This is a genomic window from Pseudomonas sp. AC247 (assembly GCF_979258015.1).
Genome location: NZ_OZ409829.1, coordinates 4,221,853 through 4,277,054, shown reverse-complemented (window position 1 = coordinate 4,277,054; position 55,202 = coordinate 4,221,853). Strand labels below are relative to the sequence as shown.

54 protein-coding genes and 2 pseudogenes (2 of these 56 only partly in view) are annotated in these 55,202 nt (G+C 60.1%); 37 read left to right on the top strand and 19 right to left on the bottom strand.

Translation table 11 applies throughout. The features are described 5' to 3' along the window. From pcaH to pcaC, 6 genes are all read left to right on the top strand, one after another. A protein-coding gene (gene pcaH / locus ACZZ0B_RS19420; protein ID WP_463546024.1) for a protocatechuate 3,4-dioxygenase subunit beta crosses the window boundary here: on the top strand, nucleotides 1-251 show its end. The gene continues 454 nt to the left of window position 1, outside the view; 251 of the gene's 705 nt are visible here — the last part of the coding sequence; the start codon falls outside the window, past its left edge; its stop codon occupies nucleotides 249-251. Nucleotide 252: 1 nt separating this feature from the next. Continuing rightward, nucleotides 253-819 carry a protocatechuate 3,4-dioxygenase subunit alpha gene (pcaG, locus tag ACZZ0B_RS19415; protein WP_463546023.1) on the top strand — a complete coding sequence of 189 codons (567 nt, stop codon included), beginning with the start codon at nucleotides 253-255 and terminating at the stop codon, nucleotides 817-819. Nucleotides 820-1,100: 281 nt separating this feature from the next. Next, nucleotides 1,101-2,396 carry an MFS family transporter gene (locus ACZZ0B_RS19410; protein ID WP_008080093.1) on the top strand — a complete coding sequence of 432 codons (1,296 nt, stop codon included), beginning with the start codon at nucleotides 1,101-1,103 and terminating at the stop codon, nucleotides 2,394-2,396. A gap of 45 nt (nucleotides 2,397-2,441) precedes the next feature. Next, nucleotides 2,442-3,812: a 3-carboxy-cis,cis-muconate cycloisomerase gene (locus ACZZ0B_RS19405; RefSeq protein WP_463546022.1), complete on the top strand. Its 1,371-nt coding sequence runs from the start codon at nucleotides 2,442-2,444 to the stop codon at nucleotides 3,810-3,812. Nucleotides 3,813-3,824: 12 nt separating this feature from the next. Next, complete coding sequence (pcaD, locus tag ACZZ0B_RS19400) at nucleotides 3,825-4,613, top strand: 3-oxoadipate enol-lactonase (protein WP_463546021.1); 789 nt, start codon at nucleotides 3,825-3,827, stop codon at nucleotides 4,611-4,613. A gap of 13 nt (nucleotides 4,614-4,626) precedes the next feature. Further along, nucleotides 4,627-5,019 (top strand): 4-carboxymuconolactone decarboxylase, encoded by a 393-nt coding sequence (gene pcaC / locus ACZZ0B_RS19395; protein ID WP_008080096.1) that lies wholly within the window; start codon nucleotides 4,627-4,629, stop codon nucleotides 5,017-5,019. A 95-nt stretch (nucleotides 5,020-5,114) separates the two neighbouring features. Here pcaC and ACZZ0B_RS19390 read toward each other — a convergent pair whose 3' ends face one another. The 5 genes from ACZZ0B_RS19390 to ACZZ0B_RS19370 all read right to left on the bottom strand — a co-directional run bounded on the left by ACZZ0B_RS19390 (nucleotide 5,115) and on the right by ACZZ0B_RS19370 (nucleotide 13,680). Next, nucleotides 5,115-5,921, bottom strand: coding sequence for a methyltransferase domain-containing protein (locus ACZZ0B_RS19390; protein WP_440096376.1), 807 nt, complete (start codon nucleotides 5,919-5,921; stop codon nucleotides 5,115-5,117). Between the two features lie 285 nt (nucleotides 5,922-6,206). Further along, nucleotides 6,207-7,466, bottom strand: coding sequence for an OprD family porin (locus ACZZ0B_RS19385; RefSeq protein ID WP_463546020.1), 1,260 nt, complete (start codon nucleotides 7,464-7,466; stop codon nucleotides 6,207-6,209). 443 nt (nucleotides 7,467-7,909) lie between these two features. Then, complete coding sequence (emhC, locus tag ACZZ0B_RS19380) at nucleotides 7,910-9,370, bottom strand: efflux RND transporter outer membrane subunit EmhC (protein ID WP_008080101.1); 1,461 nt, start codon at nucleotides 9,368-9,370, stop codon at nucleotides 7,910-7,912. Beyond that, nucleotides 9,367-12,519, bottom strand: a complete 3,153-nt coding sequence (gene emhB / locus ACZZ0B_RS19375) for an efflux RND transporter permease subunit EmhB (protein ID WP_008080102.1) — start codon at nucleotides 12,517-12,519, stop codon at nucleotides 9,367-9,369. Before emhB ends, emhC begins: the two co-directional genes overlap by 4 nt. Before the next feature lie 3 nt (nucleotides 12,520-12,522). Next, a complete protein-coding gene (locus ACZZ0B_RS19370) occupies nucleotides 12,523-13,680 on the bottom strand; it encodes an efflux RND transporter periplasmic adaptor subunit (RefSeq protein WP_463546019.1) in 1,158 nt (385 codons plus the stop codon). Nucleotides 13,681-13,946: 266 nt separating this feature from the next. Here ACZZ0B_RS19370 and emhR point away from each other — a divergent pair, with 266 nt between their 5' ends. Continuing rightward, entirely contained in the window at nucleotides 13,947-14,579 is a 633-nt protein-coding gene (gene emhR / locus ACZZ0B_RS19365; RefSeq protein WP_008080104.1) for an efflux system transcriptional repressor EmhR, read from the top strand. A 233-nt stretch (nucleotides 14,580-14,812) separates the two neighbouring features. Here the strand turns inward: emhR and ACZZ0B_RS19360 are convergent, their stop codons facing one another. The 4 genes from ACZZ0B_RS19360 to ACZZ0B_RS19345 all read right to left on the bottom strand — a co-directional run bounded on the left by ACZZ0B_RS19360 (nucleotide 14,813) and on the right by ACZZ0B_RS19345 (nucleotide 18,285). Then, nucleotides 14,813-15,517 carry a hypothetical protein gene (locus ACZZ0B_RS19360; RefSeq protein ID WP_463546018.1) on the bottom strand — a complete coding sequence of 235 codons (705 nt, stop codon included), beginning with the start codon at nucleotides 15,515-15,517 and terminating at the stop codon, nucleotides 14,813-14,815. A 186-nt stretch (nucleotides 15,518-15,703) separates the two neighbouring features. Further along, complete coding sequence (locus ACZZ0B_RS19355; RefSeq protein ID WP_463546017.1) at nucleotides 15,704-16,753, bottom strand: alkene reductase; 1,050 nt, start codon at nucleotides 16,751-16,753, stop codon at nucleotides 15,704-15,706. A 28-nt stretch (nucleotides 16,754-16,781) separates the two neighbouring features. Continuing rightward, nucleotides 16,782-17,948 (bottom strand): MFS transporter, encoded by a 1,167-nt coding sequence (locus tag ACZZ0B_RS19350; RefSeq protein ID WP_008080108.1) that lies wholly within the window; start codon nucleotides 17,946-17,948, stop codon nucleotides 16,782-16,784. Between the two features lie 34 nt (nucleotides 17,949-17,982). Further along, on the bottom strand, nucleotides 17,983-18,285 hold the full coding sequence (locus ACZZ0B_RS19345; RefSeq protein WP_008080109.1) for an ArsR/SmtB family transcription factor: 303 nt from the start codon (nucleotides 18,283-18,285) through the stop codon (nucleotides 17,983-17,985). 169 nt (nucleotides 18,286-18,454) lie between these two features. Between ACZZ0B_RS19345 and ACZZ0B_RS19340 the strand changes: the two genes are divergently transcribed. Next, nucleotides 18,455-19,033: an acyl carrier protein phosphodiesterase gene (locus ACZZ0B_RS19340; RefSeq protein ID WP_463546016.1), complete on the top strand. Its 579-nt coding sequence runs from the start codon at nucleotides 18,455-18,457 to the stop codon at nucleotides 19,031-19,033. A gap of 126 nt (nucleotides 19,034-19,159) precedes the next feature. Here the strand turns inward: ACZZ0B_RS19340 and ACZZ0B_RS19335 are convergent, their stop codons facing one another. Together ACZZ0B_RS19335 and olsB are read right to left on the bottom strand one after the other, a co-directional pair. Next, on the bottom strand, nucleotides 19,160-19,951 hold the full coding sequence (locus ACZZ0B_RS19335; RefSeq protein ID WP_463546015.1) for a lysophospholipid acyltransferase family protein: 792 nt from the start codon (nucleotides 19,949-19,951) through the stop codon (nucleotides 19,160-19,162). Next, entirely contained in the window at nucleotides 19,951-20,706 is a 756-nt protein-coding gene (gene olsB, locus ACZZ0B_RS19330) for an L-ornithine N(alpha)-acyltransferase (RefSeq protein WP_008080112.1), read from the bottom strand. The genes ACZZ0B_RS19335 and olsB overlap by 1 nt, the downstream gene beginning before the upstream one ends. Before the next feature lie 153 nt (nucleotides 20,707-20,859). On the opposite strand from olsB, the gene ACZZ0B_RS19325 reads away from it, so the two are divergent. The 6 genes and pseudogenes from ACZZ0B_RS19325 to ACZZ0B_RS19300 all read left to right on the top strand — a co-directional run bounded on the left by ACZZ0B_RS19325 (nucleotide 20,860) and on the right by ACZZ0B_RS19300 (nucleotide 25,944). Further along, entirely contained in the window at nucleotides 20,860-21,741 is an 882-nt protein-coding gene (locus tag ACZZ0B_RS19325) for an acyl-CoA dehydrogenase middle domain-containing protein (protein WP_463546014.1), read from the top strand. Nucleotides 21,742-21,879: 138 nt separating this feature from the next. Further along, entirely contained in the window at nucleotides 21,880-22,953 is a 1,074-nt protein-coding gene (locus tag ACZZ0B_RS19320; protein ID WP_463546013.1) for a serine hydrolase domain-containing protein, read from the top strand. Further along, nucleotides 22,950-23,246 (top strand): amidase, encoded by a 297-nt coding sequence (locus tag ACZZ0B_RS19315; protein ID WP_463546012.1) that lies wholly within the window; start codon nucleotides 22,950-22,952, stop codon nucleotides 23,244-23,246. The genes ACZZ0B_RS19320 and ACZZ0B_RS19315 overlap by 4 nt, the downstream gene beginning before the upstream one ends. Nucleotides 23,247-23,580: 334 nt before the next feature. Further along, a pseudogene (locus ACZZ0B_RS19310) lies at nucleotides 23,581-23,910 on the top strand (peptidase dimerization domain-containing protein); the annotation flags it as partial. A 284-nt stretch (nucleotides 23,911-24,194) separates the two neighbouring features. Further along, nucleotides 24,195-24,785, top strand: coding sequence for a YceI family protein (locus ACZZ0B_RS19305; RefSeq protein ID WP_158829322.1), 591 nt, complete (start codon nucleotides 24,195-24,197; stop codon nucleotides 24,783-24,785). Nucleotide 24,786: 1 nt separating this feature from the next. Further along, nucleotides 24,787-25,944: a phospholipase D-like domain-containing protein gene (locus ACZZ0B_RS19300; protein WP_008080118.1), complete on the top strand. Its 1,158-nt coding sequence runs from the start codon at nucleotides 24,787-24,789 to the stop codon at nucleotides 25,942-25,944. Between the two features lie 127 nt (nucleotides 25,945-26,071). Here ACZZ0B_RS19300 and bglX read toward each other — a convergent pair whose 3' ends face one another. Next, on the bottom strand, nucleotides 26,072-28,363 hold the full coding sequence (gene bglX, locus ACZZ0B_RS19295; RefSeq protein ID WP_463546011.1) for a beta-glucosidase BglX: 2,292 nt from the start codon (nucleotides 28,361-28,363) through the stop codon (nucleotides 26,072-26,074). Nucleotides 28,364-28,623: 260 nt separating this feature from the next. Between bglX and ACZZ0B_RS19290 the strand changes: the two genes are divergently transcribed. The 4 genes from ACZZ0B_RS19290 to ACZZ0B_RS19275 all read left to right on the top strand — a co-directional run bounded on the left by ACZZ0B_RS19290 (nucleotide 28,624) and on the right by ACZZ0B_RS19275 (nucleotide 32,230). After that, nucleotides 28,624-29,232 carry a LemA family protein gene (locus tag ACZZ0B_RS19290; protein WP_008080121.1) on the top strand — a complete coding sequence of 203 codons (609 nt, stop codon included), beginning with the start codon at nucleotides 28,624-28,626 and terminating at the stop codon, nucleotides 29,230-29,232. Between the two features lie 114 nt (nucleotides 29,233-29,346). After that, nucleotides 29,347-30,117, top strand: a complete 771-nt coding sequence (locus tag ACZZ0B_RS19285) for a TPM domain-containing protein (RefSeq protein WP_463546010.1) — start codon at nucleotides 29,347-29,349, stop codon at nucleotides 30,115-30,117. 33 nt (nucleotides 30,118-30,150) lie between these two features. After that, a complete protein-coding gene (locus ACZZ0B_RS19280) occupies nucleotides 30,151-30,768 on the top strand; it encodes a TPM domain-containing protein (protein WP_463546009.1) in 618 nt (205 codons plus the stop codon). A 244-nt stretch (nucleotides 30,769-31,012) separates the two neighbouring features. Beyond that, nucleotides 31,013-32,230 (top strand): class I SAM-dependent methyltransferase, encoded by a 1,218-nt coding sequence (locus ACZZ0B_RS19275; protein ID WP_463546008.1) that lies wholly within the window; start codon nucleotides 31,013-31,015, stop codon nucleotides 32,228-32,230. A gap of 211 nt (nucleotides 32,231-32,441) precedes the next feature. Here the strand turns inward: ACZZ0B_RS19275 and ACZZ0B_RS19270 are convergent, their stop codons facing one another. Then, complete coding sequence (locus tag ACZZ0B_RS19270) at nucleotides 32,442-33,332, bottom strand: DMT family transporter (protein WP_463546007.1); 891 nt, start codon at nucleotides 33,330-33,332, stop codon at nucleotides 32,442-32,444. Nucleotides 33,333-33,613: 281 nt separating this feature from the next. Here ACZZ0B_RS19270 and ACZZ0B_RS19265 point away from each other — a divergent pair, with 281 nt between their 5' ends. The 5 genes from ACZZ0B_RS19265 to ACZZ0B_RS19245 all read left to right on the top strand — a co-directional run bounded on the left by ACZZ0B_RS19265 (nucleotide 33,614) and on the right by ACZZ0B_RS19245 (nucleotide 36,355). Further along, nucleotides 33,614-34,195, top strand: a complete 582-nt coding sequence (locus tag ACZZ0B_RS19265; protein WP_463546006.1) for a DJ-1/PfpI family protein — start codon at nucleotides 33,614-33,616, stop codon at nucleotides 34,193-34,195. 14 nt (nucleotides 34,196-34,209) lie between these two features. Next, entirely contained in the window at nucleotides 34,210-34,515 is a 306-nt protein-coding gene (locus ACZZ0B_RS19260) for a ribbon-helix-helix domain-containing protein (RefSeq protein ID WP_440096359.1), read from the top strand. Between the two features lie 172 nt (nucleotides 34,516-34,687). Then, nucleotides 34,688-35,032, top strand: coding sequence for a YegP family protein (locus ACZZ0B_RS19255; protein ID WP_158829338.1), 345 nt, complete (start codon nucleotides 34,688-34,690; stop codon nucleotides 35,030-35,032). 157 nt (nucleotides 35,033-35,189) lie between these two features. Next, nucleotides 35,190-35,834 carry a hypothetical protein gene (locus ACZZ0B_RS19250; protein WP_008083144.1) on the top strand — a complete coding sequence of 215 codons (645 nt, stop codon included), beginning with the start codon at nucleotides 35,190-35,192 and terminating at the stop codon, nucleotides 35,832-35,834. After that, a complete protein-coding gene (locus ACZZ0B_RS19245; RefSeq protein ID WP_008083146.1) occupies nucleotides 35,834-36,355 on the top strand; it encodes a hypothetical protein in 522 nt (173 codons plus the stop codon). Before ACZZ0B_RS19250 ends, ACZZ0B_RS19245 begins: the two co-directional genes overlap by 1 nt. A gap of 95 nt (nucleotides 36,356-36,450) precedes the next feature. Here ACZZ0B_RS19245 and ACZZ0B_RS19240 read toward each other — a convergent pair whose 3' ends face one another. Continuing rightward, a complete protein-coding gene (locus ACZZ0B_RS19240) occupies nucleotides 36,451-37,332 on the bottom strand; it encodes a dihydrodipicolinate synthase family protein (RefSeq protein WP_463546005.1) in 882 nt (293 codons plus the stop codon). Between the two features lie 23 nt (nucleotides 37,333-37,355). Further along, the gene (locus ACZZ0B_RS19235; RefSeq protein ID WP_463546004.1) at nucleotides 37,356-38,138 is read right to left on the bottom strand and encodes an aldolase; all 783 of its coding nucleotides are present in this window, start codon (nucleotides 38,136-38,138) and stop codon (nucleotides 37,356-37,358) included. Nucleotides 38,139-38,244: 106 nt separating this feature from the next. Between ACZZ0B_RS19235 and ACZZ0B_RS19230 the strand changes: the two genes are divergently transcribed. Beyond that, nucleotides 38,245-38,787, top strand: a complete 543-nt coding sequence (locus tag ACZZ0B_RS19230; RefSeq protein WP_008076856.1) for a helix-turn-helix domain-containing protein — start codon at nucleotides 38,245-38,247, stop codon at nucleotides 38,785-38,787. A 63-nt stretch (nucleotides 38,788-38,850) separates the two neighbouring features. On the opposite strand, the gene ACZZ0B_RS19225 is transcribed toward ACZZ0B_RS19230, so the two are convergent. Then, the gene (locus ACZZ0B_RS19225) at nucleotides 38,851-39,870 is read right to left on the bottom strand and encodes a DUF4917 family protein (protein ID WP_440096356.1); all 1,020 of its coding nucleotides are present in this window, start codon (nucleotides 39,868-39,870) and stop codon (nucleotides 38,851-38,853) included. 156 nt (nucleotides 39,871-40,026) lie between these two features. Here ACZZ0B_RS19225 and yiaY point away from each other — a divergent pair, with 156 nt between their 5' ends. Continuing rightward, nucleotides 40,027-41,175, top strand: a complete 1,149-nt coding sequence (gene yiaY, locus ACZZ0B_RS19220; RefSeq protein ID WP_463546003.1) for an L-threonine dehydrogenase — start codon at nucleotides 40,027-40,029, stop codon at nucleotides 41,173-41,175. Here the strand turns inward: yiaY and ACZZ0B_RS19215 are convergent. Both ACZZ0B_RS19215 and ACZZ0B_RS19210 read right to left on the bottom strand, forming a co-directional pair. Continuing rightward, nucleotides 41,172-42,334: pseudogene (locus ACZZ0B_RS19215) on the bottom strand (MFS transporter). The gene yiaY and the pseudogene ACZZ0B_RS19215 sit on opposite strands and share 4 nt — an antisense overlap. A gap of 14 nt (nucleotides 42,335-42,348) precedes the next feature. Further along, nucleotides 42,349-43,593: an aminotransferase class I/II-fold pyridoxal phosphate-dependent enzyme gene (locus ACZZ0B_RS19210; RefSeq protein WP_463546002.1), complete on the bottom strand. Its 1,245-nt coding sequence runs from the start codon at nucleotides 43,591-43,593 to the stop codon at nucleotides 42,349-42,351. Between the two features lie 224 nt (nucleotides 43,594-43,817). Here ACZZ0B_RS19210 and ACZZ0B_RS19205 point away from each other — a divergent pair, with 224 nt between their 5' ends. The 4 genes from ACZZ0B_RS19205 to ACZZ0B_RS19190 all read left to right on the top strand — a co-directional run bounded on the left by ACZZ0B_RS19205 (nucleotide 43,818) and on the right by ACZZ0B_RS19190 (nucleotide 48,569). Continuing rightward, a complete protein-coding gene (locus ACZZ0B_RS19205; protein WP_463546001.1) occupies nucleotides 43,818-44,720 on the top strand; it encodes a LysR family transcriptional regulator in 903 nt (300 codons plus the stop codon). 229 nt (nucleotides 44,721-44,949) lie between these two features. After that, complete coding sequence (locus ACZZ0B_RS19200; protein WP_463546000.1) at nucleotides 44,950-46,143, top strand: CaiB/BaiF CoA transferase family protein; 1,194 nt, start codon at nucleotides 44,950-44,952, stop codon at nucleotides 46,141-46,143. Continuing rightward, the gene (locus ACZZ0B_RS19195; RefSeq protein WP_463545999.1) at nucleotides 46,140-47,066 is read left to right on the top strand and encodes a hydroxymethylglutaryl-CoA lyase; all 927 of its coding nucleotides are present in this window, start codon (nucleotides 46,140-46,142) and stop codon (nucleotides 47,064-47,066) included. Before ACZZ0B_RS19200 ends, ACZZ0B_RS19195 begins: the two co-directional genes overlap by 4 nt. A 171-nt stretch (nucleotides 47,067-47,237) precedes the next feature. After that, nucleotides 47,238-48,569 (top strand): MFS transporter, encoded by a 1,332-nt coding sequence (locus tag ACZZ0B_RS19190; protein ID WP_463545998.1) that lies wholly within the window; start codon nucleotides 47,238-47,240, stop codon nucleotides 48,567-48,569. Between the two features lie 83 nt (nucleotides 48,570-48,652). Here the strand turns inward: ACZZ0B_RS19190 and ACZZ0B_RS19185 are convergent, their stop codons facing one another. Continuing rightward, the gene (locus tag ACZZ0B_RS19185; protein WP_008076869.1) at nucleotides 48,653-49,138 is read right to left on the bottom strand and encodes a DMT family transporter; all 486 of its coding nucleotides are present in this window, start codon (nucleotides 49,136-49,138) and stop codon (nucleotides 48,653-48,655) included. Between the two features lie 77 nt (nucleotides 49,139-49,215). On the opposite strand from ACZZ0B_RS19185, the gene ACZZ0B_RS19180 reads away from it, so the two are divergent. The 8 genes from ACZZ0B_RS19180 to ACZZ0B_RS19145 form a co-directional block, all read left to right on the top strand. Then, nucleotides 49,216-50,130 (top strand): LysR substrate-binding domain-containing protein, encoded by a 915-nt coding sequence (locus ACZZ0B_RS19180; protein ID WP_463545997.1) that lies wholly within the window; start codon nucleotides 49,216-49,218, stop codon nucleotides 50,128-50,130. 209 nt (nucleotides 50,131-50,339) lie between these two features. After that, on the top strand, nucleotides 50,340-51,074 hold the full coding sequence (locus ACZZ0B_RS19175) for a PA3715 family protein (protein ID WP_463545996.1): 735 nt from the start codon (nucleotides 50,340-50,342) through the stop codon (nucleotides 51,072-51,074). A 29-nt stretch (nucleotides 51,075-51,103) separates the two neighbouring features. Continuing rightward, complete coding sequence (locus ACZZ0B_RS19170) at nucleotides 51,104-51,823, top strand: PA3715 family protein (protein WP_463545995.1); 720 nt, start codon at nucleotides 51,104-51,106, stop codon at nucleotides 51,821-51,823. Between the two features lie 4 nt (nucleotides 51,824-51,827). After that, on the top strand, nucleotides 51,828-52,244 hold the full coding sequence (fos, locus tag ACZZ0B_RS19165; protein WP_463545994.1) for a fosfomycin resistance glutathione transferase: 417 nt from the start codon (nucleotides 51,828-51,830) through the stop codon (nucleotides 52,242-52,244). A 60-nt stretch (nucleotides 52,245-52,304) separates the two neighbouring features. Next, a complete protein-coding gene (locus tag ACZZ0B_RS19160; protein WP_008076879.1) occupies nucleotides 52,305-52,943 on the top strand; it encodes a LysE family translocator in 639 nt (212 codons plus the stop codon). 79 nt (nucleotides 52,944-53,022) lie between these two features. Next, nucleotides 53,023-54,372, top strand: a complete 1,350-nt coding sequence (locus ACZZ0B_RS19155; protein WP_463545993.1) for a sensor domain-containing protein — start codon at nucleotides 53,023-53,025, stop codon at nucleotides 54,370-54,372. Between the two features lie 116 nt (nucleotides 54,373-54,488). After that, complete coding sequence (locus ACZZ0B_RS19150; protein WP_081500477.1) at nucleotides 54,489-54,647, top strand: KGG domain-containing protein; 159 nt, start codon at nucleotides 54,489-54,491, stop codon at nucleotides 54,645-54,647. Between the two features lie 76 nt (nucleotides 54,648-54,723). Beyond that, nucleotides 54,724-55,202, top strand: partial view of a DUF4142 domain-containing protein gene (locus tag ACZZ0B_RS19145; protein WP_008076884.1) — the 5' portion only. The gene runs 25 nt beyond the window's last position; 479 of the gene's 504 nt are visible here — the first part of the coding sequence; it begins with the start codon at nucleotides 54,724-54,726; the stop codon falls past the right edge of the window.

Sequence of the window (55,202 nt, the reverse complement as noted above, 5' to 3'; positions counted from 1 at the left end):
CGTGGCGCCCGGCGCATATCCACTTTTCGCTGTTCGGGCCGAGCATTCTTACGCGCCTGGTCACGCAAATGTATTTCCCGGGTGACCCGCTGCTGGCCTACGACCCGATCTACAACTGCGTGCCGGACACTTCGGCCAAGGAACGCCTGATCGCCAGTTTCGATCTGGAAAAAACCATTCCGTCCTACGCCCTCGGTTATCGCTGGGACATTGTGCTGCGCGGGCGTGAAGCCACGCCGATGGAGAAATAAGATGACGCTGACTGCGACCACGTCCCACACCGTCGGGCCGTATTACCACATCGGCCTGACCTGGCTGAACCGCGAAGACCTTACTGTCGAACAAACCCTCGGTAAGCGCGTGGCGATCACCGGGCAAGTGGTGGACGGCAATGGCGATGTCGTCAACGACGCCATGCTCGAAGTCTGGCAGGCGAATGCTGCCGGTAAGTACGACCACCCGGAAGACGAGCAGGCCAAACCGCTTGACCCGAATTTTGAAGGCTTTGGCCGCGTGCCGGTGGATGCTGAAGGGCGGTTTCGCTTTACCACGATCAAACCGGGTACGGTTGAGGGGCTGAAAGGTTCGACCCAGGCGCCGCATTTGGTGGTGTTGGTATTTGCCCGTGGCTTGGTGAAGCACTTGCTGACGCGGATCTACTTTGAAGGCGAGCCGGCCAACGTTGATGATCCGTTGCTTGAGTGCGTGCCGGCTGAACGCCGCGCGACCTTGCTGGCGAAGAAGGATGAATCGGGTGTTTACCAGTGGAATGTGATCCTGCAGGGCACTGATGCCGAGACGGTGTTCTTCGATTATTAAGATCAAAAGATCGCAGCCTGCGGCAGCTCCTACATAGAGCAGCTGTTGATCTATCTGTGGTGAGGGGATTTATCCCCGACGGGTTGCGAAGCAGCCCCAAAACCTGAAATCTCGGTGCACCAGAAATACCGAGGTTGTAGGGTTTGCGAGTGCTACGCACTCGATCCGGGATAAATCCCCTCGCCACAAAGGCTGGTCAAGAGCTGGGTGATGATCCAATGTGGAACGGGACTGTTGCAAAGTATGTCTAGACTCTCACTGTCCCTATCGAGTGAAAAACAATGACAACCACCACCTCCCATTACACCGGCGAAGAGCGCAGCAAGCGCATCTTTGCCATTGTCGGCGCCTCGTCCGGCAACCTTGTCGAATGGTTCGACTTCTACGTCTACGCCTTTTGCGCGATCTATTTTGCCCCGGCGTTTTTCCCCTCCGACAACCCGACGGTGCAACTGGTCAACACCGCCGGCGTGTTCGCTGCCGGCTTCCTGATGCGCCCGATCGGTGGCTGGATTTTCGGCCGGGTTGCTGACAAGCACGGGCGCAAGAAGTCGATGCTCATCTCGATTCTGATGATGTGTTTTGGCTCGTTGCTGATCGCCTGTCTGCCAACCTACAACACCATTGGCGTCTGGGCGCCGATCCTGTTGCTGTTCGCACGTCTGCTGCAAGGCCTGTCGGTCGGCGGCGAGTACGGCACCACCGCCACCTACATGAGCGAAGTTGCCCTCAAGGGCCAGCGCGGATTTTTCGCCTCGTTCCAGTACGTGACCCTGATCGGCGGGCAACTGCTGGCGGTGTCGCTGGTGGTGATCCTGCAGCAGTTCCTCACCGAAGAAGACCTGCGCGCCTACGGCTGGCGGATTCCGTTTGTGGTCGGTGCGGTGGCGGCGTTGATTTCGCTGTTCCTGCGTCGCAGCCTGAAAGAAACCACCAACGAAGAAACCCGCGCGCACAAAGACGCTGGCAGCATCAGCGCGCTGTTCCGCGATCACAAAGCCGCGTTCATCACCGTGCTCGGTTACACCGCCGGTGGCTCGCTGATTTTCTACACCTTCACCACGTACATGCAGAAATATCTGGTGAACACCGCCGGCATGCACGCCAAGACCGCCAGCTACATCATGACCGGCGCGCTGTTCCTGTATATGTGCATGCAGCCGCTGTTCGGCATGCTCGCTGACAAGATTGGCCGACGCAATTCGATGCTCTGGTTCGGCGCGCTCGGCACGCTGTTCACAGTGCCGATTCTGTTGAGCCTGAAAAGCGTCAGCAGCCCGTTCCTTGCGTTTGTGTTGATCACCGTGGCGCTGGCGATCGTCAGTTTTTACACCTCGATCAGCGGCCTGGTGAAAGCCGAAATGTTCCCGCCGGAAGTCCGCGCCCTCGGCGTCGGTCTGGCCTACGCGGTGGCGAATGCGATCTTCGGTGGTTCGGCGGAATTCGTTGCGCTTAGCCTGAAGAACATCGGCATGGAAAATTCTTTCTACTGGTACGTGACGGTGATGATGGCGATCGCGTTCCTGTTCAGTCTGCGCTTGCCGAAACAGGCGGCGTACTTGCACCACGACCTCTAACCCGATGCGCGCGGGCCGTGATGGCCCGCGCCGGCAAGGATTTTTATGACTCAGCGACCGGGCAATCAATTGTTCGATGCCTACTTCACTGCCCGCGATATGCGTGAGGTGTTCTGCGATCAGGGCCGCGTGCAGGCGATGCTCGACTTCGAAGCAGCGTTGGCTCGGGCAGAGGCGCGGGTCGGGTTGATTCCTGCCTCTGCCGTTGCACCGATTGCAGCGGCCTGCAACGCAGGTTTGTACGACTTCGCCGCGCTGGGCGAGGCGATTGCCACGGCCGGCAATTCGGCGATTCCGCTGGTCAAGGCGTTGGGCAAACAGATTGCCGCTACCGATGCCGATGCCGAGGCTGAGCGCTATGTGCATTTGGGCGCGACCAGTCAGGACGTGATGGATTCCGGGCTGGTGCTGCAATTGCGTCAGGCGCTGGAATTGATTGAACGTGATCTGGTGCAATTGGCCGATTCGCTCGCCAGTCAGGCGCAACGTCATGCTGCGACGCCGCTGGCCGGACGCACGTGGCTGCAACACGCGACGCCGGTGACCCTCGGTATGAAAATCGCCGGATGGCTGGGCGCTGTCACTCGCAGTCGTCAGCGTCTGCGTGAACTCAAACCGCGTCTGCTAGTGCTGCAATTTGGCGGCGCCTCCGGGACGCTTGCAGCACTTGGCGAACAGGCGATGCCGATTGCCGAAGCGCTGGCTGAAGAACTGCAACTGACCTTGCCCGAACAGCCGTGGCACACCCAGCGTGATCGCGTGGTGGAGTTCGGTGCGGTGCTCGGTTTGATCGCCGGCAGCCTCGGCAAATTCGGCCGCGACATCAGCCTGTTGATGCAGACCGAAGCCGCCGAGGTGTTCGAGCCTTCGGCGCCGGGCAAGGGTGGTTCGTCGACCATGCCGCACAAACGCAATCCGGTCGGTGCTGCGGTGTTGATCGGTGCGGCGACGCGGATGCCGGGGCTGGTCTCGACGCTGTTCAGCGCAATGCCGCAGGAGCACGAGCGTAGCCTCGGTCTGTGGCATGCCGAGTGGGAAACCTTGCCGGAGATTTGCTGCCTTGTTTCGGGGTCGCTGCAACAGGCTCGGTTGTTGGCGCAAGGGCTGGAAGTCGACGCCGAACGCATGGCGCGCAATCTCGAATTGACCCAAGGGCTGGTGCTGGCCGAAGCCGTGAGCATTGTCCTTGCGCAACGGGTTGGCCGCGACACCGCGCATCACCTGCTCGAACAATGCTGCAAACGCGCGGTGGCCGAACAGCGCCATTTGCGCGCCGTACTCGGTGACGAACCGCAAGTCACCGCCGAATTGAGCAGCGCTGAACTCGATCATCTTTTGAACCCCGCCCATTACCTCGGTCAGGCGCAAGTCTGGGTCGAGCGTGCGGTGGCTGAACACAACGCATTGTCTGACTGAAAGGAGAGGGCTGTGGCTTTCGTTCAACTCGCCGATGGCGAACTGCACTATCAAATAGAAGGCCCGGTCGATGCACCGGTGCTGGTGCTGTCCAACTCGCTGGGCACTGATTTGCACATGTGGGACGCGCAGATGCCGGCGTTCACCGAGCACTTTCGTGTTCTGCGTTTCGACACCCGTGGTCACGGCAAATCGCTGGTGACACCGGGGCCTTACAGCATTGAGCAACTCGGTCACGATGTTCTTGGTCTGCTGGATGCATTGCACATCGAGCGCGCGCATTTCTGCGGATTGTCGATGGGCGGCCTGATCGGCCAGTGGCTGGGGATCAATGCCGGGCACCGTCTGCACAAGCTGATCGTCTGCAACACGGCGGCAAAAATCGGCGACCCGTCGGTGTGGAATCCGCGCATCGAAACCGTGCTGCGCGACGGTTCGGTAGCGATGGTTGCCCTGCGTGATGCATCGATTGCCCGTTGGTTTACTCCGGACTTTTCCGCGGCGCATCCGGCGGTGGCCAAGCAGATTACCGACATGCTTGCGGCCACTTCGCCTGAAGGTTATGCGGCCAATTGCGCGGCGGTGCGAGATGCCGATTTCCGTGAGCAACTGGCGTCGATCAACGTGCCGTTGCTGGTGATTGCCGGCACCGAAGATGCAGTGACGCCGCCGTCCGGTGGGCACTTCATTCAGGAGCACGTACGCGGTGCCGAGTACGCCGAGTTCTATGCGGCGCATCTTTCGAACGTGCAGGCCGGTGCTGATTTCAGTGATCGCGTATTGGCGTTTCTAAACGCCTGACAAGGGGATTTTCGTGGACGAGAAACAACGTTACGACGACGGCATGCAAGTGCGCCGCGCGGTGCTGGGCGATGCGCATGTCGATCGCAGCCTGACCACGCTGACCGAGTTCAACTCGGAGTTCCAGGAGATGATCACCCGGCATGCCTGGGGCGATATCTGGACGCGCCCGGGCTTGCCTCGGCACACGCGCAGTTTGATCACCATCGCCATGCTGATCGGCATGAACCGCGAAGGCGAGCTGAAACTGCATTTGCGCGCGGCGGCAAATAATGGCGTGAGTCGCGGCGAGATCAAGGAAGTGATCATGCAGAGCGCGATCTATTGCGGGATTCCGGCGGCAAATGCGACGTTTCATCTGGCCGAAGCGGTGTGGGATGAGCTTGGGGTTGAATCCCGCGAGTGACGGTTGAAACCGAAAAAGATCGCAGCCTTCGGCAGCTCCTACATTTGGAATGCGTTCCCCTGTAGGAGCTGCCGAAGGCTGCGATCTTTTGCTCTTCAAACCGTGGCGACAATAAATATCCGCTTGAATGCAAACAACGTATGCCCGTCCGCCTCCTGGGGATACTGCGCGTGCACCCGCATCAGAAAGTGATAAATAAACCGCGCCTGTTCTGCTGAACTCAGCGCTTGCATCACCGGCCGCAGCGCCGACACTTTCACCCAGTCATACACCGGCGATTTACCGTCAACCACCTGCAACTGCTCGGTCTCCCAGATATCCAGCGACGAGGTCATTGGCGCGAGCAATCGGTAGTAGTCCTCCAGCGCCAACAATGGCCGCGCCGCCATGCGCTGGCGCAGTTCCGGCGTGCCCAATGGCGTGCCGCCGACGCCGCCGTCGTCGAGTGTTTCGAGCATCAGCCGATACCACAACGCATCGCGCCAGTCGGGCATATGCGCCGCCAGGCAACCACCCGCGTTGAGTTGACCAAGCAGGTTCGGCAGCAGCGTTTCATGGCCATGGATGAAATGCAGCACAGCGGCGGCAAACAGCAGATCCGCCGGTTGTTCAGGCTGCCAGTCAAGCAAGTCGCACTGTTGCCATGAAGCGTTGATCGGCAGGCCGCGCGCCTCGTCGAGCATCTGCGCTGAGCTGTCGATGCCCAGCAACTGCGCGCGCGGCCAGCGTTCGGCCAACAACCGCGTGGCGATGCCGGTGCCGCAACCGAGGTCAACAATTCGTCTGGGGTTGTGCAGGTGGACGCGGTCGAGCAATTCATTGACCGGACGTTGCCTGAGCTTGGAAAACTGCTGGTACGCCTTGGCGTTCCAGTCAGGGACTGCTTTGAGTCGGGTGATCATGAGGTCGTCCTCTGGTGATCAACAGTGTCTTCCGATGACAGCCTGGCTCAAGTCTTTAGGGGACCAACATCAACAGATAACGGAAGCGGGAAGGGCGTACACCTGAGTCCTTCAGGTTTTTTCACTCTACTCGACGCCCGGCAAAGTGCCATTAATCCAGACCAATGGCATAGCCCCCTGTAGGAGCTGCCGAAGGCTGCGATCTTTTGACGTTGTTTTCAAGATCAAAAGATCGCAGCCTTCGGCAGCTCCTACAGGGATCGCGGGGATCAGATCTAACGGTGTTTAGAGGAGGCTGATCGGGTAGCTGACGATCAGGCGGTTTTCGTCGAACTCGTTATTGCTGAAATCCCGGCGCATGGTCGAGTTGCGCCATCTGACGTTGAGGTCCTTGAGCGTGCCGCTCTGCACGGTGTAGCCCAGTTCCGATTCGCGGCCCCACTCCTTGCCGTCGGTGATCGTGCCGGTGTGTACGTTGTCGCCGCTGATGTAGCGGTTCATCAGGGTCAGGCCGGGGACGCCCATGGCGGCGAAGTTGTAGTCGTGGCGCAATTGCCAGGAACGTTCCTGGGCATTGTCATAACTGGCGTTGTAGCTGTCGTTGGCCAGCGTGCCGCCGCTGGTGCCGTTGACGCGCATCCACGCGCTGTCGCCGGTAAGTTTCTGCAGGCCGACGTAGAAGGTGTTGCCGCCGTATCTGGCCGAGAACATCCCCGACCAGGTCTTGTTGTCGAGATCGCCGGCGCGCGCGCTGCCGTCGTCCTTGCCGTAGAAAAAACCGAGGTTGGCGCCCAGCGTCCAGTCGCCCAATGGCTGACTGTGGATCAAGTTGACGTATTGCTGGCTGTAGATGTCCTTGAGTTCAGCGTTCCATAAGCCGATCTGCGTGCGCTTGTCGTTGAACACATACTCACCGCCCTGAAAGTTGAAACGATCCGAGGTGAACGCCGCTTTGCCGGTCATCGACATGTCGCTCATGCTGCTGTCGTCGCGTGGACTGTTGGCGCGGAACTGGCCGCCGTAGAGGGTCAGGCCGTCGATTTCCTTCGAAGTGATCTGGCCGCCACGGAAGGTTTGTGGCAGCGAGCGACCGTCGTCCGATCGCAGGATCGGCAGCACTGGCATCCATTCGCCGACCTTCACTTCGGTCTGCGAAAGCTTGGCCTTGAAAGCGACGTTGGTGCGGCCGAAGTTATCCGCCGGGCGACCGTCGTGATCCAGTGGCAACAACTGCGTGCCGCCCGTGCCTTTGCCACCATCGAGTTTCACCGAATACAAACCGAGCACGTCCATGCCGAAACCGACCGTGCCTTGGGTGAAGCCGGATTTGGCGTCGAGGATGAAGTTCTGCGTCCACTCTTCAGCTTTGCCTTGGGCCTTGGTCGGGTTGGTGAAGTTGCGGTTGATGTAGAAGTTGCGCAGGTTGAGGTTGACCTTGGCCCCTTCGATAAAACCGGCTTCTTCGGCCGCAGCGGGCAGCGCGATGCCGGCCAGGGCCAGGGCGATCAGCCCGGGAAATGCGTAAGGCGCGGGGGAGGTGGTCATAGCTGGAATCTCTCTTGTTTTTTTAGGGCGAACGGCGGCGCTGCGGCCGTTTTTAGCGGTGCAGAAATACGATGGATTCAGGGGGCGGAGCGGTGGCGATCAGCCGGACGGAGCAGGGCGCGAAAGCATGGTGTCGAACCTGTTGTTATTGGTTTTGTGGATCGAATGGTGCGGGGCGCGGTGGTGGAGATTCAATCGGCGGAAGCGGGTTTTGGGCGATTATCGAACGCAAGATTTGGTCGGAGTTTCGGGGTGAATGTGAGGACGTCATCGCTGGCAAGCCAGCTCCCACAGGTTTTTGTGTCGTTCACAATGTTGGGTACACCACAGAACATTGTGGGAGCTGGCTTGCCAGCGATGGGGCCAGTCCAGACACCACAACTTTCTCAGACACAACAAAAAGCCCACCAATCGGTGGGCTTCTTGTTTTTACCGGATGATGATCAGAACAATCTCATCTTCGGCGCTTCTTCTTTCACCGGCTCGTTTTGCGCGGTCTGCGCATTCCAGCCGCCACCCAGGGCCTTGTACAGGTTGACCGCACTGGTCAGCTGCGCGAGGCGGTCGGTGATCAGTGCTTGTTGCGCGCTGAACAACTGACGCTGGGCATCGAGGAAGGTCAGGTTGCTGTCGACACCGATGCGGTAGCGACGCTCGGCCAGGCGGTAGTAATCCTGGTTGGCCTGAACGAAGTCACGCTGCGCTTGCAGCTGCTCGGTGTAGGTCTGGCGGGCGGCCAGGCCGTCGGCGACTTCCTGGAAGGCCGTTTGAATGGACTTCTCGTAGTTCGCCACGCCAATGTCCTTCTGGATCTTGGCGTAGTCGAGGCTGGCGCGCAGGCTGCCGGCGTTGAAGATCGGCAGGTTGATCTGCGGCGAGAACAGCCATGTACCCGAACCACCCTTGAACAGACCGGACAGGTCCGGGCTCAGTGTGCCCGCGTTGGCGGTCAGGCTGATGCTCGGGAAGAACGCTGCACGGGCTGCGCCGATGTTGGCGTTGGCCGCTTTCAGGTTGTGCTCGGCTTGCAGAATGTCCGGACGACGTTGCAGCAGATCCGATGGCAGACCGGCCGGCACGTCGCTGAGCAGATCATCCGACAGCGGTTTGGCCGCTTGCAGGTTGGCCGGGATACCGGTACCGAGCAGCAGGGTCAGGCTGTTTTCGTCCTGCGCGACCTGGCGGGTGTAACGCGCCAGTTGCGCACGGGCGTTTTCCACCGAGGTGCGCGACTGCGCCAGATCCAGTGCCGAAGCGACACCGACTTCGTTGCTGCGGCTGGTCAGCTTGTAGCTTTCTTCAAAGGCACCGAGGGTGTCTTGGGTCAGCTTGAGCAGTTCCTTGTCCGCTTGCCAGGTCAGGTAAGCGTTGGCGACGCTGGCCACCAGACTGATCTGGGTGCTGCGGCGCGCTTCTTCCGTGGCGAAGTATTGTTGCAGCGCTTGTTCGCTCAGGCTGCGAACGCGACCGAACAGGTCGAGTTCGTAGGCGCTGATGCCAACGGTGGCCGAGTACGAGCTGCTGATCATCGACTCGCCGGTCTGCGAAGCGCGCTCAGGGAGACGTTGACGGCTGCCAGTGCCATTGGCCGAAATCGCCGGGTACAGGTCGGCACGCTGAATGCGGTATTGAGCCGCATACGCGTCGATGTTCAGTGCCGCGACACGCAGGTCGCGGTTGTTTTCCAGGGACACCTGGATCAGCTGTTGCAGGGCCGGGTCGTGGAAAAACTGTTTCCAGCCCTGCTCGGCAGCGGCTTGCGCCGGTGCCTGGGCCGGCGAATACGCCGGCCCCTGCGGGTACTGACCTGCGACCGGAGCCTCAGGCTGCTGATAGTCAGGTATCAGCGAGCAACCGCTCAGCACGAAGGCGGCGACTGCGATGGAGAGTAGCGACTTGCTCATTGGCCAGCCTCTTTAGGAGTTTCTTTAGCATCGTCATCTGGATCGGCGATTTTACGCTGGCCGATGGACGAAACCGTGACGAAGAACAGTGGGACCCAGAAGATCGCCAGGATCGTTGCCGTGAGCATACCGCCAATCACGCCGGTACCGATCGCGTGCTGACTGCCTGAACCGGCGCCGGTGGAGATCGCCAACGGCACAACACCGAGGACGAAGGCCAGCGACGTCATGATGATCGGTCGCAGACGCATGCGGCAGGCTTCAATCGCCGCATCACGCAGACTGCGGCCCTGTTCATGCAGTTCCTTGGCGAACTCGACGATCAGAATGGCGTTTTTGGCCGCCAGACCGATGGTCGTCAACAGTCCCACCTGGAAGTACACGTCGTTGGACAGACCGCGCAGGCTGGTGGCCAGCAGTGCACCGATGATACCCAGCGGTACCACGAGCATAACGGCGATCGGAATCGACCAGCTCTCGTACAGCGCCGCCAGACACAGGAACACCATCAGCAGCGACAGGGCGTACAGCGCCGGCGCTTGCGAACCCGACAGACGTTCTTCATAGGACAGACCGGTCCAGGAGATACCGACACCCGCCGGCAGCTTCTTGGCAATCGCTTCGACTTCGGCCATCGCTTCACCGGTGGAGTAACCCGGCGCCGGAGAACCGAGCACTTCCATCGCTTCCACGCCGTTGTAACGGGCCAGCTTCGGCGAACCGTAGATCCATTCGCCTTTGGCGAAGGCGGAGAACGGCACCATGGTCCCGGCGTTGTTGCGCACGTACCATTTCTTCAAGTCTTCCGGGCTCATGCGAGCACCGGCCTGACCTTGCACGTAAACCTTCTTCACACGACCACGGTCGATGAAGTCGTTGACGTAGCTACTACCGAAGGAGATCGACAGCGTGCTGTTGATGTCGGTCAGGCTCAAGCCAAGGGCCTGGGCTTTCTCGTCGTCGATTTCCAAGTGGTATTGCGGTTCATCGTTCAGGCCGTTCGGACGCACCTGATAGAGCACCTTGCTCTGAGCGGCGAGGCCCAGGAACTGGTTACGCGCTTCCATCAGCTTGTCGTGACCGATACCGGCGCGGTCTTGCAGAAACACGTCGAAACCGGTGGCGTTACCCAACTCCAGTACCGCTGGCGGGGCGAAAGCAAACACCATCGCGTCGCGGAAAGTGAAGAAGTGCTGCTGGGCACGTTGGGCCAGGGCAAACACGCTGTTGTCCGCGTTACGCTCGTCCCACGGCTTGAGCATGATGAACGCCAGACCCGAGCTCTGACCGCGACCGGCGAAGTTGAAGCCGTTCACGGTGAACACCGAGGACACTGCGCCTGCTTCTTTATCCAGCAGGTAGCTGCGCATTTCGTCGATCACCACCTGAGTACGCTCGGCACTCGAACCGGCCGGGGTCTGCACCTGGGCGAACAGTACGCCCTGGTCTTCTTCCGGCAGGAACGCAGTCGGAATGCGCGTGAACAGCCAGATCATGCCGACCACGATCAGCAGGTAAGCCAGCAGGTACGGTGCTTTGCGCGACAGCATGTTGCCAACACCGCGCTCATAGCTCTGCACGCCACGGTCGAAGTTGCGGTTGAACCAGCCGAAGAAACCTTTCTTCGGCGTGCCGTGTTCACCTTTCGGAATCGCTTTGAGCATGGTCGCGCAAAGGGCCGGGGTGAAGATCAGCGCAACCATTACCGACAGCGCCATGGCCGAAACGATAGTGATCGAGAACTGCTTGTAGATCACACCGGTAGAGCCGCTGAAGAACGCCATCGGCAGCAGTACCGCCGACAGAACCAGCGCAATGCCGACCAGTGCGCCCTGGATCTGTCCCATGGACTTCTTGGTCGCTTCCTTCGGTGACAAGCCTTCTTCGCTCATCACCCGCTCGACGTTTTCCACCACGACGATGGCATCGTCCACCAGCAAGCCGATGGCCAACACCATACCGAACATGGTCAGGGTGTTGATGCTGAAACCGAATGCCGCGAGGATGCCGAATGTACCCAGCAATACCACCGGCACGGTCATCGTGGTGATGACGGTGGCGCGGAAGTTCTGCAGGAACAGGAACATCACCAGGAACACCAGCACGATCGCTTCGACCAGGGTTTCAACCACACCCTTGATCGATTCGGTCACCACCGGGGTGGTGTCGTACGGGAACACCACTTCCATGCCTTGCGGGAAGAACGGCTTGAGGTCGTCAATCGTCTTGCGCAGCGCTTTGGCGGTGTCGAGGGCGTTGGCACCGTTGGCCAGTTTCACCGCCAGACCCGAGGCCGGGCTGCCGTTGAACTGCGCGGAAATGCTCGAGTTTTCACCGCCCAGACCGACGTCAGCGACGTCGCCGACACGCACTTGCGAGCCGTCCTGGTTGACCTTCAGCAGAATTGCCTTGAACTGCTCGGCAGTCTGCAGACGGGTCTTGCCGATGATCGTGGCGTTCAGTTGCTGGCCAGGCAGCGCCGGCAAACCGCCGAGCTGACCGGAAGACACCTGAACGTTCTGTGCCGAGATCGCGGTGCTGACATCGCCTGGAGTCAGGTTGTACTTGTTCAACTTGGCCGGGTCGAGCCAGATGCGCATCGCGTACTGGGCACCGAAGACCTGGAAGTCACCGACACCGGCGGTCCGCGAGATCGGATCCTGCATGTTCGACACGATGTAGTTGGACAGGTCGTCCTTGGTCATGCTGCCGTCACGCGATACCACGCCAATCACCAAGAGGAAGTTTTTCACTGCCTTGGTCACGCGGATACCTTGTTGCTGCACTTCCTGCGGCAACAGCGGGGTGGCGAGGTTCAGCTTGTTCTGAACCTGTACCTGCGCGGTGTCGGAGTTGGTGCCTTGCTCGAAGGTCGCGGTGATGGTCATGCTGCCGTCGGAGTTACTTTCCGAGGACACATAACGCAGGTTGTCGATACCGTTGAGCTGCTGCTCGATCACCTGGACCACGGTGTCCTGCACGGTTTGCGCCGAAGCGCCCGGGTAGGTCACGGAGATCGCAATGGCCGGAGGCGCAATGCTCGGGTACTGGTTGATCGGCAATTTCAGGATCGAAAGTGCCCCGACCAACATGATCACCAGGGCAATTACCCAGGCGAAAATCGGACGGTCGATGAAGAATTTTGACATGAATTACTCCCCTTTGCCGCCGGCGGCTTTGTCAGCTGCCTGAGCGGGGGCCGGGTTCTTGTTGCCGACATTGGTGGCTTCGGTCGGGTTGACCTGAACACCCGGGCGCACGTATTGCAGGCCTTCGGTGATCAGACGGTCGCCCGCCTTCAAGCCGTCTTCAATCAGCCACTGGCTGCCGACGGTGCGGCTGGCCTTGAGCTGACGCAATTCGACCTTGTTGTCGGCGCCGACGACCAGTGCGGTCGGGGTGCCTTTGAGGTCGCGGGTCACACCTTGTTGCGGCGCCAGAATGGCCGCGGCGTTGACACCGGCCTGCAACTGGGCGCGGACGAACATGCCCGGCAGCAGGGTGTGATCCGGGTTCGGGAACACCGCACGCAGAGTCACCGAACCGGTAGTCGGGTCGACCGTGACTTCGGAGAATTCCAGCTTACCGTCGAGCTTGTACTGGCTGCCGTCTTCCAGGGTCAGTTTGACCGCTGCCGAGTTTTCGCCGGACTTCTGCAGACGACCGCTTTCCAGCTCGCGGCGCAATTCCAGCAGTTCAACCGATGACTGGGTGACGTCGACGTAGATCGGGTCCAGTTGCTGAATGGTCGCCATCGCGTCGGTCTGACCATTGCTGACCAACGCACCTTCGGTCACCGAAGAACGGCCAATGCGACCGGAAATCGGCGCGTAGACCTTGGTGTAACGCACGTTGATCTGCGCGGTCTGCAACGACGCTTCCGATTCCATGCGGTTGGACACGGCGGTGTCGTATTCCTGGCGGCTGACAGCCTGCTCATCGACCAGTTGCTTGTAGCGGTCGGAGATCGACTTGGTCGAACGCAGGTTGGCTTCGGCGCTTTTCAGGGTCGCTTCATAGACCGACGGATCGATCTGATACAGCTGCTGGCCGGCTTTGACATCGCCGCCTTCCTTGAACAGACGTTTGAGAATGATGCCGTTGACCTGTGGACGCACTTCAGCGATGCGGAACGCACTGGTGCGACCTGGCAGCTCGGAAGTGAGGGTAAACGCTTGTGGTTGCAGGGTGACGACGCCGACCTGAGGGGGCGGAGCGGCCGGTGCCGCTTCTTCCTTTTTACATCCGCTGAGCAGCGATGCCAGGGCGACGGCAGTGACCAGAGCGGTAACAGCTGGCTTGAATTGCATGAAGATCCTCGGGTCAGGCGCGCGAAAAGCGCACAAGAAGTGTGGAAGGGTAAAAAAATGATGCCGGGTGGATAAGTAGCTTGCTAAGTAATATACTTACGTTCATGGTTGTTTGTAAACACCTTGGCGTCGTACCCACCCTGGTACAAAACACGTCGCAAGGTTTGAAATTGTAGGCCGGGGAGCCGATTCACGAGAGATCGCCCCCACTTTATTCAGCGGATATTCAGCCATCCCTGAAACATCCTGTTTGAGGTTTTACTGCCATGGTCCGTCGTACCAAAGAGGAAGCTCAAGAAACCCGCAGCCAGATTCTGGAAGCGGCGGAGAAAGCCTTTTATGAAAGGGGTGTCGCTCGTACGACGCTGGCGGACATCGCGACCATGGCCGGCGTGACGCGCGGCGCGATCTACTGGCATTTCAGCAACAAGGCCGACCTGGTTCAGGCCATGCTCGACAGCCTGCATGAGCCGCTGGATGAATTGGCCAAGGCCAGTGAAAGCGAGGACGAACTTGACCCGCTGGGCTGCATGCGCAAATTGCTGATTCATTTGTTTCATCAAGTTGCGCTGGACCCGAAAACCCGGCGTATCAACGAAATTCTGTTTCATAAGTGCGAATTCACCGATGAAATGTGCGATTTGCGCCAGCAGCGCCGGACGGCCAGCCTCGATTGCAATCTGCGTATCGGCCTGACCTTGCGTAATGCGGTGAATCGCGGCCAGTTGCCGGAAGATCTCGACACTGCCCGTGCGGCCATCAGCATTCATGCTTATATCGATGGCCTCCTGTATGGCTGGCTTCTGGCACCGGACAGCTTTGAGCTGCATGCCGAGGCCGAGCGTTGGGTCGATACAGGACTGGATATGCTGCGCTTGAGCCCGAGCCTGCGCAAATGAAAGTAATGACAGCCTTCGCAGGTGAACAGAGTTTTACCACGTGAGGGGTTGAGCAAGAGTGCATTTATATACGCTCGGTTTGTCCGTTGACAGCCGGATGCCGGGCTATTTTGTAGGAAAATTGTTGCCCGGATATGATCGTACGGGCCGCATCCGGCAGCTTGCGCGGCAATACGCGAACAGCCGATGCAAAAGTGCCCCGTTGCGAGGCACCTGTCAGTGTCGTTGATCTGTCAGCCCAGTGTGATGGCTACCGCGTAGCTGTAAGGGCGATTCGGCAGCGCGCGCGAGATTTTCGAACTGCAGCGCAAGGCCTTGCGTCCCGTCGAAGCGACTTTATGCTCGCGATGAGGAATGGTCGGTGGCGAGAACGAAAACGTAGAGTACTTTTTCTTGAGTTTCAGTAGCGTCGAAAACTCGAAACCGTACGACTCGCTTGCATACGAGAAACCATGATTGATCGTTGTCGGGCCTTTGGTTTTTGAACTGACTTTAACCACCGGTATTTCGTGGCGCAAAGTAAAGCTCATGGTTTGCATGGGCTCAATGTCGAAGTCGGAAGTGGCTACGCGGCTGTGGTCCCAGTTGGCATGGCGCAATGTGAACACTTCGTTGGTGTTGTTATAAATGTTGAACAGGATGCTCGTACAAGAGCCAATGCGCGAAATGCTGTTCCATTCATCCTGTTCCGCATCATTGGCCTGCTTGAAGTGGTCGAGGAGGGCCGCAGGGATCTGTGATTTATCCTCGAGGGCGAGCACTTTCTCAGGAGAAAGGCCCGCCAGGGCAGTCTGCAGAATAGCCGCGGCGAACGGGTTGATCTGTGCCAGTGCAAACACCAGTGTCGAATTCACCGAAGCGAGGTCGACCTGCTCAATGATTTCGTATTCTTCGAAATCTTCGTAGTCATCAATGTTGATACCGGTATTACCTTCCATGGTGCAGCTCCTTTTGATGTTTGAATAAAACTATCAATCATCAACAGGAAGTTCATTCGGGCTTGTATTTGCGGATATGTAGAATGATTGCCCGTTATGTATACAGTGGTAAGTTGCATGGAGGGAGGCTAATAAAAAAGCCCCGACGTTTACACGTCGGGGCTTTTGTTTTTTTCGTAGTACGGCTTACAGCGTCGGGTAGTCGATATAACCCACCGGGCCTTTAGCGTAGAACAACTCCGGGCGCGCTTCATTCAACGGCGCATCGGCCTGCAAGCGAGCCGGCAGATCCGGGTTGGCAATGAACGGTACGCCAAACGCCACAGCGTCAGCCTTGCCGCTGGCCAACCATGCGTTGGCGCTGTCTTTGGTGAATTTCTCGTTGGCGATGTACGGACCGCCGAAGGCTTCTTTCAGTTGCGGGCCGAGGCTGTCGGCGCCTTCTTTCTCACGGGAGCAGATGAACGCGATGCCGCGTTTGCCCAATTCACGTGCGACGTAGGTGAAGGTTTCCGCCAGGTTGTCGTCACCCATGTCGTGGGAGTCGGCGCGCGGTGCCAGGTGTACACCGACACGGCCGGCACCCCAGACTTCGATCGCAGCGTCAGTCACTTCCAGCAATAGACGCGCACGGTTTTCCAAAGAGCCACCGTAGTTGTCGGTGCGCTGGTTGGTGCTGCTTTGCAGGAACTGGTCGAGCAGGTAACCGTTGGCACCGTGGATTTCCACGCCGTCAAAACCGGCGGCTTTGGCGTTCTCGGCACCGGTGCGGTAGGCGTCGACGATGTCGGCGATTTCAGCGGTTTCCAGTGCACGTGGTGTTGGGTAGTCGGCCATCGGGCGAACCAGGCTGACGTGGCCTTTTGGCTGAATGGCGCTCGGGGCAACCGGCGCTTCACCATTGAGGTACGAGGGGTGCGAGACGCGACCGACGTGCCACAGTTGCAGGAAGATCTTGCCGCCAGCGCCGTGAATGGCTTTGGTCACGTTGGCCCAGCCGCGCACTTGATCGTTGGACCAGATGCCCGGGGTGTCCGGGTAGCCCACGCCCATCGGCGTCACCGAAGTGGCTTCGCTGAGGATCAGGCCGGCGGAGGCGCGCTGGACATAATATTCAGCCATCAACGCATTCGGTACGCGGCCTTCATCGGCGCGGCAGCGGGTCAGTGGAGCCATGATGATGCGGTTGGCCAGCTCGACGTCGCCGAGTTTGATTGGATCGAAAATAGTTGCCATGTCTACAACCCTCGTAGGTGAAAGTTAATCAGTGAGTAGCGGGGGCCAGATCGGTATTGCCGTTCTGACGGAAAGTAATCAGGGTCACCAGCAGGGCGAGCACTGCCAGGGCGGCGGCCGCGAGTGGCACGCTGGTCAGGCCATAGCCGTGGGCGATGACGCTGCCGCCGACCCAGGCGCCGAGGGCGTTGCCGACGTTGAAGGCGCCGATGTTCAGGGTCGAGACCAGGTTCGGTGCAGCTTTGCCGAAGGTCACCACGTTGACTTGCAGTGCAGGCACGGCGGCGAAACACGCGGTGGCCCAGAGGAACAGAGTGATTTCAGTCGGGATCAGCGCGACGCTGGTCCAGGTCAGCACGGTGGAGACCACGGCCATGGCGATGAATACGCCGATCAGCGTGGCGGCCATGCCTTTGTCGGCGAGCTTGCCGCCGATGATGTTGCCGACGGTCAGGCCCAGGCCGATCAGCATCAGCGTCCAGGTCACGCCACGCGGCGACACGCCGGTGACTTCGCCGAGCAACGGCGCGACGTAGGTGAACAGGGTGAAGACGGAGGCGGCGAACAGCGCGGTCATGCTCAGCGACAGCCAGATACCGGCGCCTTTGAGGGCGGCGAGTTCGGCGCGCATGTCGAGTTTTTCCTCATCGCGCTTGGCTGGCAGGAAGCGGATCAGGCCGATCAGCGCAATTACACCAATCACGGTCACCGCCCAGAAGGTCGAGCGCCAGCCGTATTGCTGACCCAGCGCAGTGCCCAACGGCACGCCAAGCACGTTGGCCAAAGTCAGACCGGTGAACATCAAGGCCACCGCCGATGCACGCTTGTTGGCCGGCACCAAGTTGGCCGCCACCACCGAACCGATACCGAAGAACGCACCGTGGCACAGCGCGGTGATCACTCGGGCGAACATCAGCACGTTGTAATCACTGGCCATGGCACAGAGCAGGTTGCCGACAATAAAGATGCCCATCAACGCGACCAGTGCCGCTTTACGCGGCAGTTTGGCGGTGGCCATGGCCATGAATGGCGCGCCGATGGCCACGCCCAGGGCGTAACCGGTCACCAGCCAGCCGGCGCCGGGGATCGACACACCGAGGTCAGCCGCGACATCGGGCAACAGGCCCATGATGACGAATTCGGTAGTGCCGATGGCGAAGGCGCTCAAGGCGAGGATGAGTAGCGAGAGGGGCATGCGTGTTTCCTTGTCGGCTGGCTGACGTTAAGGGTCAGAGCTCTTTACTGAGGGTGCTGAGGAACGCCTGGATCACGTCCTCGTTACGTTTGAAAAAATGCCACTGCCCGGCCTTCTGGCTGCTGATCAGTCCTGCGCGTTGCAACGTCGCGAGGTGGGCAGAAACGGTCGACTGCGACAGGCCGCAGCGCTGATCGATCTGTCCGGCGCAGATGCCGTACTCGTGGTTGTGCAGTTGTTCCGGAAACTCGGCTTTCGGGTCTTTCAGCCAGTTGAGGATGTCTCGCCGTACTGGGTGCGCCAGGGCTTTTATTATTTCGTCGAGGTCAAGGTTCATGGCAGGGTGCTCGGTTGTGTACAACGCTATATCGCGATGAGGCGAACTTTAAATCGGTATTTCGCGATATACCAATATGATTTTGATCTGATGAGCGCATAAATCGGTATATCGGGTTATAACGATATGGTGAGGTGTCGATTGCAGGGCGCGGTGCTAAGCTGCGCCCATGAACTATCTTGCACATTTACACCTCGGTGGCCAGCGCCCCGGTCAACTGCTCGGCAGCCTGTATGGCGACTTCGTCAAAGGTCGGTTGCAAGGGCAGTTTGCGCCGGAGGTGGAAGCGGCGATTCAACTGCATCGACGGATTGACGTGTTTACCGATCGCCATCCGCTGGTGGACATCGCCTTGGGGCGGTTTACCGATACGCGGCGGCGTTATGCGGGAATCGTGCTCGATGTGTTTTTCGATCACTGTTTGGCGCGAGACTGGCAGTTGTACGCCGATCAACCGCTGGAGATCTTCACCGCAGACGTTTATCGGGTACTCACCCATGAGCAGCAGTTGCCCGAGCGACTGGCGAAGATTGCGCCGCACATGGTCGCCAATGACTGGTTGGGTTCGTATCAGGAATTTGAAGTGCTGGAGCAGGTGTTGCGCGGGATCTCGCGGCGGCTGAGCCGGCCAGAGGAACTGGCGGGGGCGATGCAGGAGTTGCGGCGGTTGTATGAGCCGCTCAGTGAAGACTTCCGGCTCTTCTACCCGCATCTCCAGCACTTTTCTCAACTCTCTCAGACAACCTGAATCCCTGTGGGAGCTGGCTTGCCAGCGATGGCGGCGGCACATCCAGCTTAGATGTCGACTGGTCTGCCGCTATCGCTGGCAAGCCAGCTCCCACAGGGTCTTAGGGTGATTTCAGAGTTTGTATTTTCAGGCAGCGATTGCAGGGCGTATGGGTGATTGTCGGGCTTTCGGGATCGATCCAAACAACGCCTTCTGCACCGCCTGCTGCGCCTCGAACGCCAGCGCCGCACGTTCGCGACCCTGACAGGCAATTGGCTTGAGCAGGTGAACTTCGACATCCCCGCAATCGTTGCTGAACAGGCGCATCAGGTGCGAGAGCAAATCATCGTCGCCAATGAACGGCGCCAGCGCATCGATCTCGCCATCACGCAGATAACGGATCGCCACCGGTTGCAGCATCACCTCGGAATCAATCGCCGCCGCCAGCAAGCGACCGTGAAACGTGCGCAGCGAGCGGCCATCGGTGGTGGTGCCTTCCGGGAACATCAGCAGCGGGTGAGCGGTTTGCAGGTGACGGGTCATCTGCTTGCGGATCAACTCGCTGTCGCCCGAACCACGGCGGATGAACAGGCTGCCAGCCTTGGCCGCGAGCCAACCGGCCACCGGCCAGGTGCGCACTTCAGCCTTGGACAGAAACGACAGCGGCGTGAGCATGCCGAGCAACGGAATGTCCGTCCACGACACATGATTGCTGACCCACAACATCGGCTGCCTGGGCAGCTCGCCGTGCACAGTCATGCGAAAGGGCAGGGCATTGCTCAGACGTGCCATGAAAAAACGCGACCAGCGCTGACGCCGCTCCATCGAATGCGCCAGACCAATGCGTTCGAACACGCCGAACACGCTGGCCATGGTCAAACCGAGCGAGACCACCAGCAGCACCCGCGCGATCCGCGCGTACACCCGCAGCCGGTTCATCACACGGCCGCCTTGAAGTGCTTGGCGTAGCGCGGGCAGAGTTCGTCGCGCTTGAGCAGGATGAACACGTCGGCGACCTGGAAGTCTTCGTCCCAGCACGGCTCGCCGCAGATCTTCGCGCCCAGACGCATATAGGCCTTGAGCAGCGGCGGCATTTCCGCGATCACGTTCGATGGAATATCCAGCGTCGGCAGCGGTTTCTTCGGCTCGGCGCGCAGGTGTTCGGTGCACAGATAGCGTTCGCGCAGGCGCTGCATGATCGCGTGCGCCTGAACGCCGCCGTCCTGCATCGGAATGCTCGCGCAACCCATCAGATAGCTGTAGCCGCCCTGATTCAACACCTCGGCCAACTCGCCCCACAACACTGCAATGGTGCCACCGTTGCGGTACGCCGGGTCGACGCAGGTGCGGCCGATTTCGAGGATCGGACCTTGCAGATGCGCCAGGCCATGCAGGCTGAATTCTTCTTCGCTGTAGAACTTGCCGAGGCTGCTGGCGGCGGTGTGATCGAGCAGACGCGTGGTCGCCACCAGGCGCCCGGTGTTCAAGTCACGCACGCCGATGTGGCTGCAGTGAACATCATAATCATCCATGTCCAGGCCCAGTTCCGCGCCTTTCAGCTTGGCGTTGAACTCGCCGCTGAAGACGTTGAAGCGCAAGGCCTGGGCTTGCTGCAAGGCCTCGGCGCCGATCAGGCGTTCGGCTTGCAGGCGGCGTTCATTGCCGGTGTCGCTGATGCGGGCGATCTGAGTCATGTGAATCTCCGTACGGGCCTTGAACCCGTCGTGGGTTGCAGCCGATCGACTTTCTTTATGCAGCCGTGTTGTGCAAAGTCAGGCTATGTAGCCCCGGTGTCATCGCCATGAACGTTCGGTGATGCTTATATGACAGCCCACAAGGAGCCTCTTATGCCCTGGCCAGATCTGCTGCACAGCCGTGAACGATTGCCCGCCGTTGCTGACCTGGCCGAGGGTTTTGCGACGTTGTTGCAGCAACTGGGCAACGTCACACCGTTCGAATTGGCGGTCGCCGGTGGGCGGCGGATGGCGACGCCGGGGCTGGCGTTTCTGGTCGGTTATCAGGCGGCATTGCGCATGTTGTGGCCGAGCGCGCCGCTGAGCCTCGGTGCGTTGTGTGCGACCGAACAGCGCAGCCTGCGCCCGGCGGATATGCAAACGCGACTGAGCGATTTGCGCCTGAGCGGACGCAAGGATTTCGTCACCGCCGGCGATGCGGCGGACTGGCTGTTGATTGCCGCGCGCAGTGAAGAACCCGGCGAAAGTGCGCGTCTGAGTCTGGCCGTGGTGTATCGCGGCGAACCCGGCGTGAGCGTGGAAAAACTGCCGGCGCTGCCGTTGATGCCGGACATCAGTCATGGCCGGTTGCTGCTCGATGACGCGCAGTGTGAGTTGTTGGCGGGGGATGGTTGGGACGCTTATGTGAAACCGTTCCGTACCCTTGAAGATGTCTATGTGTTGAGCGCGATGACCGCGTGGCTGTATGGCGTCGGGCAGGACAGCGATTGGCCGCAAGCGCTGCAATTGCGCTTGCTGGCGCTGTTGGCCGGGTGTGCGGAGGCGAGTCGGCAACCGCCGAACAATCCGGCCGGGCATGTGTTGTTGGGTGGGTTGTTTGCGCAGTTTGATTCGCTGGAGGGCGAGGTGAGTCAGGCGTTGTGCGACGGTAATCCGGAGTGGGCGATGATGTGGCAGCGCGATCAAGGAGTGATGCGGTTGGCCTCCGCCGCCCGAGCCAAACGCCTGGCCAAAGCTTTTCAACGTCCCCTGTAGGAGCTGCCGCAGGCTGCGATCCTTTGATCTTGTCTTTCAAAAACAACGTCAAAAGATCGCAGCCTGCGGCAGCTCCTACAGGGCAGATTGTCATTTTTCCGGGCTAGGATCAGCACACTTGTCTGCCGAGACTTCACCATGTGCAAAGGCCTGTCGCTGTTTCTACTGTTGATCAGTTGCACCGTTCACGCCGAACAATGGCCTGGCGAGCAGTGGCCAATCGGCGCGACCATCACCGATACAGGGGCGCTGGAAAGTTACGCCTTCCCACCCCGCGACGACACCACCCGCCAAGGCATCCGCACCGACGCCTTGCTGATCATCCGCGACGGCCAGATCATCTACGAACACTACGCCGGCGCGACCACCGAACACACCCCGCACCTGACCTGGTCGATCAGCAAAAGCCTGATGGCCACCGTGCTCGGTGTGGCGTACGGCGAAGGCCTGTTCAAACTCGAAGACCCGGCCGTAAAGTTTTACCCGCCGCTGGCAAAACACCGGGAGATAAAAATCGCTGATTTGCTCCACTGGGCCTCGGGCATCGACTGGCAGGAAGATTACGAATACGCGCCGCTAAAATCTTCGGTAGTGGCGATGCTCTACACCCGTGGTCATCGCGACATGGCCGCGTTCACTGCCGAACAAGACAGCTACGCTGCGCCGGGGCAGGCCTTCCGTTACTCCAGCGGCGACAGCAATCTGCTCGCCGCCGCATTGAAAAACATCGTCGGCCCGCAGCGTTATCCCGACTATCCGTGGACAGCGCTGTTTGAGCCTTTGGGCATCCACCACGCCGTGTGGGAAACCGATGCGACGGGTACTTTTGTCGCTTCGTCTTACGCCTATCTCACCGCACGGGATCTGGCGCGAGTCGGGCTGTTGATGGCCCGCGACGGGCGTTGGGATGCCCAGCAGTTGCTGCCCAAGGATTGGCTCGGGTTCAACCTGAAACCGTTCGCCGGTTACCAGGCCCATCAGGACGAAGCCGTGCCCGGCGGGCAGTGGTGGCTCAATCGTGCGGTAGATGGCGCGGCATCACCGTGGCCCGATGCGCCGCCCGATACCTTTGCTGCCCTCGGCCATTGGGGGCAGGCGCTGTATGTGATTCCCAGCGAGAAACTGGTGATCGTCCGTTATGGCGATGATCGCGATGGCAGCTACCGTCATAACGAGTTGCTCAAGCGCGTGCTGAAGGCGGTGCGGCCATGAAGCGTTTTTCGCTGTTGCTGCTGGTTCTTCTGCTCGGCTGGATGGTCTACGAGCGTGAAAATGTGTGGGCCTTCCCGGACATCATCAGCGCCTACACCGCCAAGGAATATTGCTCGTGCCGCTACGTAATGAACAACGACGCCGAATACTGCCGTGGCTACGTAAAACAGTGGCTGCCGATCAGCCAGTTCAGCGATGACCCTGCCCGCAAAACCATCACCGTCAGCGGCATGGGCCGCAGCCACCGCGCCCAATGGCAAAGCGAACGCCAGGGCTGCCGCCTCAATCCCTGATCCAAGGGGGATCATCTTAACCCTGTAAATAGAGAACCCTGTGGGAGCTGGCTTGCCAGCGATGGCGGTGTGTCAGTCAAAAAATATCGCCTGTGCCGACGCTATCGCTGGCAAGCCAGCTCCCACAGGGTTTGTGTCGGTTCACAAGGTGTTCGCAGAGCCAGAAGATCTCGGGTTCCACTCTGTGGAACCACATTCGATTGTCCTCGCGCGCATCTCGCGGTTATCTGGCAGTGAGCACGACCTGCCTCTCAACGTGTCGCGAATTCATTGCAAACAACAAGACCGGGAACACCCGCGCGAGGAGAACCGTCATGCCCCGACATCAGCACATTCTGGCCTGCTTGAACGCTTCCCGTGCGATGCATTGTTCGGCATGCACAACATGCCGGGCCTGCCTGCCGGGCATCTGGGCTTTCGCGAAGGGCCGATGATGGCTTCGCAGGACTTGCTCAACGTGGTCATCGAAGGCGTTGGCGGCCACGGCTCGATGCCGCACCTGACGGTCGATCCGCTGGTGGCTGCGGCGATTGTGGTGATGGCGCTGCAAACTGTGGTCGCGCGCAACATTGATACGCAGCAGGCAGCGGTGGTTACCGTCGGCGCACTGCAAGCGGGGGAGGCGGCCAACGTCATTCCGCAGCAGGCGGTTCTGCGTCTGAGTTGCGTGCGATGAATGCCGATGTTTGGGGTGAATGGATTTTGGAGGTTCAGGGTGTTTTTGTGGCGAGGGGATTTATCCCCGCTCGGCTGCGCAGCAGTCGCAAATCCTGAATGTAGGGTTTCAATGACACACCGCAAGGGGCCGCTTCGCAGCCCAGCGGGGATAAATCCCATCGCCACAGGATCCCCCTTACCCAGGGAAATCAGCGGAAGCTCTGTGAAAGTTTGCAATAACGCCCCAGCCAGTTAAGGTTCGTGCAGGTTTATCGGCCCCACGAGTCCTCAATGTTCAACCGCTCCCTCTGTGCAACCCTGTCCAGCCTGTTGCTCGCCGCCGTCGCGCTGCCGGCGCAGGCCAATTGGTATCTGGACGGCGAGTCGTCGCGGCTGTCGTTCGTCAGCACGAAAAATGCCCACATTTCCGAAGTGCAGCGCTTTCTGGTGCTGCACGGCAAGGTCGATCCCGACGGTCGCGCCGAAGTCGAAGTCGAGCTGGACTCGATCAACAGCGGCATCCCGCTGCGCGATGAGCGCATGCGCAAGGAGCTGTTCCAGATCGAGCAATTCCCCGAAGCGACCATCACCACCCAGATCGACCTGCGCCCGATCAACGATCTGGCCCCCGGCGCGCAGCTGGAATTGCGCCTGCCGCTGACCGTCAACCTGCATGGCAAACAACACGAATACCCTGCCGAATTGCTGGCGACGCGTCTCGATGATCGACGCTTTCAGGTGGTCACCCTGGAACCGCTGGTGATCAACGCCGAAGATTTTGACTTGGCGCCGGGCCTGGAAAGCCTGCGCAAACTCGCCGACCTGTCGGCCATCAGTCTGTCGGTGCCGGTGGGTGCGGTGCTGATTTTCACGGCGCGCTGACATGCGCGGCGCGGTGTTCCCATGGCGTGACGGCAACCGGTTCGAACTGTTGATCGACGGCCCGCAATTCTTTCCGCGCATGCTTGAGCAGATCGCTGGCGCGCAGGAGCAGATCGAGCTTGAGCTGTATCTGGTAGAGGCCGGCGCTTGTGCCGAAACCATCGTGCAAGCGCTGGTGCTAGCGGCCGAACGTGGGGTGCGCGTGCGCTGCCTGTTCGACGATTACGGCAGCCTCGCGTTCACCCTCAATCTGCGCCAGCGCCTGACCCATGCCGGGGTGGAACTGCGTTTCTACAATCGGCTGAACTGGCGGCGCTGGGTCGGCAATTTCTATCGCGATCACCGCAAATTACTGCTGGTTGATCAGCGACTGGCGGTGGTCGGCGGCACCGGCGTCACCGACGAATTCTGGACGCCGGGGCATGACACCAGCGAATGGCACGAAGTGATGGTCGAGATCAGCGGGCCGTTGGTGATCGACTGGCAATTGCTGTTTGATCGTCAGTGGATCGCCAACCGCTATCGCCGCGCATGGCGCCCGGCCGCGCATTTCGGTCTGCCACGGTTGCCGCGCGTGCCGGACAAGGGCGAGGGCATGGGCCGCGTGGCGTATGCCGATGCCCGCCAACATCGCGACATTCTGCAATCATTGTTCCGTGCATTGAACAGTGGGCAAAAACGCATCTGGATGGCCACGCCGTATTTCCTGCCAACCTGGAAAATCCGCCGCTCCCTGCGCAAGGCTGCCGCGCGCGGTGTCGATGTACGTTTGCTACTGACCGGGCCGCGCACCGATCACCCGTCGGTGCGTTATGCCGGGCATCGTTACTACCCGCGACTGCTCAAGGCCGGGGTGCAGATCTTTGAATATCAGCCGTGCTTTTTGCATTTGAAAATGGTGCTGGTGGACGATTGGGTGAGCATCGGCTCGTGCAACTTCGATCACTGGAACCTGCGCTTCAATCTGGAGGCGAATCTGGAGGCGCTGGATCCGTCGTTGACGGCAGCGGTGCAGGCGAGTTTTGTGAAGGACTTCGGGCTGAGTCAGCGGGTGAGTCTGGAAGAGTGGCAGCGCCGGCCGTTGTGGCGGCGGGTCAAGCAGCGGATCTGGGGCTGGGTGGATCGGGTGGTGGTCAACATTCTCGATCGCCGCGGATAACCGCTACCCCACAAAACACATGTAGGAGTGAGCCTGCTCGCGATAGCGGTGTGTCAGACAGCGTTGATTTAGCTGAATGACCGCTATCGCGAGCAGGCTCACTCCTACAAGGGTACTGCGGCGTTCGTTACAGCAGTTCAAAGCTCTGCTGTGTCACGTCCTGCGAATCCAGGCCGATCTGCACGTTGAACTTGCCTGGCTCTGCCGCGTATTTGAGCTGGGCGTTGTAGAACTTCAGGTCATCCTCGGTGATGGTGAAGTGCACGACTTTCTGTTCGCCGGCCTTGAGCATGATCTTCTGGAAGTTCTTCAGTTCTTTCACCGGGCGGATCATCGAACCGGTGACGTCCTGAATGTACAATTGCACCACGGTTTCGCCGTCACGCTTGCCGGTGTTTTTCAGCATGACGCTGGCGTCGAGTTTGCCAGTGGCGTTCAGCGTGGTCGACGACAGCGCCATGTCGCTCAGGGCGAAATGGGTGTAGCTCAGGCCATAACCGAATGGGAACAGCGGCCCGGTGGTGTCATCGAAATACTGCGAGGTGTAGTTACCCGGTTTGCCCGGCGTGAACGGCCGGCCAATGCTCAGGTGGTTGTAGTAGGTCGGGATCTGGCCCACGGAACGCGGGAAGGTCACCGGCAGTTTGCCCGACGGGTTGTAGTCGCCGAACAGCACGTCGGCGATGGCGTTGCCGCCCTCGGTGCCGCTGAACCAGGTTTCCAGAATCGCATCAGCCGACTGGTTCTCTTCGAGAATGGTCAGCGGACGGCCGTTCATCAGTACCAGCACCAGCGGTTTGCCGGTGGCCTTCAGTGCGCGGATCAGCTCACGCTGGTTTTCCGGGATGTTCAGGTCGGTACGGCTGGAGGATTCGTGGGACATGCCACGGGACTCGCCGACGGCGGCAACGATCACGTCAGCGTCCTTGGCGGCTTTCACTGCTTCGTCGATCAGCACGTTGGCCGGACGCGGGTCATCGACCACTTCCGGGGCATCGAAGTTGAGGAAGTTCAGGTAATCCAGCACTTTCTTGTCGCTGGTGATGTTGGCGCCACGGGCGTAGATCAGGTTCGACTTGTGGCCGATCACCGAGCTCATACCGTCGAACAGGGTCACCGATTGCGTTGGTTTACCTGCTGCGGCCCAACTGCCCATCATGTCGATCGGCGCTTTGGCCAACGGGCCGACCAGTGCGACTTTCGCGTCTTTCTTCAGTGGCAGCGTTTCGTTCTGATTCTTCAGCAACACCAGACTGCGACGCGCGACTTCGCGGGCCTCGGCACGGTGCAGGCGGCTTTCGGCATAGGTGTCGGCCGGATCATCTTCAGCTTTGCCGATGCGCAGGTACGGGTCCTTGAACAGGCCCATGTCGTACTTGGCGGCGAGCACTTCGCGCACGGCGTTGTCGATGTCTTTCTGTTCGATCTCGCCGGCCTTGAGCAGCCCCGGCAGTTCTTTGCCGTAGAGGGTGTCGTTCATGCTCATGTCGATGCCGGCCTTGATCGCCAGCTTCGCCGCTTCACGACCGTCGCGGGCGACACCGTGCTTGATCAGTTCGAAGATCGCACCGTGGTCGCTGACCGCCAGGCCTTTGAAGCCCCAGTCGCGGCGCAGCAGATCGTTCATCAGCCAGGTGTTGGCCGTGGCCGGAATGCCGTTGATCGAGTTCAGCGCAACCATCACGCCACCGGCGCCAGCATCAATCGCGGCGCGGTACGGCGGCAGGTAATCCTGGTACATCTTCACCGGGCTCATGTCGACGGTGTTGTAGTCACGACCGCCTTCAACCGCGCCATACAGGGCGAAGTGTTTGACGCTGGCCATGATGCTGTCGGCCGCGCTCGGGGTAGCGCCCTGATAGGCGCGCACCATGACGCCGGCGATGCGCGAGGTCAGGTAGGTGTCTTCACCGAAACCTTCGGAGCTGCGGCCCCAGCGCGGGTCGCGGGAGATGTCGACCATCGGCGCGAAGGTGATGTCGAGGCTGTCGGCAGCGGCTTCCTTGGCGGCGACGCGGCCGGACTGGCCGATGGCGTCCATGTCCCAGCTCGACGCGAGGGCCAGCGGGATCGGGAAAATTGTGCGGTGACCGTGGATCACGTCATAGGCGAAAAACATCGGGATCTTCAGACGGCTGCGCATGGCGGCGTCCTGCATCGGGCGGTTTTCCGGGCGGGTGATCGAGTTGAACGTGCCACCGATGTTGCCGGCGGCAATCTCTTTGCGGATCAGTTCGCGGGGCATCTCCGGGCCGATGCTGATCAGGCGCAACTGGCCGATCTTCTCATCGAGGGTCATCTGATTCATCAGGTTGCTGATGAATGCGTCCTTGTTTTCCAGGGGTACCGGGGTCGTGGCGGCCAATACTTGATGACTGGCCAGGCTGACGAACAGACCCAGCAAACACAGCTTCTTCATGAATATTTTTCTCTAGGGCCCAAGCGGCAATGCAACACCGGCCAGCCAAAATTTAGGGAGCGACTATTGTTGTTCGGGTGCAGGCTCGAAAACACCGAGCCAAAAACGACCGCCGAGCCTCGGCAGCGTGATCGCGCAGGGCACTTTTTAGCCCATTAACCCGTACCAATCCAGTGGCGCGGCCGATTATGCCCCAAGAGCCGGTCGCGAATGTTTCTCCACCGGATTTTTAATCCAATGTGCCAGGGAGCATCACTCTGATGAATGTCAGCCCAACCTATCGCTCGCGCTTGCAGGTCGCCACGTTACTGGTCATGGCCACATTGCTGACGGCGTGCGGCATCAACAACATCCCGACCCTCGACGAGCAGGCCAAAGCGGCGTGGGGCCAGGTGCAGAATCAGTACCAGCGCCGCGCCGACCTGATCCCCAACCTGGTGGAAACGGTGAAGGGCTACGCCAAGCATGAGGAAGCAACCCTGACGGCGGTGATCGAGGCGCGGGCCAAGGCCACTTCGATTCAGGTGGACGCCAGCACCCTCGACAATCCCGAGAAGCTCAAGCAGTTCCAGCAGGCACAGGATCAACTGACTGGCGCCTTGAGTCGCTTGATGGTGGTCTCCGAGCGTTATCCGGACTTGAAAGCCAACCAGAACTTCCTCGCCCTGCAATCGCAACTTGAGGGCACGGAAAACCGCATCGCCGTGGCGCGCCGCGATTTCATTCTGGCGGTGCAGAAATACAACACCGAAATCCGCACCTTCCCCGGTCGCCTCTGGCACAGCGTGATGTACAGCGACCTGCCGATCCGCGAAACCTTTGAAGCCACCACACCCGGTGCGGAAAAGGCCCCGGAAGTGAAATTCTGAGAACCCCTGTGTAGGAGCTGCCGAAGGCTGCGATCTTTTGACGTTGGTTTTTAAAATCAAGATCAAAAGATCGCAGCCTGCGGCAGCTCCTACAGGGGGGCGGTGGGGATATTTATGCGTGTGTTGAAGATGGGGCTGGTGCTGGTGTTGTGGGTATTTGCCCTCAGCGCCCGGGCCGAGTTGACGTTCCCGGCGCTGAGTGGGCGGGTGGTGGACGACGCGCAGATGATCGAGCCGTCGGTGCGTGCGCAATTGAATCAGCAGTTGCAGGCCCACGAACAGGCGACCGGCGAGCAATTGGTGGTGGTCACGCTGCCCAATCTGCAGGGCACCACCATCGAGGATTTCGGTGTTCAGCTCGGTCGGCACTGGGCCATCGGCCAGAAGGATAAGAACAACGGCGCGCTGCTGATCGTCGCCCGTGACGAGCGCAAACTGCGCATTGAAGTCGGTTATGGTCTGGAAGATCGACTCACCGATGCGCAAACGTCGGTGATCATCCATCAAGTGATCACACCGGCCTTCAAGACCGGCAACTTCAGCAAAGGCATCAGCGACGGCGTCGCGGCGATGTTGGTGGTGCTCGGCGGCAATCCGCTGGACGAGCCGTCGACGGTGTATGAATCGAATGGTGATCCGTCCGATGATTTCATCTCGCGCCATCCCGGATTGTTCGTTTTTCTGTTGATGCTGTTCATCCTGGCGGTGTTTGTCTTCCAGATGCTCGGTATCCTTCCCGCCGGCCGTGGCGGTGGTGGCGGAGGCGGCGGCTTTGGTGGTGGCGGTTTTGGCGGCGGCGGCGGTGGCGGCGGCGGCGGTGGCGGCGGGGGCTTCAGCGGTGGCGGGGGCAGTTTCGGCGGCGGTGGATCGTCCGGCGGCTGGTGACATTAAAACAATAATGAGCAGGCACTTTTCGACATGGCACTACTGACCGAACATCAACAACGCAAAGTCGCCGAGGCCATTGCCCGGGTCGAGCGCGACACCGACGCCGAACTGGTGACAGTACTCGCGGCGCGCGCCGACGATTACGCGTACATCCCGCTGCTGTGGGCGAGTTTGCTGGCGCTGGTGGTGCCGGGTGTCGTGCATTACCTGACCGGCTGGCTGACCCTGCACAGTCTGCTGCTGGTGCAGTGGGGCGCGTTTATCGTGCTGTGCCTGCTGTTTCGTCTGCCGAAAATCACCACGCATCTGGTGCCGCGTCGCGTACGCCATTGGCGTGCGTCGAACCTGGCGCGCAGGCAGTTTCTCGAGCAGAACCTGCATCACACGGTGGGCAGCACCGGCATGCTGATTTTTGTCTGCGAGGCGGAGCGGTATGTGGAGATTCTGGTGGATGAGGGGATTTCCACGCGGCTGGACAACAAGCGTTGGGATGTGATTGTCGCGGCGTTTACCGAGCAGGTGCGGCAGGGGCGCACGCTGGAAGGGTTTGTGACGTGCATTGAGGCGTGTGGGGCATTGCTGAAAGTGCATGTGCCGGTGACGCAGGTACGCAATGAATTACCGAATCGGTTGGTGGTGTTGGCCTGATTCTCCCAGGCTCAGCAGTCCCCTGTGGCGAGGGGATTTATCCCCGTTGGGCTGCGAAGCCGCCCCATGCGATGTGTCAATCAAAGCAGACATTCAGATTTTGCGCCTGCTGCGCAGCCGAGCGGGGATAAATCCCCTCGCCACAATGGATTGTACCGTTGGGTAAATAAGAGCGTGTCCCCAACCCCCATCCCCCCTAAAATACCCGCCATTCCCGATTTCGCCCGTCCGAGGCCGCTTTTCCATGTCCGTTACCGCGCCGTCCACCAAGCCTGCACCCGATCACCACGCCCAGTTCATCGAGCTGCTGCAGACCAGCCTCGACCAGAACGGTTTCATCAAACTGGTGCTGGCCAAATACGTCGGTGAAGAAGCGGATTTGCAACGGGTCATCATCAAAGCAGTGACGGTCAAGGCGCAGCCGCACCTGTCTTTTGTCTATCGCTACAAAACCCGCGACATCACCAAAAACCTGCCGCTGAGCGAAGCCGTGGCAACCATTGCCGCGCTGCTGCCGACTGCGTTCAAAAATGCGCATTTGCTCACTGTGACTGACGAAGCTCAGCTCGAATACAGCAAAAAGGGCAAGAGTTCGCTGTTCAAGAGCCAACCGCAGCAATTGCGCGAAGCGCCGTCCGCCGAGCACAACCGTGAAAAAAACCGCTTCCTCGAACTGAGCCGACCGTTCCTCAAGGACCTCGGCGTGACCAACGCGCAGCAAGAGCTGATCCCGGCGATGTCGCGCAAGTGGAAGCAGATCAACAAGTTCATCGAAGTGTTCAGCCACGCGCTGACCACGTCGCCGCTGGCGCTGGACAAACCGGTACGCGTGGCCGACTTCGGTTCGGGCAAGGGGTACCTGACCTTTGCGATTCACGATTACCTGCGCAACACCTTGAAGGCCGAAGGCGAAGTCACCGGCGTCGAGCTGCGTGAAGACATGGTCAACCTGTGCAACGCTGCGGCGGCGAAACTCGATCATCCGGGGCTGGTGTTCAAGTGCGGTGATGTGCGCAGTGTCGCGCCGAGCGAACTGGACGTGATGATCGCCCTGCATGCCTGCGACATCGCTACCGACTACGCGATCCACACCGGCATTCGTTCGGGGGCGTCGATCATCATGTGCTCGCCGTGCTGCCACAAACAGATTCGCCTGCAAATCCAGAGCCCGGCGCTGCTCAAGCCGATGCTGCAATACGGTTTGCACCTGGGCCAGCAGGCGGAAATGGTCACTGACAGCTTGCGCGCATTGTTCCTTGAGGCCTGTGGTTATGAGACCAAGGTGTTCGAATTCATCTCGCTCGATCACACCAACAAGAACAAGATGATTCTTGCGGTGAAGCGCGCCGAGCCGGTCGACCCCGCGCAGCTGTTGGTGAAGATTGCCGAGTTGAAGGCGTTCTACCACATCAGCGAGCACTGCCTGGAAACCCTGCTGCGCGCCGACGGCTACCTGGCCTGACGATTATTGTCTTGGAATACACATCCTGTAGGCGCTGCCGAAGGCTGCGATCTTTTGATCTTAAAAACAAAATCAAAAGATCGCAGCCTTCGGCAGCTCCTACATAATCAACCGTTCAACCGTTCAACCGTTCAACCGTTCAACCGTTCAACCGTTCAACCGTTCAACCGTTCAACCGATCAACCGATCAACCGATCAACCGATCAACCGTTCATACGGTGGCTATGCGGGCCGGTTGCACGGCGGTTTTACGGCCGAGCATCACGGTCGCAATCACCCCGCAGGCAAACACCCAGGTAATCGGCTCGACGTGCTCACCAAAGAACAGTGCCGAGAACGCGATGGTGAAGAAGATCTGCAGCAACTGGATCTGACTGACTCGAGCGATCCCGCCCATGGCCAGCCCGGCATACCAGGCAAAGAACCCGAGAAACTGCGAGAACAGGGCGACGTAGCCAAACGCCCACCAGGCTTTGGTCGAGACCGCGCCTTGATGCTGCAGTGCCAAGTACAAAACCGGCCCGATCAATAGCGGCGTCGACAGCACCAGCGCCCAGCAGATCACCTGCCAGCCCCCCATCTCCTTGGCCAACCGGCCACCTTCGGCGTAACCCAGGCCGCCGACCGCAATCGCCCCGAGCATCAACAAATCCCCGGCTTGAATGCTGCCCGCGCCGCTATACAGCGCATAACCGAGCACCAACGCACTGCCCAATGCCGCGCAGGCCCAGAAGGCTTTTGACGGCCGCTCGTGGGACAGCCATGCCGCGTACAGCGCCACGCACAGCGGTTGCAAGCCATTGACCAATGCGCCGTGGGACGCCGGCAGCGTTTGCATCGCCCACGCCGACAACACCGGGAACCCGAGAATCACTCCGGCGATCACCAGGCTCAGGCCTTTGACTTGTCGCCAGGTCGGCCATTTCTCACGACGCCACAACAACAGCAACGCCGCCGGAATCGCCGCGAACAACGCGCGCCCCAGGCCGTTGAGCAGCGGATGCAGTTCCTGCACCACGATGCGGGTGAAGGGCAGGGTGAGGCTGAAAATCACCACGCCGAGCAGGCCGAGGGCCATGCCGGTATTTTCGCGCGAGGACATGATGGGGACCAGAATCGTAGGGGTTGAGAGTGACCTTCATCAAGCCACAAACCGGGGGCTTGTGGCTGTTACAGCTAGGCACTTACTTATCCGTACAGTTGCGGGTAGTCCCCGCCACGTAGGAGCTGCCGAAGGCTGCGATCTTTTGATCCTGTTTTTAAGGTCAAGATCAAAAGATCGCAGCCTTCGGCAGCTCCTACAGTAGTAGCCCGTTGTTACCCGTCACTGTCGAATAGGTCTACCTTCAATACTCCCAAGCATTTCCCAGAGGAGTCCTCCCCATGGCCGCGAAAAAAATCCTGATGCTGGTTGGCGATTACGTCGAAGACTACGAAGTGATGGTGCCGTTCCAGGCCCTGCAAATAGTCGGGCATACCGTCCACGCCGTGTGCCCGGACAAAGCGGCTGGCAGCACCGTGCGCACTGCGATCCATGACTTCGAAGGCGATCAGACTTACAGCGAAAAACCCGGTCACCTGTTCGCCCTCAACTTCGACTTCGCCAAGGCCCGCGAGGCCGACTATGACGCGCTGTTGATCCCCGGCGGCCGTGCGCCGGAATACCTGCGCCTCAACGACACAGTCCTCGACCTGGTGCGCGCCTTCGACAAGGCCGGCAAACCGATCGCCGCCGTTTGCCACGGCGCACAACTGCTGGCCGCAGCGGGTGTGCTCGAAGGACGTGAGTGCAGCGCCTATCCGGCCTGCGCCCCGGAAGTGCGACTGGCGGGCGGTACGTACATCGACATCGCAGTGACGGATGGCCACGTTCAAGGCAATCTGGCGACAGCCCCGGCATGGCCGGCGCATCCGAACTGGCTGGCCGGTTTCCTTGGCTTGCTCGGCACGAAAATCACCCTGTAAACGAGGTTTCGCCCATGTGCGAGCTCTACGTCAAGGCTGACCCGATTCTCTACGAGTCACGCTCGCGCTCGCTGCGCATCTGCGGCGTAGTGACGACATTGCGCCTGGAAAATCAGTTCTGGGACATCCTCAGCGAGATTGCCGAGGTCGACGGCATGAGCACCAACCAATTGATCGCCAAGCTGTATGAAGAGGTGATGGATTATCGCGGTGAAGTGGTGAATTTTGCCTCGTTCCTGCGCGTGAGTTGCATGCGCTATCTGAGCCAGCGGCGGGTTACTGTGCCGGCGTTGTCGGTGGTGCGGGCGCAGGTGAAATAGTCCAGACCGGGTTGATCCTATCGCTGGCAAGCCAGCTCCCACAGGTATCGTGTGTGCCTCGTACCCTGTGGGAGCGGGCTTGCCCGCGATGGGGCCGGTATAGGCGACAGATTCGCTTGGCTGGTCTTTACTCTGAAGCGCGAAATCCCTCAATCGCCCAGGAGAAACGAGCATGTCCGGATGGTATGAATTGAGTAAAAGCAGCAACGGCCAGTTCCGGTTCGTGCTGAAAGCGGCGAATGCCGAAACGATTCTGACCAGCGAGCTGTACACCACCCGCGCGGCGGCCGAGGGCGGCATTGCGTCAGTGCAGAGCAACAGCCCGCTGGATGAACGCTACGAGAAGAAGTCGACGAAGGACGGGCATCCGTACTTCAATCTCAAAGCCGCCAATCACCAGATCATTGGCAGCAGCGAGGCTTATTCCTCAGACGCTGCCTGCGATAAAGGCATCGCCAGCGTCAAGGTCAATGGCCCGACCAAGGTAATCAAAGACAAGACCCTGCCAGTGCTCTGAACATCCCTCTGGTATTCGTGCGCCAAAGCAATGGCGCCCGAATTCTGGCAATGTGCCATCATTTTGCGTATCCTTCGCCGCCAATCCATGGAAGGGGCGATCTGAAGAACTCTTTCGTGCGTGTCTGATTTGTTTACCCGCGAGAGTTTTTCCGCTGATGATGCGTTTTTTTGCTGTCCTGACCGTGCTGCTCGGCTTGAGCGGCTGCTACAGCCTGTCCCCGACCCAGATTGATGACGAACTCAGCCCGACCGCCGATTCCGGCGTGGCTTATCTGGTGGGCGTGGTCGGTATCTGGCCGAAGGCCAAATTCGGCGCTCATGACCAGATGCTGATGATCCGCAAACGTGGCAGCGATGACTTCGCCACGGCGCGGTTGCACAACGAGTTTTATGCTCGCACCGAGCGCGACGTGCGCGAGACCGGTCACGGGATCGGCACGCTGTTTGTCATGCCGCTGAAACCCGGACGCTACGAAATCTATAACGTGCGTTTCGATCGCGGCCAGTCGCTGTCGTGGAGCCGTGAAGACTTCACCATTGGCCTGCAACTGGACGCCGGCAAAGCCTATTACATCGGTGATTTTCGCGCCGGCTGTTTGCTCGGTCGCGACATGACGTGCCTGTTTTTGCACAGCGATCACCTTGAGCGCGACGCGGCGCTGGTGCGCGCCAAGTACCCGCAAGTGCCAGGCCTGCAGCGTCTGGACATGCCGAACCTTTACACCGCGACGCCGTTCATCCGCGAAGAAAACGGCCCCAGCGCCTCTGTTTATAAAGCCATGCTGTCAGGAAAACTCTAATGCGTATCCATGCTCTGTTACTCGGAATGCTCTTGCTGCTGGGCGGCTGTCAGACCACCCACAGTCTGAAGACACCGGAGGTCGATTACAGCGAACGCTTGCCGGCGATCAGCGTCAACGTCATCGGGCTGCCGAGCTGGATGCTGCGCGACGAATTGCGCCATCGCGGCACCTTCGACGAGGTCAAGGCCGGACGCAGCGAGGACGGTTACAACGTGTTGGTGATCGCCAACAGCGACATCGGCGGCTTGCAGCCACAGATGTTTTTGAGCGCCTTGACGATGTTCATTGTGCCGGTGCCGGTCAGTTGGGACAGCACGGTGGTATTCAGCCTCAGCCACGGCAAGGAAGTGTTGGGTGTGTACGCGGTGAACAACCATTCCAGCGCCTGGCGTGGTCTGGTCAATCCGTCTGGAGGCCAGATGGAGCATGTGCGTCTGATCAGTGATGCGTTTATCGCGCAGGTGCTCAAGGATCAGCCGTTCAACCGCGAAGCCATGCAACGCGCCGCCAGCCTCTGAGCGCCGATAATGTAGGAGCTGCCGCAGGCTGCGATCTTTTGATTCTGTTTTCAAGATCAAAAGATCGCAGCCTGCGGCAGCTCCTACAGGGGTGGTTAGCGCAGGGTTTTCAGCAGGTCGTTGAGGTGAGCGCGGCCGGGCTCGTTCAGCGGGAACACCGGCAAGCGCGGTTCGCCCACCTCCAGCCCGGTTGCACGCAGCCCGGCCTTGATGGTTGCCGGCAGCCCACCCTTGAGGATGAAGTCCAGCAACGGCAACTGGCGGTAGAACAAGTCGCGCGCCCGGTCCAGGTCGCCGGCCATGGCCGCGTCATAAAGGTCCAGATTCAATTGCGCGATCAGGTTCGGCGCTGCTGTGCACCAACCTTTCGCCCCGGCGGCAAACGCCTCCAGTGCCAGCGGATTGCAGCCGTTGTAGAACGGCACCTGACCTTCGCCGAGCAATTGCAGCTTGTGCATGCGCTGGATGTCGCCGGTGCTCTCCTTGACCATGGTCACGTTTTCCACGGCGTTGACGATGCGCAGAATCAGCTCGACCGACATGTCGGTGCCGCTGGTGGCCGGGTTGTTGTAGAGCATGATCGGCACGCCGATGCTCTCGCCGATGGCGCGGTAATGCGCGAGAATTTCCGCCTCGCTGAGCTTCCAGTACGACGCCGGCAGCACCATCACCACATCGGCGCCATGGGCTTCGGCGAAACGTGCGCGGCGAACGGCTTTGGCGGTGGTCAGGTCGGACACACTGACGATGGTCGGCACCCGTTTGGCCACGTGCTTGATACTGAATTCGGCGACTTGGTCCCACTCCGCATCGCTCAGGTAAGCGCCTTCGCCGGTGCTGCCCAATGGCGCGATGGCGTGGACGCCGCTGGCGATCAAGCGGTCAATCGATAGGCCGAGTGCCGGCAGATCCAGCCCTTCGCCATTGGCGCTGAACGGGGTGATGGTGTAGCCGATGATGCCGTGAATGTTGGACATGGGAGTGTCTCCGTAAGAGGGGTTCAGTTCAGGCAATCGGCGTGTTGGCGCAGGTTCTGCCGGGCGTAATAGTTGAAGGCGGCGGCATGGCGTTTCGGTTTCGAGATCCAGTCATGCGCCTCGCGGCCCAGCGCGGGGATAATCGGTTTGATCGTGCCTGCCGCCATCGCCAGCAACTGCAACTTCGCCGCGCGTTCGATCAATTGAGCGATGACACAGGCCTCTTCAATGGTCGTGCCGGTCGACAGCTGACCGTGGTGCGAAAGCAGGATCGCGCGTTTGTCGCCCAGCGCACCGGCAATCAATTCACCTTCTTCGTTACCCACCGGCACGCCCGGCCAGCCTTCGAGAAACGCGCAGTCGTCGTACAGCGGGCACAGGTCCATGTGGGAAATCTGCAGCGGCACTTCGAGCATCGACAACGCGGCAACGTGCGTCGGGTGGGTGTGGATGATGCAGTTGACGTCCGGACGGGCGCGGTACACCCAGCTGTGAAAACGGTTGGCCGGGTTGGCCATGCCGTGACCTTCGAGCACTTCCAGATCCTCGTTGACCAGCAGCAGATTGCTCGCGGTGATTTCGTCGAAACCCAGGCCCAATTGCTGAGTGTAATAGGTGCCGGGCTGCGGGCCACGGGCAGTGATTTGCCCGGCCAGGCCTGAGTCGTGACCGTTCTCGAACAGAATCCGGCAGGTCAAAGCCAGCTTTTGCCGGTCTGTCCACGTATTATCCGCAAGGCTTTTTTGCATCTGGGTCAGCGCTTGCTTGACCAGTTGGTCTTTGGGTAGTGCTAATGTCTTGGCCATGTCTGTGTCCTTTGGGTGATTGCAAATGACACGAAAGAGGCTATATGACACAAAGTGTCATTGGCAAGCACAAATCGTCGCTTCCTTGATGGAATAACCGCTGCGCATGTCTATCCGTTTGAAATTATTAAGAAAAAAACTTGGCGTAACCCTTGAGGCATTGGCCGAAAAATCCGGCATGACCAAGAGTTATCTGTCGAAAGTCGAGCGCGGGTTGAACACACCGTCGATTGCTGCCGCGTTGAAACTGGCGAAAGCGCTGAACGTGAAGGTCGAGGAATTGTTCTCCGAAGACAACGTCAGCCTCGACAGCTACAGCCTGGTGCGCAGCCATGAACGTCAGTCACTGGCCGCCAATGATCAGAGCCCGGGGTATGCGGTGCTGGCGCACCAGGTCAGCGAGCGCAATTTACTGCCGTTCATCATCTATCCGCCGAGCGAGTTCAGCGACAAGACCTTCAAGGAGCATTTGGGCGAGGAGTTTCTGTTCGTTCACGAAGGGCAGGTGGAAGTGGATTTCATGAACGAGAAAGTGCTGCTGCAACGCGGCGATGCACTGCATTTCAATGCGCAGAAACCGCACCGGATCCGCTCGGTCGGCGAGGTGCAGGCGCAGTTGCTGGTGGTGGTGCACAGCGCTGAGGAATGAACCCTGAAATCAAAAGATCGTCCGAACGCGGCCCGAGCCTTCGGACGATCTTTTGATCTTGCTTCAAACCTCGACCGGTACCGACAATTTCGGGCTGCCCAACGCATGCGTCTTCGCATCAAAAAACCTCAACTCAGCCCCCGTCCCGTCAAACACCTGCGCGTAATACCGCTTCTGATGCTGCACAAACGCCGCACTGCGCGGATAAATCGAGATAGCCACAGTCTTCGGTTTCGCCAAGCGCAGCGCGCGAACGATGTGCGCATCCTGCTCGCCCAAGGCATGACCAAAGATGCACAAACCGCCGTCATGCCCCAACAACTGCTCATAACAAAACGACAGGTAATCCGAGCTGCGAATGGTTTTGAGCTTGTCCGCACTCGGCCCTTCAGTGACGAACAGCGGCACGTCATCCAGCGTCTTGATCGTATTGTTGATGGCGAAGCTGCCGAGCAACGTGCCCTCGGTCGAGGTCAGTTTGCGCGCCGTGCCATCCTGATTGCGCACCAGGTGCAGGCCACCGTGCAGGTACAGCAAACGCGGTTTGGCGGTGGCGCTTTCGCTCAGGTCGAAACTCGCATTGGCGCCGTTGAACAGGTCGTCGATGGCCTCGCTTTGGTGTTGCAGCGCCCAGTAGTTGAGCAAGTCGTAATTGGTGGTGAACACCGTGCGATAGCGCGCCAGTTCTTCATTCAACGTCGCCAGCGTCGAGGCTTTCACCAGTCGCCACGGAATGTGTACCGCGTGCACGGTGTTGATCAGCGCTTCCTTGATCGCGTAGTAGCGATTGCGCGGGGCGGCGGAGCTGACGGCCAGAGCCTTGTTGACCCGGCTGGTGGTTTTCAGCGCGCCAAGCACTTGCTCGAAGCTGCGCGTCTGCATCGCGTCAAACACGGCCAGTTCCGAGGCACTCAGCGGTTTCTCTTCCACGGTGCGGGCGTTTTCGAACAGCGAGTCGTAGCCAAAATCGTCCCACACCGCACGGCTGGCGCCATTGCCCACCAGCAGGCCGTTGAACTCGGCTGTGGCGCGCAGGGCGTTCCAGTCTTCGAGGGAGGCGTCGACATCCAGAAAATCGGTCATTGCGTAGGAGGTCTCAAAACATAGGGGCTGATGGGCGGCGACTTTATCACGAGCGGGCATTGAGCCAGATCAACATCGACGGTGACCGATCGGTCGATCCTGTGTGCATCCGCCGAACCGGAGCAGTCGATTCGGCCCCTGTCAGGAGACGTGCGCATGACCAGTACCTTTTTCATTCCGGCGGTAAACATCATGGGCAACGGCTGCCTCGACGAAGCCATGGTCGCGATTCGCAACTACGGTTTTCGCAAGGCGCTGATCGTCACCGACGCGGGGCTGGCCAAGGCCGGCGTGGCCACCATGCTCGCCGAGAAACTGGCGATGCAGGACATCGACTCGGTGATTTTCGACGGCGCCAAGCCGAACCCGAGTATCGCCAACGTCGAGTCCGGGCTGGGCTTGCTCAAGGAAAGTCGCTGCGATTTTGTCGTCTCGCTGGGCGGCGGTTCGCCTCACGATTGCGCCAAGGGCATCGCCCTGTGTGCGACCAACGGCGGTGAAATTCGCGATTACGAAGGCGTCGATCAATCGAGCAAACCGCAACTGCCGCTGATCGCCATCAACACCACCGCCGGCACCGCCAGCGAGATGACGCGGTTCTGCATCATCACCGACGAATCGCGCCACGTGAAAATGGCCATCGTCGACCGCAACGTCACGCCGCTGCTGTCGGTCAACGACCCGCAGCTGATGGTCGCGATGCCCAAAGGCTTGACCGCCGCCACCGGCATGGACGCGTTGACCCATGCGATCGAGGCTTACGTTTCGACCGCCGCCAACCCGATCACCGACGCCTGCGCGCTGAAGGCCATGACCCTGATCAGCAACAATTTGCGCCTGGCCGTGCGCGACGGCAGCGACCTCGCCGCGCGGGAGAACATGGCTTACGCGCAGTTCCTCGCCGGCATGGCGTTCAACAATGCCTCGCTTGGTTACGTGCATGCGATGGCGCATCAGTTGGGCGGTTTCTACGACTTGCCCCACGGGGTGTGCAACGCCGTGTTGCTGCCGCATGTGCAGACATTCAACGCGCTGGTCTGTGCGGATCGCCTGACCGATGTGGCGCACGCGATGGGCGCGGATATTCGTGGTTTCAGTCCGGAAGAGGGCGCCCAGGCGGCGATCAGCGCCATCCGTTGCCTGGCCCGGGACGTTGACATCCCCGGCGGCTTGCGTGAACTCGGCGCGAAGCTCAACGACATCCCGGTGCTCGCCACCAATGCACTGAAAGACGCTTGCGGTCTGACCAACCCGCGCGCGGCGGATCAACGGCAGATCGAGGAGATTTTCCGTAACGCGTTCTAGCGCGGATTGCCCGCCGGCGCGAATCGTGTGCAGAGCATCGCGCCGAGGGCCAGCAACACGCACAGCAGCGACAACGGCCACGCCTCTGCGCTGGCGATCAGACTGGCCACCGCGCCAATGATCGCCGCCATCAATTGATGAATGAACCCGCTCAACGCCATCGCGTAGGCCCCCGCAATCGGCGCGCCATCGTTGGCGCGTGACAGGCTGATCGGGTAATTGAGCGACTGGCCAGACACCGCCACGCAGTAGGGCAGCCAAAACAGCCACGCGACCGAACTGGCCGTCAGACTGCCCAGCAGCATCACGCCGCTACCGACCAGGATCAAGCCTGTGCCCACGGTCATCAACCAAGGCTGACCGGTCCGCAGGACACAGTGATTGACTGCCAGCGCACCAAGAAAATACGCCGCACTGATCGGCCAGCCAAGCAAGCCGTAATCCACCGTCGACCATGCGAACGGCCCCTGCAGAATCAATGGCGCTGCCGTGTTGAAAGCGATGATCACGCCATAGCCCAAACCTCCGGCCAGTGCCGGCAGCAGGAACGCCCGATGGAGCAAAATCTGCCGGTACACCGACCAGGATGAGTCGGTGGCCGGTTCGTCGGCCAGTGTCGGAAACTGCACGCGCGACACGATCAGCGCCATCAACAGGCACGTTACGCCAAATAGAAGATCGCCTGCCACCCGAGCGTCACCTCGATGATCGAGCCCAGGTACTGGCCGATGCCCAGCGCCACCACGAATGAAATCGAAATCCACGACAACGCCTTGGCCAGCAAAGCACCGCGAAAACTGTCGCGGATCAGCACCCGCGCCATCACTGAAATGCCGCTCGCGCCGATACCTTGCAGCAGGCGCAGGAGTAAAAACGCCTCCAGCGTCGAACCCAACGGCAACGCCAGATTGGCCAGCCCGTAAATCCCCAGCGCTGCCAGCAACACCGGTTTGCGCCCGATGCGCTGGGCCAGGCTGCCCCAACTCAACATCGGCAGCGCCATGCCGATCAGGTACAGCGCCAATCCCCACGACACCTGCGCAGGTTCAGCCTGCAGAGAGTGGGCGATCTCCGGCAGCGCCGGCAGGTAGAGGCTCATGCCCAACTGGGCGAGAAACACCGTGCTACAGGTGATCAGGAGGGTGACGCTGGCGTTCATCAATCGTCCCTGTTTCAGTCGTCGACATCGCAACGGTGGGTGCGCAACAGCTCGGTCATCACTTCGCAGAAGCGCCGGATCAGTGCTGGCGACATATCGGCGCGCAGGGTAATCCGGATGGCCGCCTTGCCTTGCGCAACCACCGGGAAAAACACTGCGCTGGTGAAAAATCCCTGCTCGGCCAACTCACTGGCAATACGATTGGCCACCGCCGCCTGGCCGCATTTGATCAGGCGGATGGCCATGTTGCTGTGGCATTGCTCGGTGCTGATCAGGCTGTCAAACAGGCGGATATTAGCCTGCAGGCTCGCCTGCAACGTGGCGAATTCTGCGCTGCGATGCAGACGGATCGAGGCCCGCCCGGCGCCGATCGCCGCGCAGTTGAGACTTTGCGACCAGTTGCTCGGCCCGCCGTAGCGCTGGATGAGTTTTTTCTGCCGCGCGTTGCCGAGCATGACCAACCCACCGCTGGCGCCAAACGATTTGGCCAGTGAGGCGACGATCAGGCAGTCGTCCTCCAGCGCCGTTACTTGCGGACGTACCAGGCCGGCGCCTTGCTGGCCCACGGCAGACAAGGCGTGGGAATCATCCAGGTACAGAAACAGCCCATAGCGATCCTTCAGGTACAGCAGGCCTTCCATGTTGGCGACGCCGCCCATGCTGTAGGCGCCGTCGGCGACATAGGCGACACGGGCGTGCTGCTGGCAGGTCCGTTCGAGAAAATCCATGTCGTTGTGCGGCGCGGTGATCACCCGGGTTTCATCGGCGCAGGCCGCTTTCAAGTGACTCATCGAGTAATGCGCCATGCGATCAAACACCATCACCGGTGGCTGCCCCTCGGTGAAAATGCCGCTGGCCAGCAACGGCAGGATGCCGGCGCTGGCCGCGCTGCAAGACAAGGTGCTCAGGCAGACCGCACCGAACAGCTGCGACAGTTCGGTTTCGTATTGCTCCAGAATCGCCAGTTTGCAGCGGTTCTTCGAGTTGGCGACCCGCAGGCTGCCGGTTTCGCGCAGCGCGGCAATGGCGCCTTCAAGCAGGGCCGGGTGGTGGTCGAGGCCCAGATAAGAGGTGGTACAGAAGTGATGCAATTCACGACCGTACTGATCGAGCAGGCGGTTGGCACCTTGCACGTGGACATTGAGCCCGGCGACTTTGCCGAGTTCGGCGATGTCCCAATCGTAATCGGCCAGGGCAATGACTTTGCGGTAGTTGGAATACAGGTTGAGGCTGGGCAACGGCAGATTCACAGGCGACATTCCTTGAGCGTAGCGATCCATGGGGTGTTGCAATTTGTGTGTATTGCCAGACTTTACAGAGCGCAAAGTCGGCTAAAAATCGGCCGTTTCCGCTAATCCTGAGAGGCGATGGAGTTTTGTTTGTAGGGCGAAGCCGCGAAAGTCTGCGGATTAATCACATGTCCGACTTCAACAAAAACCGGGCTATCCTGCCGACTCGAACGAACCCCGCCAGCGAGCCTTCCATGCTGCAGAAAAGCCTGATTCGCCGCCTCGATCTGATCACCCTGCAACTGTTTGTCGCCGTGCACGAAGAGGGCACGCTGACCCGCGCCGCCTCGCGCGAAGCCATTGCGGTGTCGGCGGCCAGCAAGCGTCTGATGGAATTGGAGGAGGCGCTGGGCATCAGCCTGTTCGTGCGCCAGGCCAAAGGCATGACCCTGACGCCGGCCGGCGAAACGTTGCTGCACCATGCGCGGCAGATGCTGTTCAACGTCGAAAAAATGGGCCTGGAACTGGGCGAGCATAGCCACGGTGTGCGCGGTTATGTGCGCATGCTGGCGAACCTGTCGGCGATCATTCAGTTCCTCCCCGAAGACCTGCGCGACTTCTCGGCGCGGCATTCGGAGGTCAAGACCGATCTGGAAGAACGGCCCAGCGCCGGGGTGATTCAGGGTGTACTCGACGGCGTCGCGGATCTTGGTATCTGTTCCAACGACAGCGACACCAAAGGCCTGCACAGCGTGCTCTACCGCGAGGACAAACTGGTCGTCGTGATGTTGCCCGAACACCCTTTGGCGGCGCGTGCGTGCGTGGCGTTCGCCGAAACCCTGGACAGTGATTACGTCGGTTTGCACGCCGCCAGTTCGATCAACATGCGCACCCACGCGGCGGCGCGCCAGGCCGGCAAAGTCCTGCGCATTCGCATCCATGTGCCGGGGTTTGATGCGGTGTGCCGGATGGTCCAGGCCAACATGGGCATCGGGATTTTGCCGCAGCGTGCGTATGAGTTGTTTGGCCAGGCGCTGGGGCTGCATGCGGTGCCGCTGACCGATGACTGGTCGGATCGCGCGCTGATTGTGGTGGTGCGCGATGAGGTGGGGTTGTCGCCCGTCAGCCGATTGTTGTTCGAGCACCTGCGCCACTGATCCACCCACACCCACCCCACATCCCCCTGTAGGAGCTGCCGAAGGCTGCGATCTTTTGATCTGTTGTTTTAAGAGCAAGATCAAAAGATCGCAGCCTTCGGCAGCTCCTACAGGGGGAGGGTGGTGCGTTCGCAGTTCGCGAACGCTTGTTGCCGAGTGAAGGCTGGATTGATCCGCGCGGTGTCCCCTAGCCTTGGCCGCATATTCCAAGAACAAGAGGTATCCCACAATGACTGCCCCCTTGAGTGCGATCAAAGTGATCGAGATCGGCACCCTCATCGCGGCGCCGTTTGCCGCGCGCATGCTCGCCGAATTCGGCGCCGAGGTGATCAAGATCGAAGCGATGGGTCAGGGCGACCCGCTGCGCAAATGGCGCAAACTGCACGAAGGCACCTCACTGTGGTGGTACCTGCAATCGCGCAACAAGAAGTCGCTGGCGCTCAACCTCAAATCCGCTGAAGGCATCGAACTGGTCAAGCAACTGGCCCGCGACGCCGACGTGATCATCGAGAACCTGCGCCCCGGTGCCCTGGAGAAACTCGGCCTCGGCTGGGACGTGCTCCACGCACTCAATCCCAACCTCATCCTGGTGCGCATTTCCGGCTACGGCCAGACCGGACCGTACCGCGACCGCCCGGGTTTCGGTGCGATCGGCGAGGCGATGGGCGGCATTCGCTACACCACTGGCACGCCCGGTTCGCCACCGGCGCGAGTGGGCGTCAGCCTCGGCGATTCACTGGCCTCGCTGCACGCGGTGATCGGTGCCTTGATGTCGCTGCTGCGGGTCAAGACCGGGCAGGGCGGCGGTCAGGTGGTCGATGTGTCGCTGGCCGAAAGTGTGTTCAACGTCATGGAAAGTCTGGTGCCGGAATACGACATGCTCGGCCATGTCCGCGAACGCAGTGGCGGCGCGTTGCCGGGCATTGCCCCCTCCAATACCTATCTGACGGCTGACGGCGCCTACGTGGTGATCGCCGGCAACAGCGACCCGATCTACAAGCGGCTGATGCAGACCATTGGCCGCAGCGATCTGGCCGACGCCGAGGAGTTCGCCCACAACGACGGTCGCGCAGCCAAGAGCGGAATGCTCGATGCGGCCATCACCCACTGGACCAGCAGCCTGCCGATCAACGACGTGCTTGCCGCCCTCGAAGCCGCCGAAGTCCCGGCTGGACGCATCTACTCGGTCGCCGACATTGTTGCCGATCCGCACTATCAGGCGCGGGAGATGTTGCTCAACGCCGAACTGCCGGGCGGTGCAACGGTGAAGATGCCCGGCATCGTCCCGAAACTGTCGGAAACCCCCGGCGGCGTGAACTGGTCGGGGCCGACCCTCGGCCAGCACACCGACGGTATCCTTGCCGGTCTCGGCCTGACTGAACTCGACATCGAACGCCTGAAAAGCCAAGGGGTGGTGCAATGATCACGGACTATTCGCCAACGTTGATCGTCCAGGAAGTTTCGCCTCGCGACGGCTTGCAGATCGAGCCGACCTGGGTGGAAACCGCTGACAAGATCGCGCTGATCGATCAGCTGTCGCTGGCCGGTTTCAGCCGCATCGAGGCCGGTTCGTTCGTCTCGCCCAAAGCCATTCCGGCACTGCGTGACGGCGAGCAGGTGTTCAAAGGCATTGAACGCCAGCCGGGGCTGATTTACGTGGCGCTGATCCCCAATCTCAAAGGCGCACAGCGCGCACTGGAGGCGAGGGCCGATGAACTGAACCTGGTGATGTCTGCCAGCCAGACCCACAACCTCGCCAACATGCGCATGCGTTGCGAAGATTCACTGGCGGCGTTCGGCGACATCATCGCGTTCGCCAGCGGCTCGGGCGTGCGCCTCAATGGCAGCATTGCGACGACGTTCGGTTGCCCGTTCGAGGGCCAGATCGCCGAGGATCGCGTGCTGCAAATCCTCGACGCCTATCAGGAACTCGGCATTCAGGGCATCACCCTCGCCGACACCACCGGCATGGCCAATCCGCGTCAGGTCGATCGCTTGGTGCGACGGGTGTTGCAGCGGGTTTCAGCGGCCGACCTGACCCTGCACTTTCACAACACTCGTGGCCTGGGTTTGTGCAATGTGCTGGCAGCGTACGAGGCCGGTGCCCGGCGTTTCGACGCGGCGCTTGGCGGCCTCGGTGGTTGCCCGTTTGCGCCGGGGGCGTCGGGCAATATCTGCACGGAAGATCTGGTGAATCTGTGCGATGAGATCGGCATTCACACCGGCATTGATTTACCGCTGTTGTTGCAACTCTCGCGCGGATTACCGGCGCTTCTCGGGCACGAAGTCCCCGGCCAATTGGCCAAGGCCGGGCGCAATTGCGACCTGCACCCCATTCCCACCTGAACACCGCCATTCCCCTGTAGGAGTGAGCCTGCTCGCGATTGCGGTCTGTCATCCAGCACGGATGTCGACTGACCCATCGCCATCGCGAGCAGGCTCACTCCTACAGTTAAAAACCAAACCAGACAACAAAAACAATCGGACGCCCACCGGCAGTCCGCCTGGAGAAAAGCTATGAGCCTCAATGTAATGGAGGCGGGCGCAAGCTCGTCCGTCGATCACGACGCCGAAAAAGCCCTGGTCAGCAAAGTCGCCTGGCGCCTGATGCCGCTGATCATGGTGTGTTACCTGTTCGCCTTTTTCGACCGCATCAACATCAGCTTCGCCAAATTCCAGCTGCAAGCCGACCTGAGCCTGAGCGACACCGCGTACGGTCTCGGCGCCGGGCTGTTCGTGGTCGGTTATGTGTTGTTCGAAGTGCCCAGCAACATGATGTTGTACAAGGTCGGCGCGCGCCGCTGGATCGCCCGGATCATGATGTCGTGGGGCGTGGCGACGGCACTGATGGTCTTCGTGACCAGTGAATGGCAGTTCTACGCGCTGCGCTTTCTGATCGGCGCGATGGAAGCCGGTTTTGCCCCGGGCGTGCTGTATTACCTGACGCTGTGGTTCCCGCAGCACTTCCGTGGACGCATCACCTCAATGCTGTTTCTGGCCTCGGCGTTTGCCGGTCTGGTCGGTGCGCCGTTCTCCGGCCTGGTGCTGGAACACCTCGACGGCATGCTGCAAATGCGCGGCTGGCACTGGTTGTTTCTGCTCGGCGGCGTGCCGTGTGTCGGCCTCGGTTTCCTGGTGTTGATGCTGCTCAAGGACCGCATCGAAGACGCGCACTGGCTGACTGCCGAGGAGAAAAAACTGCTCTCCAGCCGTATCGCCCATCACGAGCCGCACAAGAGCGGCGGTTCGTTGCTGGCGGCGCTGAGAATTCCGGGTTTCCTGACCTTGGGCCTGATCTACTTTCTGATTCAGGTCGCCTCCTACGGCCTGAATTTCTGGGCACCACAATTGATCCGCAGCGCCGGTACCGAGAGCCCGGTGATGATCGGGCTGCTGACGGCCATCCCATACATCTGCGGCGCGATCACCATGGTCGTCATCGGGCGGTTATCGGACGCCACCGGTGAGCGGCGCAAGTTTGTCGCGGGGCTGGTGGTGGTCGGCGCAATCGGCTTCTTCAGTGCGGGGATTTTTGCTGACCACACCACGTTCCTGATTGTCGCCCTCGGCTTGCTCGGTGCGGGCATCATCGCTGCGATCCCGAGCTTCTGGACCTTGCCACCGAAGTTGCTGGCCGGTGCTGGCGCAGGTGCCGCCGGCGGGATTGCGGTGATCAACACCCTGGGGCAGTTCGGCGGGATCGTCAGCCCGGTCATGGTCGGGCGCATCAGGGACCTCACCGGCAGCACCACGCCGGCGCTGTATGTCATCGGTGTCGCGGCATTGATCGCGGCGGCGTTGCTGCTATGGGGGTTGCCGCAGAAACTGCGCACACTCGACAAATATTGAGCCGCTGAAAAGATCGCAGCCTTCGGCAGCTCCTACATGATCCGGTCAATGTAGGAGCTGCCGAAGGCCGCGATCTTTTGATCTTATTGCGCTGCCAAAACCTTTCCCGGTGAATGGCCAAACTGAATCAACCCCACCCCCGCAATCAACAACAGCGCCCCAAACACCCGTGGCAGCGTCAGCTGTTTCTCCAGCAACCCGAACAACCCGAAGTGATCCAGCAGCATCGAAGCCAGCACCTGTCCGGCCAGCGCCAAGGCAATGAATCCCGAAGCCCCGAGCTTCGGCAGCAACACCACCGCCAGCGCGACAAAACACACGCCAAACGCACCACCGGCCCACATCCACAACGGCGCTTTGCTGATAAAGGCCATCGACGGTAGCGGCAAGCGCAACAGCAGAATCACCGGTAACAACACCAACACACTCACCAGCAGCGAGGCCAATGTCGCCCACAGCGGATGGCCCAAGCCGCGCGCCAGATTGCTGTTGATCGCGCCCTGAAACGGCACCACCGCCCCGGCAAAAGCGGCCAACGCCAACAACCCGGCCCACTGCAACGTACTCATGCTCATTCTCCAACAGGTTTTGCTGGACTCTAGAGTATTCGTCGCGCAGATTTAAATTCCGTTTCGTCATCCAGAACATGCATCAAATGAATGATCTACGCCGCATCGACCTCAACCTGCTGGTGATCCTCGACGCCTTGCTCAGCGAACAGCACGTCACCCGCGCCGCCGAGCGCTTGCACCTCAGCCAACCGGCGGTCAGTCATGCGCTGGCGCGTCTGCGTGACGTGCTAGGTGATCCGCTGCTGGTACGGGCTGGCTCGACGCTGGTGCCGACTGCGCGAGCACTGGAACTGATCGCACCGTTGACCGAGGCGCTGGCACAAGTGCAATCGCTGCTGGCGCCCAACACCTTCGATCCGGCCAATGCACGACGGACTTTTCGACTGGCGATGTCGGACTATGGCGCGGCGATCATCCTCCCGTCGCTGATCCGAACCCTGCGTCATGAGGCGCCCGGCATCGATTTGCAAATCAGCCATGCCAGTCGTGAAGGGATGCTTGAAGGCGTGCTCAATGGCGATATCGACGTGGCGGCCGGAGTCTTCCCGGAAATGCCCCACGAATTGCGCAGCACGCTGCTGTTCGAAGAACGCTACGTGTGCTTGCTGGATTGCCGGACGTTGCCGGCCAGCGGTCATCTGGACCTGCGCACTTACCTGTCGCGCCCCCACGTCTTGCTGGAAATGCGCGGCAGCGGCACCCCGGAAATCGAACGCGCGCTGACCTCATTGCGCGAACGTCGCCGCGTCGCGATCAGCCTGCCGCACTGGAGCGTCGCGCCGCAGTTGATCAGTGGCACGGACCTGATTTTGACCGTGTCATCGCGAAGTGTGCGCGACATTGATCAGCAGACACTGGTCGTGGTGCCGCCACCGTTCGAGATTCCGCCGTTCACGTTTGTGCTGGCCTGGCATAAGCGCCGGGGTGGAGATCAGGCGTTGAACTGGTTGAATCAAAAAATTCAGGAAGGGATAGTCGCGGCGAGCTGAGCGTTATTTACCACGCTTTTGGCGGCAGTCGCCGTGTATGGCGGTGTAGTGGCGTGTAATACAAGACGCTACAGCGTGATACGAGGAGAGGCCAGTCCCGTTTGTCTTCTGGGTAAGACCAAATGCGTTTTGATTTGCTGATGATTCGGTTGAAAGGGTCGATACAGCAGGGGATAGTGCGCGGCTGAAACCTCATCAAGGAGCTGGAAGTGACAGTGAAGTCTGGCTGGATCGGGTGTGCGGGGGTGTGCGCGTGGTTGATGGCGGGGCCGGCGTTTGCCGATTGCACGCCTGCACCCAAGGCGCAAACGCTGGATTTTTCCATTTGTAAGGACTGGCCGGCGTTTCCAGGGCTGACGATCACCGCCGCCGCCCATTTCTCGCCCGATCCGGTGTACGGCGCAACAGAGACCGTGGGTGTCTACGACCTCGGGTTGTCGCTGAGGGCGAGCAGCGACTCGCAGCCGTTGGCGACGTTTCATCAGCCGGCTGCCTTCTCTGTTGACGCTATCGCGCTGGATGAACTGAAATTAGACACTGCCCGCTACAAGCTCGCGCCGCAATTGCAGGCGTTTGGCGTTCGAGTGCGCTTCAAAGGCTCTTCGCGGGTGAATCCTCTGGATGAAACCTGGTTGTCGCTCTATGTGAAAGAGGGCAACACACTGCGTCCGGTCATGGATCGTCTGGTGGTATACGAGTATGGCGGTGAGTGGGATGGTAATTGTGCGGGCGAGCGTTATGAAACGTCGCGAACGCTGGAGCTGGCCAAAACCAGCACGAATGGCTATGCCGACCTGATCGTTAAAACGATCAGCAGCTCGACCGTTGGCAGCGGTGAGAGGGAGGTGTGCGAATCGAAAACCGTCACGCAAAAACCTGTCCTGACGACAATCCGTTATGACGGCAAAAAATATGAATTGCCCGCCGACTTCAAGGGCAACTAAGACAACCGTTTTTTATTCAAGGAAGAACAATGATTTCACGTAACACATTGCTGGGCTCCTTCATCGTCCTGGGACTGTTAACGATGACCGCCCAGGCCGCTTGCCAGACCAAAGACTTCGACGGCAAGTCGCTGTCCCGCTGCAAAGTCTGGCCGGCGTTCCAGAATCAGGCGATTGCACTCAAGTCGACGTACCTTGCCGACGCCGGGAGTGACGATGCCGGGATGTACGATCTCGACCTGTCGATCGTCAATGCCAGCAACGCCGCGCCCATCGCCACTTACCACAAGCCGGGCGCTTACAACTCCGACGCCATTCGCCTGGATGATTTGCGCATCGACACCGCGCGCTATCGCCTGGCGCCCGACGTGCGGGCTTTCGGCGTGCGTTCATTGTTCGGCCACAGTTCCAGCGCACTGCCTTATGAAAAAACCGATCTGACCCTGTACGTCCGCGAGGGCAATGCGCTGCGTCCGGTACTGGAAGGCTTGGTGGTGTTCAAAAACAACGGTGAATTCATGGGTGACTGTAGCGGGTATGCCAATCAGGTCCGCCGCACGCTCGACGTTGCGCCAACGAGTCACCATGGTTTCGCCGATTTGATCATCACCACCCGCGGCAGCAAAATGAAAGACGTCAAGTCCGGAGGCCAGTGCGTGTCAAAAACCACTGACCTGAAGAAAACCCAGATCACCCTGACTTACGACGGCGAGCAATACGTCGTCCCCGAGGACTTCAGAGGTTACTGAATCCATGCTGACCGGCCTCAACCACCTGACCCTGGCGGTCAGCGATCTGCAGCGCAGCCTGGCGTTTTATCGCGATGTGCTGCAGTTGCGCGTCGAGGCAACGTGGGACGCCGGCGCGTATCTGTCGCTGCCGGGGCTGTGGCTGTGTCTGTCGCTGGATCCATTGCGCAAGTCCGAGCCGGGCGCTGATTACACGCACTACGCCTTCAGTCTGGAAAGCGCGGACTTTGCGAATTTCGTACAGCGGCTAAAAGCGGTCAACGTGCAGCCATGGCGCGACAACCGCAGCGAAGGTGCGTCGTTCTACTTCCTCGATCCGGATGGCCACAAACTGGAGCTGCATGTTGGCGATCTGGCGTCGAGGCTGGCGGCGTGTCGGCAAAAACCGTACGCCGGCATGCGTTTTTACGACGAGCAGTGATCAGGCGCAATTGGCTGATATAGACTGGCCGCCACGTGTTCTGGCGCTTGCAGGTTTTCCATGACTCCATCTTTGCTAATGGCCGTTCTGGCCTCGGGTTTCATCTACGGCATCACGCCGGGGCCGGGTGTGCTGGCGGTGTTCGGCATTGGCGCGGCGCATGGGCGGCGGGCCGGGGCCGGGTTCCTTTGCGGGCATTTGCTCGGTGATGTGGTCTGGTGCAGCACGGCGCTGATCGCGATTGTCGGCGCCCGGGAAATCGGCAGCACGGCGTTCGATGTGCTTGGCGTGCTCAGCGGCCTGTACCTGTTCTGGCTCGGCTGGCGTGCGGTGCGGGCCCAGCGCCGTAGCGGCGACGAGGCACAGGGCGCGGCGCGTCAGCCGTTCTGGCACGGGATTCTGTTCGGTTTGACCAATCCCAAGGCTTATCCGGTGGCGGTGGCGACCTTTACGGCGCTGCTGTCGAGTCGCGCCGAACTGCTCAACTGGTCGATGTTGCCAGCGCTGATCGCCTTGAGTTTTCTCGGCGGATTGCTCGCCTACGCTATTCTCATTGGCGTGGTCGGCGCTAAGCGGGTGCGCACGCTGTATCAGCGTCACGAACTGCTCATTACCCGCCTGTGCGGCGTGATGTTCATCGGTTTTGCCGTCAACGCGCTGATGCATGCGCTGCCGGGGTTGATGCCGAACAAGGCTTGATGGTCTGTGCAAGGATGCGTGAATAAAAGGTCAGGGATGGTTGATGAGTGCTGCATTGTCCGGACACCCACGCTGAACCATGGAAAGCCGAAATTCCGCGCCGTTGGCGAGTTACATCGACCTGTTGCTGGACGCCGTTTGTGCGGTCGACAAGCAGGGGCGCTTCGTGTTTGTCAGTGCTGCCTGCGAGCGTATTTTCGGCTACACGCCAGACGAATTGATCGGTCGGCCGATGATCGAACTGGTGCACCCGGCGGATCGGCAGCGCACGCTTGCGGCCGCCAGCGAGATCATGGGCGGCGAGCCGAAACACAACTTCGAAAACCGTTATGTGCGCAAGGACGGTCGCGTCGCGCACATTCTGTGGTCGGCGCGCTGGTCGGAAGTCGATCAACTGCGCATCGCCGTGGCCCGCGACATCACCGAACGCAAACAGGCCGAATCACGCCAGGCGGCGTTGTATGCGATTTCCGAAGCCGCCCATGTCGCCGAGGATCTGCTGGCCCTGTTCAGGCGTATTCACCTGATCATCGGTGAATGGTTGCCGGCGCTGAATTTCTCCGTGGCGCTGTACGACGAGCACTGCGCGCAACTGAACTTTCCCTATCACGTCGACGATCACGAATTGCAGCCCGAGCAGCCCGGCACCGTCACCGGGCGCTTGTGCACAGAAGTGATCCGCAGCGGTCAGCCGATTCTTCTGACACCCGACAGCGACGATTGCCCGGCTGATTTTGCCGCACTGGTCGCCGGGCAGAATTCGCCTTGCTGGCTCGGCGTGCCCCTGAATTCGAAAAACGGCACCATCGGCGCGTTGATCGTCAAAAGCCTGCCCGGCGGCGAACGCTACACCGAGCAGGACAAGGAGCTGCTGCAATACGTCTGCGCCCAGGTTGCAACCGCCATTGAACGCCAACAATTGCACGCCCGACTGCGGCGCATGGCGCAATACGATCAGCTCACGCAACTGCCAAATCGGGAGTTGTTGCGCGAGCGTTTGACGGCGGCTTTAAGCGGCGCCCGCGAGCAATCCGGGCATATGGCGTTGCTGTATGTCGACCTTGATCGCTTCAAGCAGGTCAACGACACGTTCGGTCATGCGGTGGGCGACATGCTCCTGCAAACCGTGGCCAATCGCCTCAAGGGCTGCGTGCGTGAAACCGATACGGTCGCACGGATTGGCGGTGATGAGTTCGTCGTGCTGTTGCACAGTGTTCATGCCGCTGAAGATGCCGACAGCGTGGCGGAAAAAATCCGACAGGTGCTGGTACAACCGATGCGTCTGGATGGCCACAACCTGCGCATCGAGCCGAGTATCGGCGTCGCCCGCTACCCCGAGCACGGCAGTGGCGAGGAGCAACTGTTCCGGCATGCCGATCAAGCGATGTACACGGCCAAGCGCTTGAACCACCACGCCTTCAATAACTGATCCGGTCGCGCCGTTCGTCGCATCGAGGGCAATTTTTCTAAACCTTTGCCCGGCAGAAAATTCTCAATCTAGGCGGGCACCTGCTCGCCACGATCATTACCAAGAGGTAGAGAATCATGCCTAATTCAAGAAACTCGAACTCGGGAAACTTCGCCAACGATCGAACGAAGGCCTCTGAAGCTGGTCGCAAAGGTGGGAAAACAACCACCACGACAGTTGATAAAGAGCCTGCGAAAACAGACATGGGCCGCAAGCCCGCTCAGAAATCGAAGTAGTCGGTGAAGGTTGTTTTGATTGAGAGGCGGGGGCGTAAGCTCCCGCTTGAATTTGCAGAGTAAGGAGGGCGCGACCATGAGCCGGATGGCCACCCGTGTACGCAACATCAGTTTTGCAACATTGCTGGGCCTGTGTGCCAGCAGTGCTTTCGCCCAGTCGCCCGCCGACTTCATCAACGAAGCGTCGGCAAAAGGCATGGCCGACATTGAGGCCAGCCGCTTGGCGCACGGCAAAACCGAATCCAAAGAGGTCAAGGATTACACCATCGTCGTGATCAATGACCGCACCACGGCCAATCAGCATCTGGCGAAGATCGCCAAGAAGCTCGACTTGCCCGTCGCCCCACGCGAGGAAATGGCTGACAAGGCCAAAGAACTGATACCAGAAGTCAAAGACGGCGCGACGTTCGACCAGGCCTATGCTGCCAGTCAGGTCAAAGCCACCGAAGAGGCTATCGAACAGATTCAGCAGCAGGCGCAAACCACCGACGTGCCGGAAATCAAAGCCTTCGCTGACGAGACGCTGCCCAAATTGCAAAACCACCTGCAAATGGC

Excerpts from the sequence above, each read along its gene's own strand:
- pcaG (WP_463546023.1), top strand. The coding sequence starts at position 253 with ATGACGCTGACTGCGACCACGTCCCACACCGTCGGGCCGTATTACCAC.
- ACZZ0B_RS19410 (WP_008080093.1), top strand. The coding sequence starts at position 1,101 with ATGACAACCACCACCTCCCATTACACCGGCGAAGAGCGCAGCAAGCGC.
- ACZZ0B_RS19405 (WP_463546022.1), top strand. The coding sequence starts at position 2,442 with ATGACTCAGCGACCGGGCAATCAATTGTTCGATGCCTACTTCACTGCC.
- ACZZ0B_RS19390 (WP_440096376.1), bottom strand. The coding sequence starts at position 5,921 with ATGATCACCCGACTCAAAGCAGTCCCTGACTGGAACGCCAAGGCGTAC.
- ACZZ0B_RS19385 (WP_463546020.1), bottom strand. The coding sequence starts at position 7,466 with ATGACCACCTCCCCCGCGCCTTACGCATTTCCCGGGCTGATCGCCCTG.
- emhC (WP_008080101.1), bottom strand. The coding sequence starts at position 9,370 with ATGAGCAAGTCGCTACTCTCCATCGCAGTCGCCGCCTTCGTGCTGAGC.
- emhB (WP_008080102.1), bottom strand. The coding sequence starts at position 12,519 with ATGTCAAAATTCTTCATCGACCGTCCGATTTTCGCCTGGGTAATTGCC.
- ACZZ0B_RS19370 (WP_463546019.1), bottom strand. The coding sequence starts at position 13,680 with ATGCAATTCAAGCCAGCTGTTACCGCTCTGGTCACTGCCGTCGCCCTG.
- emhR (WP_008080104.1), top strand. The coding sequence starts at position 13,947 with ATGGTCCGTCGTACCAAAGAGGAAGCTCAAGAAACCCGCAGCCAGATT.
- ACZZ0B_RS19360 (WP_463546018.1), bottom strand. The coding sequence starts at position 15,517 with ATGGAAGGTAATACCGGTATCAACATTGATGACTACGAAGATTTCGAA.
- ACZZ0B_RS19355 (WP_463546017.1), bottom strand. The coding sequence starts at position 16,753 with ATGGCAACTATTTTCGATCCAATCAAACTCGGCGACGTCGAGCTGGCC.
- ACZZ0B_RS19350 (WP_008080108.1), bottom strand. The coding sequence starts at position 17,948 with ATGCCCCTCTCGCTACTCATCCTCGCCTTGAGCGCCTTCGCCATCGGC.
- ACZZ0B_RS19345 (WP_008080109.1), bottom strand. The coding sequence starts at position 18,285 with ATGAACCTTGACCTCGACGAAATAATAAAAGCCCTGGCGCACCCAGTA.
- ACZZ0B_RS19340 (WP_463546016.1), top strand. The coding sequence starts at position 18,455 with ATGAACTATCTTGCACATTTACACCTCGGTGGCCAGCGCCCCGGTCAA.
- ACZZ0B_RS19335 (WP_463546015.1), bottom strand. The coding sequence starts at position 19,951 with ATGAACCGGCTGCGGGTGTACGCGCGGATCGCGCGGGTGCTGCTGGTG.
- olsB (WP_008080112.1), bottom strand. The coding sequence starts at position 20,706 with ATGACTCAGATCGCCCGCATCAGCGACACCGGCAATGAACGCCGCCTG.
- ACZZ0B_RS19325 (WP_463546014.1), top strand. The coding sequence starts at position 20,860 with ATGCCCTGGCCAGATCTGCTGCACAGCCGTGAACGATTGCCCGCCGTT.
- ACZZ0B_RS19320 (WP_463546013.1), top strand. The coding sequence starts at position 21,880 with ATGTGCAAAGGCCTGTCGCTGTTTCTACTGTTGATCAGTTGCACCGTT.
- ACZZ0B_RS19315 (WP_463546012.1), top strand. The coding sequence starts at position 22,950 with ATGAAGCGTTTTTCGCTGTTGCTGCTGGTTCTTCTGCTCGGCTGGATG.
- ACZZ0B_RS19305 (WP_158829322.1), top strand. The coding sequence starts at position 24,195 with ATGTTCAACCGCTCCCTCTGTGCAACCCTGTCCAGCCTGTTGCTCGCC.
- ACZZ0B_RS19300 (WP_008080118.1), top strand. The coding sequence starts at position 24,787 with ATGCGCGGCGCGGTGTTCCCATGGCGTGACGGCAACCGGTTCGAACTG.
- bglX (WP_463546011.1), bottom strand. The coding sequence starts at position 28,363 with ATGAAGAAGCTGTGTTTGCTGGGTCTGTTCGTCAGCCTGGCCAGTCAT.
- ACZZ0B_RS19290 (WP_008080121.1), top strand. The coding sequence starts at position 28,624 with ATGAATGTCAGCCCAACCTATCGCTCGCGCTTGCAGGTCGCCACGTTA.
- ACZZ0B_RS19285 (WP_463546010.1), top strand. The coding sequence starts at position 29,347 with ATGCGTGTGTTGAAGATGGGGCTGGTGCTGGTGTTGTGGGTATTTGCC.
- ACZZ0B_RS19280 (WP_463546009.1), top strand. The coding sequence starts at position 30,151 with ATGGCACTACTGACCGAACATCAACAACGCAAAGTCGCCGAGGCCATT.
- ACZZ0B_RS19275 (WP_463546008.1), top strand. The coding sequence starts at position 31,013 with ATGTCCGTTACCGCGCCGTCCACCAAGCCTGCACCCGATCACCACGCC.
- ACZZ0B_RS19270 (WP_463546007.1), bottom strand. The coding sequence starts at position 33,332 with ATGTCCTCGCGCGAAAATACCGGCATGGCCCTCGGCCTGCTCGGCGTG.
- ACZZ0B_RS19265 (WP_463546006.1), top strand. The coding sequence starts at position 33,614 with ATGGCCGCGAAAAAAATCCTGATGCTGGTTGGCGATTACGTCGAAGAC.
- ACZZ0B_RS19260 (WP_440096359.1), top strand. The coding sequence starts at position 34,210 with ATGTGCGAGCTCTACGTCAAGGCTGACCCGATTCTCTACGAGTCACGC.
- ACZZ0B_RS19255 (WP_158829338.1), top strand. The coding sequence starts at position 34,688 with ATGTCCGGATGGTATGAATTGAGTAAAAGCAGCAACGGCCAGTTCCGG.
- ACZZ0B_RS19250 (WP_008083144.1), top strand. The coding sequence starts at position 35,190 with ATGATGCGTTTTTTTGCTGTCCTGACCGTGCTGCTCGGCTTGAGCGGC.
- ACZZ0B_RS19245 (WP_008083146.1), top strand. The coding sequence starts at position 35,834 with ATGCGTATCCATGCTCTGTTACTCGGAATGCTCTTGCTGCTGGGCGGC.
- ACZZ0B_RS19240 (WP_463546005.1), bottom strand. The coding sequence starts at position 37,332 with ATGTCCAACATTCACGGCATCATCGGCTACACCATCACCCCGTTCAGC.
- ACZZ0B_RS19235 (WP_463546004.1), bottom strand. The coding sequence starts at position 38,138 with ATGGCCAAGACATTAGCACTACCCAAAGACCAACTGGTCAAGCAAGCG.
- ACZZ0B_RS19230 (WP_008076856.1), top strand. The coding sequence starts at position 38,245 with ATGTCTATCCGTTTGAAATTATTAAGAAAAAAACTTGGCGTAACCCTT.
- ACZZ0B_RS19225 (WP_440096356.1), bottom strand. The coding sequence starts at position 39,870 with ATGACCGATTTTCTGGATGTCGACGCCTCCCTCGAAGACTGGAACGCC.
- yiaY (WP_463546003.1), top strand. The coding sequence starts at position 40,027 with ATGACCAGTACCTTTTTCATTCCGGCGGTAAACATCATGGGCAACGGC.
- ACZZ0B_RS19210 (WP_463546002.1), bottom strand. The coding sequence starts at position 43,593 with ATGTCGCCTGTGAATCTGCCGTTGCCCAGCCTCAACCTGTATTCCAAC.
- ACZZ0B_RS19205 (WP_463546001.1), top strand. The coding sequence starts at position 43,818 with ATGCTGCAGAAAAGCCTGATTCGCCGCCTCGATCTGATCACCCTGCAA.
- ACZZ0B_RS19200 (WP_463546000.1), top strand. The coding sequence starts at position 44,950 with ATGACTGCCCCCTTGAGTGCGATCAAAGTGATCGAGATCGGCACCCTC.
- ACZZ0B_RS19195 (WP_463545999.1), top strand. The coding sequence starts at position 46,140 with ATGATCACGGACTATTCGCCAACGTTGATCGTCCAGGAAGTTTCGCCT.
- ACZZ0B_RS19190 (WP_463545998.1), top strand. The coding sequence starts at position 47,238 with ATGAGCCTCAATGTAATGGAGGCGGGCGCAAGCTCGTCCGTCGATCAC.
- ACZZ0B_RS19185 (WP_008076869.1), bottom strand. The coding sequence starts at position 49,138 with ATGAGTACGTTGCAGTGGGCCGGGTTGTTGGCGTTGGCCGCTTTTGCC.
- ACZZ0B_RS19180 (WP_463545997.1), top strand. The coding sequence starts at position 49,216 with ATGCATCAAATGAATGATCTACGCCGCATCGACCTCAACCTGCTGGTG.
- ACZZ0B_RS19170 (WP_463545995.1), top strand. The coding sequence starts at position 51,104 with ATGATTTCACGTAACACATTGCTGGGCTCCTTCATCGTCCTGGGACTG.
- fos (WP_463545994.1), top strand. The coding sequence starts at position 51,828 with ATGCTGACCGGCCTCAACCACCTGACCCTGGCGGTCAGCGATCTGCAG.
- ACZZ0B_RS19160 (WP_008076879.1), top strand. The coding sequence starts at position 52,305 with ATGACTCCATCTTTGCTAATGGCCGTTCTGGCCTCGGGTTTCATCTAC.
- ACZZ0B_RS19155 (WP_463545993.1), top strand. The coding sequence starts at position 53,023 with ATGGAAAGCCGAAATTCCGCGCCGTTGGCGAGTTACATCGACCTGTTG.
- ACZZ0B_RS19150 (WP_081500477.1), top strand. The coding sequence starts at position 54,489 with ATGCCTAATTCAAGAAACTCGAACTCGGGAAACTTCGCCAACGATCGA.